General features: G+C 65.8%; 63 protein-coding genes and 3 pseudogenes (1 of these 66 cut by a window edge). 28 read left to right on the plus strand and 38 right to left on the minus strand.

Annotated elements, in window-relative coordinates; translation table 11 throughout:
* The 6 genes and pseudogenes from K7W41_RS20450 to K7W41_RS20475 all read left to right on the plus strand — a co-directional run.
* Positions 1-283 (plus strand): annotated as a pseudogene (locus tag K7W41_RS20450) (hypothetical protein); the annotation flags it as partial.
* Positions 280-935 (plus strand): annotated as a pseudogene (locus tag K7W41_RS20455) (DsbA family protein). The pseudogenes K7W41_RS20450 and K7W41_RS20455, both read left to right, overlap by 4 nt.
* Before the next feature lie 186 nt (positions 936-1,121).
* Positions 1,122-1,730, plus strand: a complete 609-nt coding sequence (locus K7W41_RS20460; RefSeq protein WP_224612172.1) for a M23 family metallopeptidase — start codon at positions 1,122-1,124, stop codon at positions 1,728-1,730.
* A gap of 27 nt (positions 1,731-1,757) precedes the next feature.
* Positions 1,758-3,227, plus strand: coding sequence for an apolipoprotein N-acyltransferase (lnt, locus tag K7W41_RS20465; RefSeq protein ID WP_224612174.1), 1,470 nt, complete (start codon positions 1,758-1,760; stop codon positions 3,225-3,227).
* Positions 3,228-3,482: 255 nt separating this feature from the next.
* Positions 3,483-4,034, plus strand: coding sequence for a TlpA family protein disulfide reductase (locus tag K7W41_RS20470; RefSeq protein WP_224612176.1), 552 nt, complete (start codon positions 3,483-3,485; stop codon positions 4,032-4,034).
* Positions 4,025-4,267 (plus strand): annotated as a pseudogene (locus K7W41_RS20475) (cytochrome c-type biogenesis protein CcmH); the annotation flags it as partial. The gene K7W41_RS20470 and the pseudogene K7W41_RS20475, both read left to right, overlap by 10 nt.
* A 41-nt stretch (positions 4,268-4,308) precedes the next feature.
* Here K7W41_RS20475 and K7W41_RS20480 read toward each other — a convergent pair.
* The 7 genes from K7W41_RS20480 to K7W41_RS20510 are packed head-to-tail and all read right to left on the minus strand — an operon-like array spanning position 4,309 to position 8,587.
* Complete coding sequence (locus K7W41_RS20480; RefSeq protein WP_224612177.1) at positions 4,309-5,502, minus strand: MFS transporter; 1,194 nt, start codon at positions 5,500-5,502, stop codon at positions 4,309-4,311.
* The gene (locus tag K7W41_RS20485) at positions 5,502-6,053 is read right to left on the minus strand and encodes a DUF6428 family protein (protein ID WP_224612178.1); all 552 of its coding nucleotides are present in this window, start codon (positions 6,051-6,053) and stop codon (positions 5,502-5,504) included. The genes K7W41_RS20480 and K7W41_RS20485 overlap by 1 nt, the downstream gene beginning before the upstream one ends.
* A 46-nt stretch (positions 6,054-6,099) precedes the next feature.
* Complete coding sequence (locus tag K7W41_RS20490; protein ID WP_224612179.1) at positions 6,100-6,258, minus strand: hypothetical protein; 159 nt, start codon at positions 6,256-6,258, stop codon at positions 6,100-6,102.
* A complete protein-coding gene (locus K7W41_RS20495; RefSeq protein WP_224612180.1) occupies positions 6,255-6,581 on the minus strand; it encodes an ArsR/SmtB family transcription factor in 327 nt (108 codons plus the stop codon). Before K7W41_RS20495 ends, K7W41_RS20490 begins: the two co-directional genes overlap by 4 nt.
* A gap of 58 nt (positions 6,582-6,639) precedes the next feature.
* Positions 6,640-7,683: an FAD-dependent oxidoreductase gene (locus tag K7W41_RS20500; RefSeq protein WP_224612181.1), complete on the minus strand. Its 1,044-nt coding sequence runs from the start codon at positions 7,681-7,683 to the stop codon at positions 6,640-6,642.
* On the minus strand, positions 7,680-8,126 hold the full coding sequence (arsN2, locus tag K7W41_RS20505) for an arsenic resistance N-acetyltransferase ArsN2 (protein WP_224612182.1): 447 nt from the start codon (positions 8,124-8,126) through the stop codon (positions 7,680-7,682). Before arsN2 ends, K7W41_RS20500 begins: the two co-directional genes overlap by 4 nt.
* Entirely contained in the window at positions 8,123-8,587 is a 465-nt protein-coding gene (locus K7W41_RS20510; protein WP_224612183.1) for a MarR family winged helix-turn-helix transcriptional regulator, read from the minus strand. The genes arsN2 and K7W41_RS20510 overlap by 4 nt, the downstream gene beginning before the upstream one ends.
* A gap of 90 nt (positions 8,588-8,677) precedes the next feature.
* Here K7W41_RS20510 and K7W41_RS20515 point away from each other — a divergent pair, with 90 nt between their 5' ends.
* The 3 genes from K7W41_RS20515 to K7W41_RS20525 all read left to right on the plus strand — a co-directional run bounded on the left by K7W41_RS20515 (position 8,678) and on the right by K7W41_RS20525 (position 10,367).
* Positions 8,678-9,163: an arsinothricin resistance N-acetyltransferase ArsN1 family A gene (locus tag K7W41_RS20515; protein WP_224612184.1), complete on the plus strand. Its 486-nt coding sequence runs from the start codon at positions 8,678-8,680 to the stop codon at positions 9,161-9,163.
* Between the two features lie 28 nt (positions 9,164-9,191).
* Complete coding sequence (locus K7W41_RS20520) at positions 9,192-9,752, plus strand: restriction endonuclease (RefSeq protein ID WP_224612185.1); 561 nt, start codon at positions 9,192-9,194, stop codon at positions 9,750-9,752.
* A gap of 90 nt (positions 9,753-9,842) precedes the next feature.
* Positions 9,843-10,367 carry a hypothetical protein gene (locus K7W41_RS20525; RefSeq protein WP_224612188.1) on the plus strand — a complete coding sequence of 175 codons (525 nt, stop codon included), beginning with the start codon at positions 9,843-9,845 and terminating at the stop codon, positions 10,365-10,367.
* Here the strand turns inward: K7W41_RS20525 and trxB are convergent, their stop codons facing one another.
* The 7 genes from trxB to K7W41_RS20560 all read right to left on the minus strand — a co-directional run bounded on the left by trxB (position 10,368) and on the right by K7W41_RS20560 (position 14,755).
* Positions 10,368-11,333 carry a thioredoxin-disulfide reductase gene (gene trxB, locus K7W41_RS20530; protein ID WP_224612190.1) on the minus strand — a complete coding sequence of 322 codons (966 nt, stop codon included), beginning with the start codon at positions 11,331-11,333 and terminating at the stop codon, positions 10,368-10,370.
* Entirely contained in the window at positions 11,330-12,049 is a 720-nt protein-coding gene (locus K7W41_RS20535) for a metallophosphoesterase family protein (protein ID WP_224612192.1), read from the minus strand. Before K7W41_RS20535 ends, trxB begins: the two co-directional genes overlap by 4 nt.
* Entirely contained in the window at positions 12,046-12,477 is a 432-nt protein-coding gene (locus K7W41_RS20540; protein ID WP_224612193.1) for an arsenate reductase ArsC, read from the minus strand. The genes K7W41_RS20535 and K7W41_RS20540 overlap by 4 nt, the downstream gene beginning before the upstream one ends.
* Positions 12,474-13,160: an MIP/aquaporin family protein gene (locus tag K7W41_RS20545; RefSeq protein WP_224612194.1), complete on the minus strand. Its 687-nt coding sequence runs from the start codon at positions 13,158-13,160 to the stop codon at positions 12,474-12,476. The genes K7W41_RS20540 and K7W41_RS20545 overlap by 4 nt, the downstream gene beginning before the upstream one ends.
* A gap of 1 nt (position 13,161) precedes the next feature.
* Positions 13,162-13,623 (minus strand): arsenate reductase ArsC, encoded by a 462-nt coding sequence (locus K7W41_RS20550; RefSeq protein ID WP_224612195.1) that lies wholly within the window; start codon positions 13,621-13,623, stop codon positions 13,162-13,164.
* A 9-nt stretch (positions 13,624-13,632) separates the two neighbouring features.
* On the minus strand, positions 13,633-13,953 hold the full coding sequence (locus tag K7W41_RS20555; RefSeq protein WP_224612196.1) for an ArsR/SmtB family transcription factor: 321 nt from the start codon (positions 13,951-13,953) through the stop codon (positions 13,633-13,635).
* Between the two features lie 556 nt (positions 13,954-14,509).
* A complete protein-coding gene (locus tag K7W41_RS20560; RefSeq protein ID WP_224612197.1) occupies positions 14,510-14,755 on the minus strand; it encodes a DUF2171 domain-containing protein in 246 nt (81 codons plus the stop codon).
* A gap of 123 nt (positions 14,756-14,878) precedes the next feature.
* Here K7W41_RS20560 and K7W41_RS20565 point away from each other — a divergent pair, with 123 nt between their 5' ends.
* The 10 genes from K7W41_RS20565 (at position 14,879) to K7W41_RS20610 (ending at position 22,042) form a co-directional block, all read left to right on the plus strand.
* Positions 14,879-17,113: a heavy metal translocating P-type ATPase gene (locus K7W41_RS20565; RefSeq protein ID WP_224612198.1), complete on the plus strand. Its 2,235-nt coding sequence runs from the start codon at positions 14,879-14,881 to the stop codon at positions 17,111-17,113.
* Complete coding sequence (locus K7W41_RS20570; RefSeq protein WP_058979688.1) at positions 17,110-17,370, plus strand: glutaredoxin family protein; 261 nt, start codon at positions 17,110-17,112, stop codon at positions 17,368-17,370. Before K7W41_RS20565 ends, K7W41_RS20570 begins: the two co-directional genes overlap by 4 nt.
* The gene (locus tag K7W41_RS20575; protein WP_224612199.1) at positions 17,367-17,873 is read left to right on the plus strand and encodes a signal peptidase II; all 507 of its coding nucleotides are present in this window, start codon (positions 17,367-17,369) and stop codon (positions 17,871-17,873) included. Before K7W41_RS20570 ends, K7W41_RS20575 begins: the two co-directional genes overlap by 4 nt.
* A 48-nt stretch (positions 17,874-17,921) precedes the next feature.
* A complete protein-coding gene (locus tag K7W41_RS20580; protein WP_224612200.1) occupies positions 17,922-18,422 on the plus strand; it encodes a DUF3105 domain-containing protein in 501 nt (166 codons plus the stop codon).
* Positions 18,392-19,021: a DUF305 domain-containing protein gene (locus K7W41_RS20585; protein ID WP_224612201.1), complete on the plus strand. Its 630-nt coding sequence runs from the start codon at positions 18,392-18,394 to the stop codon at positions 19,019-19,021. The genes K7W41_RS20580 and K7W41_RS20585 overlap by 31 nt, the downstream gene beginning before the upstream one ends.
* Positions 19,014-19,904 carry a cation diffusion facilitator family transporter gene (locus K7W41_RS20590; protein ID WP_224612203.1) on the plus strand — a complete coding sequence of 297 codons (891 nt, stop codon included), beginning with the start codon at positions 19,014-19,016 and terminating at the stop codon, positions 19,902-19,904. The genes K7W41_RS20585 and K7W41_RS20590 overlap by 8 nt, the downstream gene beginning before the upstream one ends.
* A gap of 24 nt (positions 19,905-19,928) precedes the next feature.
* A complete protein-coding gene (locus K7W41_RS20595) occupies positions 19,929-20,576 on the plus strand; it encodes an SCO family protein (RefSeq protein WP_107139494.1) in 648 nt (215 codons plus the stop codon).
* Positions 20,577-20,611: 35 nt separating this feature from the next.
* Positions 20,612-20,974 carry an ArsR/SmtB family transcription factor gene (locus K7W41_RS20600; RefSeq protein ID WP_107139510.1) on the plus strand — a complete coding sequence of 121 codons (363 nt, stop codon included), beginning with the start codon at positions 20,612-20,614 and terminating at the stop codon, positions 20,972-20,974.
* Positions 20,949-21,404: a hypothetical protein gene (locus K7W41_RS20605; protein ID WP_224612205.1), complete on the plus strand. Its 456-nt coding sequence runs from the start codon at positions 20,949-20,951 to the stop codon at positions 21,402-21,404. Before K7W41_RS20600 ends, K7W41_RS20605 begins: the two co-directional genes overlap by 26 nt.
* A 251-nt stretch (positions 21,405-21,655) precedes the next feature.
* Positions 21,656-22,042, plus strand: coding sequence for a CopD family protein (locus K7W41_RS20610; protein ID WP_221090910.1), 387 nt, complete (start codon positions 21,656-21,658; stop codon positions 22,040-22,042).
* Positions 22,043-22,227: 185 nt separating this feature from the next.
* On the opposite strand, the gene K7W41_RS20615 is transcribed toward K7W41_RS20610, so the two are convergent.
* Positions 22,228-23,790 carry a bifunctional metallophosphatase/5'-nucleotidase gene (locus K7W41_RS20615; RefSeq protein ID WP_107139583.1) on the minus strand — a complete coding sequence of 521 codons (1,563 nt, stop codon included), beginning with the start codon at positions 23,788-23,790 and terminating at the stop codon, positions 22,228-22,230.
* 321 nt (positions 23,791-24,111) lie between these two features.
* Between K7W41_RS20615 and K7W41_RS20620 the strand changes: the two genes are divergently transcribed.
* Positions 24,112-25,920, plus strand: coding sequence for a hypothetical protein (locus K7W41_RS20620; protein ID WP_224612207.1), 1,809 nt, complete (start codon positions 24,112-24,114; stop codon positions 25,918-25,920).
* A 233-nt stretch (positions 25,921-26,153) separates the two neighbouring features.
* Here K7W41_RS20620 and K7W41_RS20625 read toward each other — a convergent pair whose 3' ends face one another.
* Positions 26,154-27,380, minus strand: a complete 1,227-nt coding sequence (locus tag K7W41_RS20625; RefSeq protein ID WP_224612209.1) for a hypothetical protein — start codon at positions 27,378-27,380, stop codon at positions 26,154-26,156.
* 289 nt (positions 27,381-27,669) lie between these two features.
* Between K7W41_RS20625 and K7W41_RS20630 the strand changes: the two genes are divergently transcribed.
* Positions 27,670-28,332, plus strand: coding sequence for a hypothetical protein (locus K7W41_RS20630; protein WP_107139243.1), 663 nt, complete (start codon positions 27,670-27,672; stop codon positions 28,330-28,332).
* Positions 28,333-28,551, plus strand: coding sequence for a hypothetical protein (locus K7W41_RS20635; protein WP_107139242.1), 219 nt, complete (start codon positions 28,333-28,335; stop codon positions 28,549-28,551).
* A gap of 43 nt (positions 28,552-28,594) precedes the next feature.
* Here the strand turns inward: K7W41_RS20635 and K7W41_RS20640 are convergent, their stop codons facing one another.
* The 4 genes from K7W41_RS20640 to K7W41_RS20655 all read right to left on the minus strand — a co-directional run bounded on the left by K7W41_RS20640 (position 28,595) and on the right by K7W41_RS20655 (position 34,139).
* Complete coding sequence (locus K7W41_RS20640; protein WP_224612252.1) at positions 28,595-30,133, minus strand: tetratricopeptide repeat protein; 1,539 nt, start codon at positions 30,131-30,133, stop codon at positions 28,595-28,597.
* Positions 30,130-31,212 (minus strand): protein kinase domain-containing protein, encoded by a 1,083-nt coding sequence (locus K7W41_RS20645; protein ID WP_146160737.1) that lies wholly within the window; start codon positions 31,210-31,212, stop codon positions 30,130-30,132. The genes K7W41_RS20640 and K7W41_RS20645 overlap by 4 nt, the downstream gene beginning before the upstream one ends.
* 213 nt (positions 31,213-31,425) lie before the next feature.
* Positions 31,426-32,502, minus strand: a complete 1,077-nt coding sequence (locus tag K7W41_RS20650; RefSeq protein WP_224612211.1) for a YibE/F family protein — start codon at positions 32,500-32,502, stop codon at positions 31,426-31,428.
* A 62-nt stretch (positions 32,503-32,564) separates the two neighbouring features.
* Entirely contained in the window at positions 32,565-34,139 is a 1,575-nt protein-coding gene (locus K7W41_RS20655; protein WP_224612212.1) for an N-acetylmuramoyl-L-alanine amidase family protein, read from the minus strand.
* A gap of 708 nt (positions 34,140-34,847) precedes the next feature.
* On the opposite strand from K7W41_RS20655, the gene K7W41_RS20660 reads away from it, so the two are divergent.
* The 5 genes from K7W41_RS20660 (at position 34,848) to K7W41_RS20680 (ending at position 38,483) form a co-directional block, all read left to right on the plus strand.
* Positions 34,848-35,345, plus strand: coding sequence for a DUF3105 domain-containing protein (locus tag K7W41_RS20660; protein WP_224612213.1), 498 nt, complete (start codon positions 34,848-34,850; stop codon positions 35,343-35,345).
* Complete coding sequence (locus K7W41_RS20665) at positions 35,315-35,947, plus strand: DUF305 domain-containing protein (RefSeq protein ID WP_224612214.1); 633 nt, start codon at positions 35,315-35,317, stop codon at positions 35,945-35,947. Before K7W41_RS20660 ends, K7W41_RS20665 begins: the two co-directional genes overlap by 31 nt.
* A 111-nt stretch (positions 35,948-36,058) precedes the next feature.
* Positions 36,059-36,616, plus strand: a complete 558-nt coding sequence (locus tag K7W41_RS20670; RefSeq protein ID WP_224612215.1) for a TlpA family protein disulfide reductase — start codon at positions 36,059-36,061, stop codon at positions 36,614-36,616.
* 33 nt (positions 36,617-36,649) lie between these two features.
* Positions 36,650-37,330 carry a response regulator transcription factor gene (locus tag K7W41_RS20675; RefSeq protein ID WP_224612216.1) on the plus strand — a complete coding sequence of 227 codons (681 nt, stop codon included), beginning with the start codon at positions 36,650-36,652 and terminating at the stop codon, positions 37,328-37,330.
* Between the two features lie 22 nt (positions 37,331-37,352).
* On the plus strand, positions 37,353-38,483 hold the full coding sequence (locus tag K7W41_RS20680) for a sensor histidine kinase (RefSeq protein ID WP_224612217.1): 1,131 nt from the start codon (positions 37,353-37,355) through the stop codon (positions 38,481-38,483).
* A 23-nt stretch (positions 38,484-38,506) separates the two neighbouring features.
* On the opposite strand, the gene K7W41_RS20685 is transcribed toward K7W41_RS20680, so the two are convergent.
* The 10 genes from K7W41_RS20685 to K7W41_RS20730 form a co-directional block, all read right to left on the minus strand.
* Positions 38,507-38,737, minus strand: coding sequence for a heavy-metal-associated domain-containing protein (locus tag K7W41_RS20685; RefSeq protein WP_224612218.1), 231 nt, complete (start codon positions 38,735-38,737; stop codon positions 38,507-38,509).
* A 16-nt stretch (positions 38,738-38,753) separates the two neighbouring features.
* Positions 38,754-39,893 (minus strand): sulfite exporter TauE/SafE family protein, encoded by a 1,140-nt coding sequence (locus K7W41_RS20690; RefSeq protein ID WP_224612219.1) that lies wholly within the window; start codon positions 39,891-39,893, stop codon positions 38,754-38,756.
* On the minus strand, positions 39,862-40,728 hold the full coding sequence (gene lepB, locus K7W41_RS20695) for a signal peptidase I (protein ID WP_318010932.1): 867 nt from the start codon (positions 40,726-40,728) through the stop codon (positions 39,862-39,864). Before lepB ends, K7W41_RS20690 begins: the two co-directional genes overlap by 32 nt.
* Before the next feature lie 35 nt (positions 40,729-40,763).
* Complete coding sequence (locus K7W41_RS20700; protein ID WP_380058713.1) at positions 40,764-41,285, minus strand: class I SAM-dependent methyltransferase; 522 nt, start codon at positions 41,283-41,285, stop codon at positions 40,764-40,766.
* Positions 41,286-41,519: 234 nt separating this feature from the next.
* A complete protein-coding gene (locus tag K7W41_RS20705) occupies positions 41,520-41,945 on the minus strand; it encodes a hypothetical protein (RefSeq protein WP_224612221.1) in 426 nt (141 codons plus the stop codon).
* Between the two features lie 97 nt (positions 41,946-42,042).
* On the minus strand, positions 42,043-42,822 hold the full coding sequence (locus tag K7W41_RS20710; RefSeq protein ID WP_224612223.1) for a WD40/YVTN/BNR-like repeat-containing protein: 780 nt from the start codon (positions 42,820-42,822) through the stop codon (positions 42,043-42,045).
* 171 nt (positions 42,823-42,993) lie between these two features.
* A complete protein-coding gene (locus K7W41_RS20715; protein WP_224612224.1) occupies positions 42,994-43,710 on the minus strand; it encodes a DUF4396 domain-containing protein in 717 nt (238 codons plus the stop codon).
* Positions 43,711-43,944: 234 nt separating this feature from the next.
* A complete protein-coding gene (locus K7W41_RS20720) occupies positions 43,945-44,565 on the minus strand; it encodes a cation transporter (RefSeq protein ID WP_224612225.1) in 621 nt (206 codons plus the stop codon).
* 104 nt (positions 44,566-44,669) lie between these two features.
* Entirely contained in the window at positions 44,670-45,491 is an 822-nt protein-coding gene (locus K7W41_RS20725; protein ID WP_224612226.1) for a class I SAM-dependent methyltransferase, read from the minus strand.
* A gap of 2 nt (positions 45,492-45,493) precedes the next feature.
* The gene (locus K7W41_RS20730) at positions 45,494-46,750 is read right to left on the minus strand and encodes a cytochrome P450 (RefSeq protein WP_224612227.1); all 1,257 of its coding nucleotides are present in this window, start codon (positions 46,748-46,750) and stop codon (positions 45,494-45,496) included.
* A gap of 650 nt (positions 46,751-47,400) precedes the next feature.
* Here K7W41_RS20730 and K7W41_RS20735 point away from each other — a divergent pair.
* Complete coding sequence (locus K7W41_RS20735; protein ID WP_224612228.1) at positions 47,401-48,078, plus strand: cytochrome c biogenesis CcdA family protein; 678 nt, start codon at positions 47,401-47,403, stop codon at positions 48,076-48,078.
* 330 nt (positions 48,079-48,408) lie between these two features.
* Here the strand turns inward: K7W41_RS20735 and K7W41_RS20740 are convergent, their stop codons facing one another.
* The 8 genes from K7W41_RS20740 to K7W41_RS20775 all read right to left on the minus strand — a co-directional run.
* A complete protein-coding gene (locus tag K7W41_RS20740; protein ID WP_224612229.1) occupies positions 48,409-49,452 on the minus strand; it encodes a c-type cytochrome in 1,044 nt (347 codons plus the stop codon).
* A complete protein-coding gene (locus tag K7W41_RS20745; protein ID WP_224612230.1) occupies positions 49,449-49,928 on the minus strand; it encodes a cytochrome c-type biogenesis protein in 480 nt (159 codons plus the stop codon). Before K7W41_RS20745 ends, K7W41_RS20740 begins: the two co-directional genes overlap by 4 nt.
* Positions 49,929-49,945: 17 nt before the next feature.
* Positions 49,946-50,515 (minus strand): TlpA family protein disulfide reductase, encoded by a 570-nt coding sequence (locus tag K7W41_RS20750; RefSeq protein ID WP_224612231.1) that lies wholly within the window; start codon positions 50,513-50,515, stop codon positions 49,946-49,948.
* Positions 50,516-50,525: 10 nt separating this feature from the next.
* A complete protein-coding gene (locus tag K7W41_RS20755) occupies positions 50,526-52,523 on the minus strand; it encodes a heme lyase CcmF/NrfE family subunit (protein WP_224612232.1) in 1,998 nt (665 codons plus the stop codon).
* 92 nt (positions 52,524-52,615) lie between these two features.
* Positions 52,616-53,152: a signal peptidase II gene (gene lspA, locus K7W41_RS20760; protein WP_224612234.1), complete on the minus strand. Its 537-nt coding sequence runs from the start codon at positions 53,150-53,152 to the stop codon at positions 52,616-52,618.
* On the minus strand, positions 53,143-53,937 hold the full coding sequence (locus K7W41_RS20765) for an undecaprenyl-diphosphate phosphatase (RefSeq protein WP_224612236.1): 795 nt from the start codon (positions 53,935-53,937) through the stop codon (positions 53,143-53,145). The genes lspA and K7W41_RS20765 overlap by 10 nt, the downstream gene beginning before the upstream one ends.
* 58 nt (positions 53,938-53,995) lie before the next feature.
* Positions 53,996-54,376 carry an ArsR/SmtB family transcription factor gene (locus K7W41_RS20770; protein ID WP_224612238.1) on the minus strand — a complete coding sequence of 127 codons (381 nt, stop codon included), beginning with the start codon at positions 54,374-54,376 and terminating at the stop codon, positions 53,996-53,998.
* Positions 54,373-54,418, minus strand: partial view of a glutaredoxin family protein gene (locus K7W41_RS20775; protein ID WP_224612240.1) — the 3' portion only. 206 nt of this gene lie beyond the right edge of the window; 46 of the gene's 252 nt are visible here — the last part of the coding sequence; the start codon falls outside the window, past its right edge — the gene reads right to left on this strand; its stop codon occupies positions 54,373-54,375. Before K7W41_RS20775 ends, K7W41_RS20770 begins: the two co-directional genes overlap by 4 nt.

Below are 54,418 nucleotides of genomic sequence, written 5' to 3' on the forward strand. Positions count from 1 at the left end.
CCCGCTTGTCTTCGTGCTGCTGGTCAGTCTGCTCACGCAGGACACGCGCCTGCGCGCCTACAGTCTGCCGCTCTCGGTCACGGGGCTACTGATTGCCGCATACCACAACCTGCTGTACTACGGGGTCATTCCCGAGGGCCTGACCCAGTGCGCGGCAGGCGTGTCCTGCACGGCCCGGCAACTCGAATGGCTGGGGTTCATCACGATTCCGCTGCTCAGCCTGACGGCCTTCACCGTCATCACCCTCAGTCTGCTGCTCTCCCCACCCCGAGGTCAATCATGACCCCATCCATCAAAAAGGCCCCCGTCCTCCTGCTGGTCCTGGGCGCGCTCGCCGTCCTGGCCACAGTGCTGGTCCTGAGCCTCGCCAACCGCGCGGCCCCACAGGCCGCCCTGCCCGCCGACGCCCGTGAACGCCTCATCCGCGCCGACAGTCCGGCCCTGGGCCCGACTGACGCCAACGTCACCATCGTGGAATTCTTCGACCCGGAATGCGAAGCCTGCCGGGCGATAGAACCGGATCTGATGAGGCTGCTGGAGAAGTACGACGGTCAGGTGCGTCTGGTCGCGCGCTATTTTCCGCTGCAAGTCATTCCGTCCTCGCCGCGGGTCTGATTGAGGCCGCCGCCCAGGAAGATGAAGCCAAACGTTGGCGCGCCCGGGACTACCTGTTCACCAAGCAAAGCGAGTGGGGCGAGCAGCAGACCCCACAGACGAGCAAGTTTCTGGACTACGCCGCAAATCTGGGGCTTGATCGCGGGCAGGTGCAGCGCAGCCTGGATTCAACAGAGGTTCGGGACCTGGTCGAACGCGACCGGCTAGACGGGCTGGCCCTCGGGGTCAGTGGCACGCCTACCTTCTTCGTCAATGGCCAGCGGCTTGAGCAGCTCAGCGTACAGGCGCTGGAAGCGGCCATTCAGCAGGGATTGGGGTAACGGCTGAGGTCCCGACAAGCTGCGCAGAGACGAAGCCCCAACTGGGGCCTCGTCTCATGAACGGCTGCACGCTAGCCCACGGGCTGTGGAGCGAAGCAGCCAAAGCAACAGCCACTTCCATGCGTGTGATCTATGAATCCCTGCTCATCCTTTGGTCCGAGACACTTGATACATTCACGCCGTCTTATGCGCATTCACATGTTTGGCGCGGCGCTCATGGCGGCTGCCTTGATCTCTCTGGCTTCGGCCGCCAGCATCACCGTCAAAGCGGGCGACACCCTGTCCAACCTCGCGGCGCGCCACGGCACCACGGTCACGGTCCTGCTCCAGGTCAATCCAGGTGTGCGTGCCAACCAGCTCCGGGTTGGCCAGAAGCTGACGCTGCCCACCCGGCCGGCTTCAACACCTGGGGTGACCGTCCGCGCCGCCTCGGTGCGTGTCAGCGCGGTGCCGCCCGTTCAGGGCCGCCTGACCACGCCTTTTAATGCCCAGCATGGTGGCCTGGATCTGGCGGCCCCGACCGGCACGCCCATCCGCGCGGCCATGGCCGGCTCCGTCAAGAGCGCGGTCTTTGATGCCCGCAACGGATGGGGCTGGACGGTCGTGCTGGAGCATGCCGGCGGCCTGACCACCCGATACAGTCACAACAGCGTCAATCTGGTGCGCCCGGGCCAGCAGGTGGCCACGGGACAGGTCATTGCGCGCGTGGGCAGCACCGGCAACAGCACCGGTCCTCATCTGGATTTCCGCGTGTATCAGGCGGGCATTCCCGTGAACCCGTACGGTCTTTTTTAAATCTGAACAGATGTGAAAGGAGAGAGGATGCGTTCCTGGCCCGCCCCAGTTCGCTGTCTCTGGCGTTCCGATGTTGCTTGGGCGGCGCTGGGTGGCGTGCTCGGTCTGGTGTTTCTCGTCTCGGCCCTGAGCTGGCTTGCCCCCTTGCCCCTGGCCCTGCTCTTCCGTGAGATCACGCGGCGCACCCCCGCCGACACGTTCAAACTCACCTGGCTCTTCGGCGCCGGGTTCTTCGCCGCCCACCTGTTGTGGCTGCCCAGCAGCCTTTCGGGCTTCCTGGGTCCGGGTGCGGTCATCCTGAGTGCCCTGCTGATCGCCACGCTGGCCAGCCTGTGGGGGCTCACCGCCGCCCTGACCCGCCGGCTCCTGGGGCCCGCGACGCTGTGGGGCTTGCCCCTGGCCTGGACTGTGATGGACGCGCTGCGCGCCACCGGCCCATTCGGGTTCACCTGGGGCAGCCTGGGTTACGCCTGGGCGCCGACGCCCCTGGTGCAGGTGGCGGACCTGGGGGGGATTGCCCTGGTGGGGCTGCTGGTGGCTTTGAGTGCGGCCGCCCTGGTGTCGGGGCGGTCGGGACGAAGCGCAGTGCTGGGAGCGGTGCTGCTGGCCGCGGGCTACGGGCTGACCCGCCCATCCCCACCTGAAGGCACACAGCAGGTCCTGCTGGTCCAGGGCAACATTGATCCCCGGCTGAAAGCAGCGGGTTGCCGCACGGAAGAACTGACGCACTACCTGAATCTGACGGCCGCTGGCCTGCGCGCCGCGCCCGCCACCCTGGTCGTCTGGCCGGAGACGGCGGCGCCGCAGGCCCCCACCACGGCGCCTGTCCGCCGCGCGCTCACCGCCGTGCCGGTGCCCTTGCTCCTGGGTGCCCCCACCCAGGACGCCGGCCTGCGCAACAGCGTGTACGCGGTGCAGGCGGGACAGGCTGTGGGCCGCCAGGACAAACGGCGCCTGGTGCCCTTCGGGGAATTTTTTCCGGCCCGCGCCGCCCTGGACGGTGTGTACCGCGTGGTGTTCGCGGGGCTGGGCCTCCCGCCCTTGACCGGCACCGTGCCCGGCACCACCACGCAGCCCCTGGCCCTGGGCACCCTCCGGGCCGGCATCCTGATCTGTTACGAATCCACCTTTCCAGCGGTGGCCCGCGCCCTGGTGACCCAGGGGGCTAATCTGCTGGTGACGGCGTCAAACGACGCCTGGTTTGGCCCGTCAACGGGCGCGGAGCAGCATTTCCAGATGGGCCGCGTGCGCGCCATCGAGACCCGGCGCTGGTGGGTGCGGGCCGGCAACGACGGCATCAGCGCGGCCGTCAATCCGCAGGGCCAGGTGATCGCCCGCTTTCCCCGTGGTGTGGCGGGCGCCTTCACCGCGCCGTACGGCCTGGCTGAAACCCGCACCCTGTTTGTTCGCTGGGGTGACTGGGTGCCCCTTCTGGCCGGCACCGTCCTGGGGCTGGTGTGGGCCCGCCAGCGCTGGCTGATACCGACTCCGACCTGAATCGTTTGCCAAAACGGTGAAATCCGAGCGGTGCGAGAGGGAGAGAAACGGGTTTCGGGCGTGGAGTTGGCACCTCGGTTCTGTGCCGAGGTGGAGGCGTTACAGACGGAATCTGTCTGACTTGGGCTGTCGCTTGACCCCTCCCAGAGGCAGCTGTCCTTGGCCGCCGCACACACCCGTCATAGGATGTATGTATGAATATATTTGCAGACATATGTTTGAGGAGGCGTTGTGGGCCTTGTCAGGAGAAGCGACATGTCGGGTAGGGCGCTGGCCAATTGGCGCCGCTGGCTGCCGCCGGTGGTGGCGGCCGTGCTGGTGACTGCCCTGATGGCCGCCTTGCTGCGCCCGGGCCGTTCGGGCCTGGCCGGAAGCCCCCTGCTGGGCAAGCCCGCCCCCGCGTTTACCCTGCGCAGCCTGGACGGCGGCGACGTTCAGCTGGCCAGCCTGAAGGGCCGCCCCGTCGTGGTGAATTTCTGGGCTTCCTGGTGTGTGCCATGCCGCGACGAAGCGCCGCTGCTGCGTTCGCTGAGTGAAACGCAGAGTGACCAGGGTCTCGCCGTTTTGGGGATCTCGTTTCAGGAGCCAGCGTTGCAAAATGCCCGGAACTTCATTCGGGAGTACGCCCTGGCCTACCCCAGCTTGATTGATCCGGGCGCCCGCACGGCCATCAATTATGGGGTCAGCGGTGTTCCGGAGACGTTTTTCATCGACCGGCAGGGCGTTGTCCGCAGTGCAGACCGGGGCGGACTCACCGCAGCCCGGCTGAGTGAAGGGTTGAGCCGCATTGGCATCAAATGGCCGTGAGGCGAACCGCCGCCGCGCTCCTGACCAGCGTCACGCTGCCGGTTGCGGCAGCCCTCACGCCCGCACAGGAAGCGCAGGCTCGCCAGATCGGGGCAGGGCTGCGCTGTCCAACGTGCACCGGCCTGCCCATCACCGAGAGCGGCGACGCCTTGAGCATTCAGATGCGGCGCGAGGTGCGCGATCAGGTCAAAGCGGGCCAGAGTGAGCGCGATAATGACAACTCGGTGGCGTCGCGACACGGCAGCGCCGCACGGCTGATACGGAGTCCGTCGGTTTATTCCAGGAGGCCAGCTTCGGCGACTCCATGTTGTGTCCCGTTCCTTGCGGCGGCGCGGCCGACGAACCAACACGCGATGCACCCCAGAGCGCCCAACAGCATCAAGGACAAGCCATACCCTGAGGTCCAGGTGAACAGGCTGCCCATCATCAGCGGCGTCAGCGCCTGCGCCAGATTGACGGGCCGGGCCAGCCACCCGTTCACCGCCCCGTACACGCCCGCCGGATACCCGCGGACCAGCAACTCGGACCGGGCCAGCGTCAGGGCCCCACTGGCCAGCCCGAACAGCACCACGCCTGTGACCTTCACCCCACTGTGCACACTCAGCAGCAGCCATGCCCCGAGGGCCAACCCACCCAGCAGCCCCACGGTCAGCGGCGCCGGTCCCACCCACTTCACACAGGGAATGAACAGCACCCGTCCGGGCAGGGCACTCAGGCCCAGCAGTCCAGTCAATGCGGCGGCCTCTCCCGGGCTGTAGCCCGATGCCAGGAGCAGCGGCGCGAGTTGCAGGCCCACGCCCACCGTGACGATCCGGGCCAGCGTCAGCCCGGCGGCCAACTGCAGGGCGGCGGGGTCAGGCGTGAACGACGCAGGGCTTCGCACCCTCCTGGCCTGGCCATGCTCTGGGATCACCCGCCACACCAGCGCCGCCATGACCAGCAGCAGGCCAGCCAATCCCAGCAGGGTGACCCGAAGCCCTGCACCCTGCAACAACACCGTCGTGAGCGGCACGAAGATCGTGCTGGCCAGTCCAGCGACCAAGGTGACCGTGAGGGTGGCCCGGGTCCGGAAGGCCTCTGAGACCTGCTGCCCCAAGACGGTGAACACCGCCTCGTAGAAAGTCAGGGTCATGGCGAGCCCAGCGAGCAGCCACCCCAACAGGAACAGCAGGTAGTGGTCCGTCAGGCTCAGCAGAAGAAAGGCCACGGCGCCACTCAGGGCACCCCCACTCAGGAGCCGACGTCCACCCTGGCGGTCCAGCCCGCGGCCCACTGTCGGGGCCAGACATGCGCTCACCAGCAGCGCGCCGGTGAACGCCAGGCTGGTCTGCACCCGGGTCCAGCCGTAAGCCTGTTCCGTGGCGACCGCCAGCAGTGGCTGGGCGTAATACAGCGCGCCGTAACTCACCGTGCATAAAAGTGCCAGCGTCCACACGACCGGACGCGTGGACGCTGAGGGGGCCATCATCAGCCCAGCGAAATGGGAGCCTGAGGGGCGCAGCAGCCGGAGTCCGGTGAGCAGCCATCGGCCGTCGCCTCGGCCGGTGCACCGCAGCTGTCACCCGCCTTGCACTGCACGCCAGGGGTCCGCAGGTGCACCGTGATCTGTTCAGACGCAATATCAACGTGCGTCACGTGGTACTGCATCGCCGGGGTGGTGGTGTTCCCGTACTCAAAGCGCACTTCGGCTTCCGCACGCACCGGAATATGCTTCACCACGCGGTCATAGATGGCCAGGAATTTCCGGTTCGTCATGAATCCGGCCTTGGCCTCTTCCGCACTGCCATCCATCAGTTGAATGATCGTCTCACGCCAGGCGTTGGCTTTACCGCCGCAGTCCATCGCTTCGATGGTCACGGCTTTGACTTCCGTGACGTGGTATCCAGCGGGCACCAGGACTTCGCCGTGGAGATGGAATTGCAGCGGCCGCTGGGGCAAGGTCCGCAGCGTAGCGATCAGTGCTTCGGTGTTGGTGTGTTCGCTCAGGCCGGGGATGGGGGCAGTCAAGGTCTGGGTCATGGCAGGTCTCCTTATCGATGTTCTTCGATGCGTTAAGGCAAAAAAATCAGCAGGTGGTGCAGGTTGGGGCGGCTGGTGTAACGAATTTGGGCAGTTGAGGCCACTTGAACGGCTGAGCCAGATGCGCGCAGCGCTGCCGCCCCGCTTCCCGGAGGAGGTGCTGGTGATGTTCGCGGGCCAGGAATTCGAGCGTGATGGGGTTCATACGGCCTCCTTCTGGGGCTGGGGCACCGCGGCGAGCAAGGTCTCCAGGGCGGTGCGGGCGATGAACATGCCCTGCGCACTGAGGGTGTAGTACGTCCATTTGCCGCGCTTCTCGGACTCGACCAGACCAGCCTCCACGAGCAGCTTCATGTGGTGGCTGGTGGTGGGCTGGGTCAGGCCGAGCAGCTGCTGGACGTCGCAGGTACAGACGCCCTGCCCGGTGGAGCAGCAGCCGGCGTCCACGGTCGCCAGGAAGTGCAGAGCCCGGAGACGGTGCACGTCCCCTAACGCTTTGAACACAGTTGCTGTTCCATCGAAGTCCATGGATGTAATCTACAGAACGCATAGAAGAATGTCAATGGGAGAGTGATGCACCTCTGCCTTACCTCACCAGATGCCGCACCACCACGGCTGCGTCCTGCCCCGCACCGCGCAACGTCGCTGACGCGAGCGCCCGCTGTCCACTCAGCCCCACGAAGTACAGGCCACTCACCGTGCGGCTCACCCCCAGCCGCTGCACCGGTTCGCCCTGCCGGTCCAGCGCCCCCGTGCCGCGCAGGAAGTCCAGATTCGCCCGGTACCCGGTGGCAAAGATCACTGCATCCACCCGCTCTTCCTGACCATCCGGCCACACGACACCACCGGCCGTGAAGCGCGTGAACATCCGCCGCTCGTCCAGTTTTCCCCGGCGGAAGGCGGCACGGTAGACACCTGGATCGAAGACATGCCGGGGGGACGGCAGCCGCCGGAGGTGTCCTAAGGTCAGCTGATCCACCCGCGCCCAGGTGATCCAGTCATGCACGTCACGTCCCAGAGGCCGCTGCGGCGTGAACTGCACCCGCGTCCGGTTGGCCAGGGTGACGCGGGCGACTTCAGTCAGTTCCACCGCGATCTGCACCGCCGAGTTTCCCGCGCCCACCACCAACACCCGCTGCCCCACGAAGGGCGACGGTTCCTGGTACGCCAGCGAGTGCAGCACTTGCCCCCCAAACGTCTCTCTGCCTGGAACCTCGGGCATGAACGGGCGGCGAAAGGTACCTGTGGCGGCCACGACGGCACGTGCACAGAAGATGCGCCCATCCGCACTCAGGACCCGAAACTCTTCCCCATCAGGCAGCACCTGCGCCACCTCGGCCCCGGTCACGATGGGAAACTGGAAATGGGCGGCATAGGCCTCTAAGTAGGCCACGACCTCATTCCGCGTGGGATATCGCTCTGGGTCTCCAGAAAAAGGCCAGCCGGGCAGTGAGGCATGCCGGGCCGGGGAAAACAGCTTCAGGCTCGCGTAATGCTGCGGCCACGCCCCCACTGGCCTTTGACCGGCTTCCAGCACCTGGAACCGCAGACCGTGACCCTGCAGGTGGTACGCCGTGGCCAGGCCAGCCTGCCCCGCCCCGATGACCAGCACATCCAGTCGCGTGGTCATGACAGGCCCCCTTGAGGGAGCGCCAGGTGCAGGACCACAGCGGAGGCAGGACATCCCCCTTGAAGCTGAGACGACGCCTGGAGGGCGGCTGGGAGCTTGTCGCGCGTGACCGGCGTAAAGCCGAGCTTGGGAAAGAAGGCTGCTGCGGTGGTGGTGAGCAGTGCCAGGGTCTCCAGCCCCGCCGCCGTCGCCCGCTCGATCATCTCCCGCGTTAAGGCCTGTCCCAGACCCCTCCCCTGTTGATCGGCGCGCACCGCCACCGAGCGCAGCAACCCGTGAGGGCCGTACCGTTCCAGGCCTGCCACCCCCAGCACCTCGTTCCCCTGTACCGCTAGCACGAAGTCAGGGAAATGGGGCTGCACACCCGCCAGAGACAGATCAGCCGCGATCAGAAGGTTTTCAACCACCGGCAGATCGGTCGCCGTGGCTTCACGGAAGGTCACGAGGCCGCGCATGGTCCCCCATCCTCAGCGGCACAGGCGCATTCGGCCTCCAGCGCGTCGGCCAGCAGTTCCAGGGCCCGCAGCACACTGGCCTGCTCATTGGGTGGGATACGCCCCAGCAGGCGAGCAGACTGGTGGCCCAGTTCTGTATTCAGGCGGCGGACCTGCGCCTGACCTTCCTGCGTCAGGGTGAGCACCACGACCCGCCGGTCGGTCTGCCCTGGTTGCTTGTCGATCAGGCCCTCCCGAACCAGTTCATCCACGTTGCGGCTCATCCAGGCTTTGTCGGCGCCCAACTGGCGGCCGAGAGTGGCGAGCGTCAGGGGCCCGGCCCGGCCGAGGATGGTGAGGATCTGGCAGCGGGTCAGGCTATGAAGGCCGCAGCACTGCGCGGTGTGCTGCTGGAGGCTGGTGTGCAGCCGGGTGATGCGGCGCAGCAGGTCGCTGGGGTCCTGGGTCATCCTCGCTCCTTTCGTTGCACTTGACAACGATCTACAGAAACCGTACTTCTGAAGGGAAGTCATTGTCAACGTCAACGACCTGGAGGCCCTATGACCCTGCACTGCCCCCGCCCCGCCACCCCGGCCGACGCCGCCGACATCGCCCGCATTTACACCCAGGGCATCGAAGACCGCAGCAGCACCTTTGAGACCCGGCCCCGCACCGCTGCAGACATCCAGAGCTGGTTTGACGGAACCCATCCGATCATCGTGGTGGAACGGAATGGACAGGTCACCGCGTTCGCCAGCACCAGCCTCTATCGGCCCCGCGACTGCTACGCCGGCATTGCCGAGTTCAGTGTGTACGTGGACCGCGCCGCGCGGGGCACTGGCGCCGGGAAGGCCGCCATGCAGGCCCTGATCGCTGCCGCCCAGGATACCGGGTACTGGAAACTGCTCTCCAGGGTCTTCCCGGAGAACACCGCGAGCCGAACGTTGCTGGTCTCACTGGGCTTCCGTGAGGTGGGCACCTATGAGAAGCATGGCCGGTTGGAGGGGATCTGGAAAGACGTGGTGATCGTCGAGAAGCTGCTCTGAACTGTGGCGGCCTGTGGTGGAATACCGCATGGCCCGCACCACCCGAACATTGAACCCCCTGCACTTTGAGGACCTGGAGCCCCACCGCTTTGAGGATCTGGTGCGCCAACTCGCCTACGAGTACCGGCCCTGGGCCAGCATCGAGGCGACGGGGCGGGGCGGCGCGGATGATGGCATCGACATCCGCGCGTTCGAGCAGAACCGCATGTCCCCGACTGAGGAGACAGACGAGGAAGATCTGCCGCCCCCCGTAGCCGCTGGGCGGCTATGGATCATTCAATGCAAACGCGAGAAACGCATCGGGCCCACGCAGGTGAAGCGCTATGTCGAGGAGAGCGTGCAGGGCCCGGACGTCCCGTACGGCTTCATCCTCGCGGCCGCCTGTGACTTCAGCAAGAAAGCCTATGACGCCTTCCGCTTGGCCCTGATCGGGACAGGTGTGCAGGAGTTCCAGATCTGGGGCAAGGCCGAGCTGGAGGACATGTTGTTCCAACCCAAGAATGATCACCTGCTGTTTGCGTATTTTGGGATCAGTTTGCAGGTCAAGAAACGGACCCGTCAGACCAAACTTCGCAGTCTCCTGGCTTAACGCAAGCGCATTCAGAATGCCTTTGAAACCGAGCGGTGGGACATCAATAAGGACATTCTTCTCGTGGATGCTGGCTCTAAAGACTATCCAGTGATTCCCGATATCGAGGCATTTCAATCAGCGCCGGAATGGGGCGTCTTCAAGCTCAAATATATCTATCCCCAGCATTACCTGGTCTTGGAGCGTCAGCGGCAACTGGCCTACGCCAACTTTGAGACTGGTGAATGGGATGTGCTGGAAGAGAGTCAGGTGACGGTCACTCGGGAGCGTGTTTTCGGCATGCCCCGTCCATCCACCGATCCCTTTGCCGAACCACGACAGCAAGCCTGGGAGGCCTTCGTCCCCTCACGGCACCACGCCGAACTGATAACCCCGGACATCGTTCATCTCCGAGATCTTGTGGCTCTTGCAGAACGCGGCGACGCCATCCACCATCTTCCCATTTTGTATATCGAACCTGCGGCGCCCGGCGAACTGACAGCCCGTGGCGATATCCAATTCCTTGAGACGCCGACTGGACGCCTTGACCTCAGGCGCATTCGAGCCGACCCCGAGAAACGCATTCCCTTCTTCAAAGACTTCCAACTTGAGGAAGGAGATACGCCAGACGCCTGATCAGTCGGCGGCGGTCTCGGCTTCGACTTCCAGGGCGGCCAGGGCGCGCTCGGCGCTCATGGCGGCGCGGGTGCCGGCGCCCACGCTGGTGCCCAGCTGGCGGTAGATGTAGTCGCTGACGTCCCCGGCCGCAAACAGCATGGGCACGCTGGTGTAAATCTCGTCGGTCACGTCCACGTAGCCGTCGGGACGCAGCTTCACAGTGTCCTGCACGAACCCGGTGTTCGGCACGTGCCCGATAAAGATGAACACGCCGTCGGTCGCCATGTCCTGCACTTCGCCGGTCTTGAGGTTCTTCAGGCGCACGCCCGTCACGGTGTCGTCGCCCTGAATCTCCTCGACTGCCGTGTCCCAGATGAACTTCATCTTGTGGTTGGCAAACGCGCGGGCCTGGGCCACCTTGTTGGCGCGCAGCGAGTCGCGGCGATGAATCAGGGTGACCTCGGCGGCAAACTTGGTCAGGAACAGGCCTTCTTCCACGGCCGCGTCGCCGCCGCCCACCACGACCACCTTCTTGCCCCGGTAAAAGAAGCCGTCGCAGGTGGCGCAGGTGCTCACACCCTTGCCCCAGAAGTGCTCTTCTCCGGGCACGTACAGGCGCTTGGGGTTGGCGCCCGTGGCCAGAATCACGGCCTTGGCGCGGTAGGTGCCGCTGTAGCCGGTGACTGTAAAGGGGTACTCGTGCGCCTGATCATCGTCACTGCGGACAATGGCCTGCACCTCGTCCATTTCAATGACGCCGCCGAACTTCTCGGCCTGCTGCTGCATGCGGCTGGCCAGCTCCATGCCGCTGATGGGTTCGGGAAAGCCGGGGTAGTTCTCGACTTCCTCGGTCTGGGCGATCTGGCCGCCGGGCAGACCTTTTTCCAGAATCAGGGTACTCAGGCTGGCGCGGCCGGTGTAGATCGCAGCGGTCAGGCCGGCGGGGCCGCCGCCGACGATAACCACGTCGTAGTGCTGGGTCATTTTGAGTCCTTTCCGTTGCGGAGCTGCGCCGCTTCTTTTGCGCCGTGATACGCGTGTTGCTCAGCCCATTGAGCCGCCGCCTCAATGTTGTAGGGCACACGCCGGAAGGTGACGTTCCATGCGCCCCCTTCACCCTCCAGCAGCACCCAGCGGGCGAGGGGCGAGCCGTCTTTCTGCCGGGAGACCGCACCCGCGTTCACCACGGTCAAGGCACCAATCTGGCGAAGATGTTCCAGGTGGGAGTGGCCCACGATGACGACGCGGGCATTCCCGGTGTTGCTCAGCCGTTCCTGCACCAAGTCGTCATGTGCCCAGGCGTTGCCGTCGCGCAGCAGGTAGGTCCAGGCGGAGTCTGGGGTCCCGTGGGCGGCCAGGACTTGACCGTCGGCCAAGGAGACGGAGGTGGGCAGGCCAGCCACGTACGCTCCAGCGCTTTCGGGGAGCTGCTCATGGAGCCAGGCCAGCATCTCGCGCTTCTCGGTGGTGTCGGTCAACGGCTGGCCCAGCCGCTCGTCGGTGTTGCCCCGCACCTCCAGGACACCGTACTCGGCCTTCAGGTGCTGCTGGAGCTGCCACGCGCCAGCGGGGTCCGCGCCGCCGAACAGCTGATCCCCCAGGTTGACCCAGGCGTCCGGCTGGTGGGCCTTGATGTCCTGCGCGACGGCCTCCAGCGCAAAGCGGTTGCCGTGCACGTCGCCAAAGACGGCAATCTTCATGCGCGCTCCGCGACCCAGGCCTGCACGCGGGCGTCAATCTCATCCCGCACGCGGCGGAACACCTGCAGGCGCTCGTCTTCAGTGCCTGTGGCCGCAGCTGGATCATCGAACGCCCACGACAATCGGTAGGTCGCGTTCGGGAAGATCGGGCAATTTGCTTCTGCACGGTCGCAGACGGTGATCACGTAGGTGAAGTGCTCCGCGATCAGGGGGCGCACACCCTTGGCCTGGAGGTGCTCCGTTGGAAAGCCCTGCTCTTTGAGGACCTGCACCGTGAGGGGGTTCACCTCACCCGGTTCCAGGCCAGCAGAGGTGACCTGATACCGGTCGCCCCCGTGGTGTTCAAGCAGCACCTGGGCCATCTGGGACCGGGCGGTGTTGCCGGTGCAGAGGAAGAGCACGCGGATGGGGCGGGGGGCGTAGGTCATGCGACTTCTCCTTCCGGAACGAATTCCTGAGCGGTGCGGGGCTGGGTTTCGATGGGTTCTGTAAGGGCCAGGAGGTGGTTCGCGGCGACAGCCAGAGCAGCGCCGATAAGCGGAGCGACCCAGTACAGCCAGTGGGCAGTCCAGATGCCGCTGGCCAGCGCCGGGCCAAAGGAGCGCGCGGGGTTCATGCTCGCGCCCGTGATGGGGCCACCCATGGCGGCCTCCAGAGCCACAACGCCACCGACGACCCAAGGCAATCCCGACCGCAGGGCGACCAGGAGCAGGAAGAAGGTCAGGATCAGTTCCAGAACGAACGCCTGCATAACGCTGCCAGCCGGCACGGTGACACCCAGATTGCCCGTCATGCCGAACAGAGCGAGCAGGACGAAGGCCGCCAGAGTCGCCCCGATCAATTGGGCAACCACGTAAGGCAGCACGCGCGCTTTCGGAAACTTTCCAGCCAAGGTCAGCGCAAACGTGGCTGCCGGATTGATATGCGCGCCGCTGATCGGCGCCAGGGCGGCAATGACCGCCGTCACCGTGAGACCGAAGACAGCAGCCACGCCCAAGTGCCCTAACGCCCCCGTCTGCGCTTGAACGACGGCTGCACCAGGTCCGAAGAACACCAAGGCAAAGGTGCCCAAGCCTTCAGCAGTCACAGCGCGGGACAGAGGCACCGTCATCTCAGACCACCGTCACGGCAGGGCTGTCTTCGTAGGTGGGGGGCGCGTCCTGGCCATCGTTCAGAGCCTGCACGAAGGCATCGAACTGGACTTTGAGCTGGTCGCGTACGGTGCGCCAGCGGTCCAGGCTGCCGCCACTGGGGTCCGTGAACGGGTAGTGACGCCGGTTGGTTTTGCCGGGGTACACCGGGCACGCTTCAGCGGCACTGTCACAAACGGTGACGACGTAGTCGAAGTTCTGTGCGTCAGGCACATCCCAGAGGGTCTTGCTGATATGGATCGACAGGTCAATGCCCAGTTCGGCCATCACGGTTTTAGCGTCATCTTTGATCCGCGTGGCTTCGGTTCCGGCGGAATGCACCTCCAGGTCCACGCCCAGGCGCCGGGCCGCGTCACGGGTGAGGGCTTCGGCCATTTGGGAGCGGGCGGAATTGTGGGTGCAGAGAATCAGGACACGGGGCACGGGGCCACGTTAACACACCGATTTCGGTTGATGTGTCAAGGTGCCGTGATCTGGGAAGAGATCGGCGAGAAGCTGGCCACCGATGTAGAACAGGGGCTCGCGGCGCAGCGCGTAATACATGTTCTTGCCGCGCTGCTCGGCGGTCACGAGGCCCGCTTCTTTCAGAATGCCCAGGTGGTACGACACTTTGGACTGCGGCAGATTCAGCAGCGCTTCGAGGTCGCAGACACAGTGTTCGCCCTGGGCGAGATGGCGCACCAGATCGTAGCGGGTGTCCTGGGCGAGCGCCTTGAGCTGGTCCAGCACCGTGGGCGCAGTCAGAGTAGTCACCCATCTATTCTATTCAGTGAGGTGCCGTTGGGTGTGAGTCTGACAGATGGTGGGGCACACTCAAGCATGTTGCGTCCACCCGATCTCCTGTGTCTTCCAGAAGACACGGCGCGCATTGCCCGTGCAGCCTTTCCCCAGGGCAATCTGCACCTGACGCTTCGGGACGAGTCTGGCCTTCTGTTCGATAATGGTGCCTTCCAGCATTTGTTTTCGAGCCGGGGTCGGCCTGCCTTGCCGTCTGGGCCTCGCGCTGGATGATTCTGGCTTCCATTTCAGCGTCCTGAGTTCCTTCCAATCACTCCGCTTGGATTGAATCGCCTAGAAACGATTCAATTCGAATCTATATCAGCCCACCTCAGCAGGGTTAAATTTGGTGCGCTGGGGGATTCCGCTCCTGACCCCAGGGTCCGGGCTCATCTGGCGCACCCGTTGTTCACATCAGACGGGGCGGGAGCCAGGCACGGCAACCGACCCGTATCTCGCTCAGGTGCGTCAGGAGACAGGGTCAAGAAAGAGCGGCGACTCCTGATCAGGGGTCGCCGCTCCGCCCAGCCTTTTACTGCCTGTGCTCGGGATGGGGGTCTTCATCCAGCCACTGCTGATGCACCTGGGCGTGGCTCAGGTTGAGGTGGACATGCTCATCCACGTGATCCACCGCGCTCAGCGGGAGCCAGTGATGCTGGCCGGACTCGTCCTTGGTGAGTTTGATGTACTCGCCGTCCAGACGGTCCACCTGGCCGTGGGGCTGGCCATCGGCGCAGACAACGGGCATGTGCTCTCTGATCTGATCTTGTTCAGTCATCGTGGTGCCTCCTGAGCCCCGAACGTACGCCCCAGTCCCCCATGCCCCGATGAACCCCAAGTCAAATCACCTTCATATCTGAGTAGATTTACATATGAGTGACAGCTCAGCTATCATAGGGCCATGACCCCCTCCTCCAGCCGGAACGATCATCCGGACCACCTGACCTACTTTGTCGAGGGTATGGACTGCGCCAGTTGCGTGCAGACGGTCGAGCGCATGGTGGCCACGCTGCCCGGCACCAGCGACGTGAAGACCAGCTTTACCAAGCAGACCCTGACCTTGCACCTGGATGAAGGGCAGACGCCCAGGGGCCTGCTGGAGAAGAACCTCAAATCGCTGGGCTACGTGCCTGCCCTGCTCGGGTCAGCCGCGCCGGCCGGTTCTCAGCCCCACAACCACCCTGACGGCAACCATGCTGGCCACACCCATGAGGTCGCGCCCCCAGGTACACCGTGGTACCGCACGGGTCAGGGCCGGCTGGTCGTGGTGTCCGGCGCGCTGCTGGCGCTGGCCTGGCTGCTGGGCTTTGTGCAGCCGTCGCTGTCGACCGCGGGCTACATCGCCGCCACCCTGCTCGGCGTCTGGCCGCTGGCGAAGAAAGCGCTTGCCAGTGCGCGCCTGGGTGATCCTTTCAGCATCAACATGCTGGTCAGCCTGGCGGCGATTGGCGCCGTGGCCATCGGGGAAGCCGCTGAGGGCGCCGTGGTGGTTTTTTTCTTCGCAGTCGGCGAGTTGCTTGAAGGCGTGGCCGCTGGCCGGGCCCGCGCCGGCATTCAGGCCCTCGCGGCCCTGGCCCCGAAAACCGCCCTGCTGCTGGACGGCGCTCAGCCCCGGGAAGTCCCGGCCGACGCCTTGCAGGTTGGTCAGACGGTGCAGGTCAACCCGGGCGCGCGCGTGCCGGCCGACGGCACCATCCTGACCGGCACCTCCAGTCTGGATGACAGCCCAGTGACCGGCGAAAGTGTGCCGGTGGTCAAAGGCCCCGGCGACGCGGTCTATGCCGGCAGCATCAACACCGACGGCACCCTACAGCTCCGGGTGGACAAAGCGGCGGCCGACAACACCATCGCGCGCATCATCCACATGGTGGAAGAAGCCGAGGGGAGCAAAGCCCCCACCGCGCGCTTCATTGACCGCTTCAGCCGGTATTACACCCCTGGGGTGGTCCTGGTCTCTGCCCTGGTCGCTCTGGTCCCGCCGCTGTTCTTCGGTGGACTCTGGCATGACTGGCTCTACAAGGGCATCAGCCTGCTGCTGATCGGCTGCCCCTGTGCCCTGGTGCTGAGCGTGCCCGCCTCCATCACCAGCGCCATCAGCGCTGGGACCCGGCGCGGCCTGCTGATCAAGGGCGGCGGCGCGCTGGAGACCATCGGTTCGGTGAGGACCATCGCCTTTGACAAAACGGGCACCCTGACCGCCGGCCGGCCCCGGGTCACTGACATTGTGGGCGACCAGGTGGGCCGGGCCGAGGTCCTGCGCCTGGCGGCGGCGGTGGAGTCCGGCAGCAGTCACCCGCTGGCCAAGGCCATCACCGCCGCCGCGCAGCAGGAGGGCGTGACCATCCCCGCCGCTCAGGGCGCGCAGGCCCTGCCGGGCAAAGGGGCGAGCGCCACGGTGGAGGGGCGCGCCCTGAGCGTGAGTTCCCCCCGTCACGCGGCAGAACTCGCCCCCCTGAGTCCGGCGCTCCTCAGCACCATCACCGCCTTCGAGGAGCAGGGCCGCACCGCCGTCGTGCTGCTGGAGGGCGCCACGCCTCTGGGCGTCCTGGCCATCCGCGACGAACCCCGCCCCGACGCCCGCGCCGCGCTGGCCCGCCTGAAGGACCTGGGCATTCAAACGGTGATGCTCACCGGCGACAACGCCCGCACCGGGCAGGCCATCGGCCGGGACCTGGGGCTGGACGTGCAGGCCGAGTTGCTGCCCGAAGACAAACTGCGCCTCATCGCCAGTTACAAAGCGCAGGGCGGCGTGGCGATGGTCGGGGACGGCATCAACGACGCGCCCGCCCTGGCCCAGAGTGATGTGGGCATCGCCATGGGGGGCGGCACCGACGTGGCCCTGGAAACCGCCGACGCCGCCCTCTTGCGTGAGCGGGTCTCGGGTGTGGCCGACCTGGTGGCCCTGTCGCGCGCCACCATGGGCAACATCAAGGTCAATATCGCCTTCGCCCTGGGCCTCAAGGCCATTTTCCTCGTCACCACCCTGCTCGGCTACACCAACCTCTGGATGGCCATTCTGGCCGACACCGGCGCCACTGCCCTGGTCACCGCCAACGCCCTGCGCTTGCTGCGCTGGAAAGGCCAGGACGCCCTGACCACTCCCGCTCCCCACACGGACGCTGCGGTGCCCGCGTGACGGCCGCAAAGGCGCCCATCACCCTCTACACCGTGCCCAACTGCCCGGACTGCCACGCCGTCGCGCGGCTGCTCAGCCGCTGCGGGGCCGCGTACACCGAACGGGATCTGCGCCAGGACCCAGGCGCCCTGGCGGCGCTGCGCCAGGTCACCGACGTGCGGGTCGCCCCCGTCACCGTGGTGGGCGAGCAGGTCTTTTTCGGCACGGTGGACCAGCAGCGCCCGGGCCTGCTCGCCGCGCTCAAGGGCACCGCATGAAGTGGCGTCCCCTCCTCCTGGTCCTGGCGCTCCTGGTCGCCGAAGGCCTCCTGAAAGCCTGGGCCGTCACCACCCTTGAGCCAGGGGTGAATCGCCCACTTCTTCCAGGTGTCCTTCACCTGGGCTTCACCCTGAATCCGGGCATGGCGTGGGGCCTGCTGGGCGGCTTTGCCGCGCCTCTGGCCGTGCTGCGGGTGCTCGTCGGCCTCGGCCTCGTGGGCGCCCTGGGCCTGGGCCGCGTGCCCCGCCGCTGGATCTGGCCGCTGGCCCTGATCGCGGCGGGCGCGCTGGGCAATGGCCTGGACGGTCTGATGCGGGGCGCCGTGGTGGACTACCTCACGTCACCGCTCCTGGACACCGTGTCCAGAGCGGTATCCAGAGAGCCCTTTCCTGTCTTCAACCTGTCCGACGTGCTGGTGTGTGCCGGGACAGGCGCCTTGCTCATCCTCTCCTGGCGTCAGGACCGACGCGCCGCCCACGCGCGGAAGCAGCCTCTGTCTTGATGGCCCCCACGCCCCTATTCCCGCTTCATGTCATCGTCTGGAGACCCTATGAAACGACTGCTGCTGCTGGCCCTCACCGCCTTTCTCGCTGCCTGTAATCAGACCGGGGGTGAGATTGAGGGCGTCAAGAGTTTCAAGTTCGAGGGCGGCGCCCATAAGCCCGGCCGCCTGGAGTACGCGCAGCGCCCACCGGCGGGAGGCGAACACAACTCATCGTGGCAAAACTGCGGCGTCTATGAGCGGCCCATCTACGACGAGTACGCGGTGCACAGCATGGAGCACGGGGCAGTCTGGGTCTCGTATCAGCCGAACCTGAGCACCAGCCAGGTGCTGCAACTCCGGGAGACCCTGGATGGACGCACCTACACCCTGCTCTCGCCCCATGAGACACAAAAGGCCCCCATCGTCCTCAGTGCGTGGAACAAGCAACTGGAGGTGCAAGACGCCTCGGACCCCCGGATCAAAGCGTTCGTCCAGACCTATGAGCAGGGCGGTGAAGCACCAGAGATTGGAGCCTCGTGCAGCGGCGCGTACGACGACACGGTCTGATTCGCTGGGGAGGCGCGGCGCTGGCCACCGCCGCTCTGGGTGCCGGTCTGGCCGTCGCCTGGCCGGCGCCGCCCCGCGAGCCCAGTGCGGACGTGGCCTTCGCCCGCGATATGGCGGCCCACCACGCCCAGGCCGTGAACATGAGTGTCACCCTCCTGAGGCGCGCGGCCGACCCCGAAGTGCGCCTGCTGGCCCAGGACATTCTGCTGACCCAGCAGGCGCAGATCGGGCAGATGCAGGGCTGGCTGATGGCCTGGGGCCGGCCGCTGGCCGGGCGGGAGGCGCCCATGAAGGGCATGGACCGTTCGGCCATGGGCATGGCGCCAGCAGGTGAAGAGGCCGCGCTGAACACCTTGCCGGTGACCACCGCTGAGACCCGCTTTCTGCTGCTCATGCGCCGGCACCATCAGGGGGGCGTGGCCATGGCCACGTCGGCTCTGAACGCGGTGCGCCGCCCGGAGGTGCGGGCGTTTGCACAGCGGGTGGTGAGCGCCCAGACCACAGAAATCCTGGCCATCGACGCGTTGCTTGGGGGCCGCAAGGTCACCGTTCCGTCAACCGCCCCGTCCCACTCAATGGACACGATGGACCATGAGTGACCACGGCCACAGCCACGGCGCCGCTGCCAATGCCCGCCAGCTCACGCTGGCGCTGCTCCTGACCGGCAGTTTCCTGGTCGTTGAGGTCATCTATGGCCTGCTCTCCGGCAGCCTGGCCCTGCTCTCAGATGCAGGCCACATGCTCACCGACGTGATGGCCCTGGCGCTGTCGCTGTTCGCGCTGAAGATCGGCCAGCGGACCGCTGATCGCCGCCGCACCTTCGGGTACCGCCGCGCGGAGATTCTGGCGGCCACGGTGAATGCGGCGGCCCTGTTCGCCATCGGGCTGTACATTCTCGTCGAGGCGTATGGACGGCTGCAGGCCCCGGTCGAGGTGCAGACCACCCCGATGCTGATCGTGGCCACCCTGGGGCTTGTGGTCAACCTCATCAGTGCGCGCCTGCTGGTGCAGGGCAGTGGGGACAGCCTGAACATGAAGTCGGCCTACCTGGAAGTCATGGGTGACCTGCTGGGGTCAGTGGCCGTCATTGTGGGCGCGCTCCTGATCCGCTTCACCGGCCAGACCTGGATTGATCCGGTGCTCGGGGCGTTGATCGGCCTGTGGGTGTTGCCGAGAACCTGGCAGCTGCTCAAGGCGAGCGTGAATGTCCTGATGGAAGGGGTGCCGGACGGTCTGGACCTCAGCGCGCTGCGATCTGAACTCGCCGCCCTGCCAGGCGTGACGGACGTACACGACCTGCATGTGTGGAGCGTCAGCAGCGGCGAGCACAGCCTCACGGCGCATCTGGTCAGTCCGGCCCCACCTGCCGACCTGCACGCCCGGATCAGCGAAGTGGCCAGCCGGCACGGCATTGAGCACGTCACGGTGCAGCTTGAGGTGCCCGGGGCCCACCGCACGGCCAACACCCATCTTCACCCTTAATTCCCCCATGTTGAAGGACACACCATGACGTCTGACTCCCTGCCCCTCGCACAGGCCCCCCGGTCCTGGCAGCGCTCGCTGACCCTGGCGCTGCTGGCGGTGGCGGCCCTGCTGTCCCTGGCGCTGCTGTACACCCGGCTGCGCAACCCGCAGGCCCTCCTCGGTACGGCCTATCCGCCCGGCACCGCGGCCCCGCCCCTGGCCGGGACCGGTGACGACGGTCGTCCCCTGGCCCTGGCTGATTTCAAAGGCAAAACGGTGGCCGTCTTTTTCGGCTTCCTGAACTGCCCAAATATCTGCCCCACCACCCTGGCGGCCCTGGAACGGGTGCGGCAGACACTCCCAGAGCGGCAGCGCACAGATTTTGTGAGTTTGCTCGTTACGGTTGATCCTGGGCGGGACACGCCAGCGGAACTGCGCTCATACGTCCGCTACTTCAGCCCAGACGCCCGCGGTCTGGTGATCCCCAAAACGCCGCTGCGCCAGGCGGCAGCCGCCTGGGGCGTCGGGTTTGAGTATTCGAATGTCACGGCGCCCGACCGCTACGACGTGAATCACACGACCGGTGTCTATCTGGTTGACAAAGAGGGCAACCGGCGAGTGGTGTGGGATTACACGCAGCTCAACCTCACGGACCGGATTGCGGCGGACGTGCGGACGGTGATGCAGTGACAGCAGGTGTCTTGACCAGCCTCTACACTGACGTGATGAGAACCGCCTCTCAAGACGACGTGTGCGAAGTGACCTGTCTGCATCCGGAGGCCGTCCAACTGGCGCGCACCCACCAACCGGAGGACGTCTGCATTGAGGACGCAGCCGCCTTTTTGAAACTGATGGCGGACCCCACCCGGCTCAAGATTCTGAGTGCGCTGAAGACGACTGAGCTGTGCGTGTGTGATCTGGCAGCGGTGGTGGGCATCAGCGAGAGTGCCGTTAGTCATCAGCTGCGCCTCCTGCGCACCGGCCGCATCGTCACGTTCCGCAAGGAAGGCCGCATTGCCTATTACCGGCTCCTCGATCACCATGTCACGACCACCATCCGTAATGCCCTGGATCACGCGACCGAGTAAGGGGCAGCGGCGGACGCTGGCGCTCGCCCTCCTGGGCGGCGCGCTGGTCAGCGTGCCCACCGGGTGGTGGCTGGCGGACAGCCTGCGCTGGCGCTCGCCGCTGTACTGCATTGAGACGCCTGGTACGCTGTGGAACGGTCTGGCACCGCTCCCCGTCGGCCTGAGCCCCACCTGTCCGGACAGCCAGAGTTACCGCCGGGAAGTCCGGGCTGGGGAGAGCCGGGTTGAGCAGTACCTGGTGTCCGGCTGGCAGCCGCTGGTCGCGGCCCAGGTCCTGCGAGACAAAGGTTTTATTCTGCTGGACGACGAACTGCGGGAAGCCACCCACTACTCGGCCTTTATGGGCCGCGCCGTACCGGCCGAGCTGCACTACACGGCCGTGCAGCAGGGTCCCAACACCCTGATCACCATCAGCGGGGCCGCACAGTGAGCCGGTCCAGGTAACGGCGCAACAGATGGCCCAGGCCCAGATGCGCTGGCTGCTGAGTGTCCTGTGTGTCCTCGGCGCCTTCGTGTACCTGGGACGCGAGCCTCTGGCCCTGGCCACCCCAGGCGCAGCCGCGCATGCGGGGCATTCTGGAGCCAGCGGGCCGGCCGAGCCGGCCGAGGGTGGGCGGACTGGGGCACGGTGCTGGCCATGGTCCCAGCGTTCGGCTTCTCCACGCGGCGCATGGCGGCGCAATGGCCGTCTGGCTTGGCGGCGTGCTGACGTTGGTGGCCTGGCCGGACGGCCGTCTGGCAGCCCTGACCCGCTTTGCACCGGTGGCCACGGCCTGTGTGCTGGTGCTGGCCGTGACGGGCATAGTGGCCACCTGGGAACATGCTGGCGGCGTGCCCACGCTGGACAGCCGTTACGGCCGGCTGCTGCTGCTGAAACTGGTGTTCGTTGGCGTGACGCTGGGGGTGGCGGGCCTGCTCCGGCGACGCCTGGCGCGTCAGGGCCGCGTGGACGCCCTGCTGTCACTGGAAGTGGCGCTGTTGAGCCTCATCCTGGCGGTCACCGCCAGTCTGTCCGTCACGCCGACGCCCACCCACGGAAGCGTCCCCTTCGGCCCCCTGTTGACCTGAACAGCAGCAGAGGCCAGAGGAGTCTTCCCCTGGCCTCTGCTGCCGGTGCGGACTGCAGGCGACCCGTTGTGCCGACCACACTGGGGGTGGCGTGGCCGTCGTTCACCTCACCTGTACACTGAAGAAGCCTGACATGGGTCAGGCTTTCATGCGGCGGCGCCCATTGGGGGCGCCGTTTGTCCTGTTCACTTGGGCTCGTTGAGAATCACGATACGGCCTTCTGGCTCAGCGTCCACCGCAGGCTGCCCCTGCAGGTAACGCACCAGGATGTCCACGTCCAGCGTCCCCGTGTCCAGGCGGGGCGCACCCTGAAACATCGTGAACCCGTCCCCTCCACCCGCCGTGAAGTTGTTCATGGCCACCTTGTAGGCTTGGGCGTCGACGAGCGGCTGGCCGTTCAAGGTCACGGCCGTCACGCGGCTGCCCGCTGGGCGCCCCAGGTCAAAGGTGTAACTCACGCCGCGGCTGACATGCAGGAACTGCCCCTTGTTCTCACTCCAGGTGGCCACGCCGTGTTCCAGTGCCGCCTTGATCTGGGTCCCCGTCAGGGTCAGAACCGTCAGGGTGTTGCCGAATGGCTGCACCGTGATGGCCTCGTCAAAGGTAATCGGGCCAGCGTTGATGCTGGCCCGCACGCCACCGCCATTCACGAACGCGAGTTGTGCGCCAGCATTCTGCGCGGCGGCCAGCGCGGCGTCGGCCAGCACGTTCGCCATGGTGCTCTCGCGCCGGCGCACGATCTCCCGGTTGCCGTTCAGGCCGCGCGTGGTTTGCCCGATCACCCGTTGGCGCAGGTTCGCAATCGGCACGGTCAGCGTCTCCACCATGCGCTTGGCGGTGGGGTCTTCAGCGATGTCAGCGGTGACGGGCACGGGGTTCCCCTCCCAGCTTTCGACCGCACCGCTGTCATTGAAGGTCACTTTCAGGCGCCCCAGCACTTTGCCCCACTCCCACGCTGCCACCAGCAGGGTCCGGTTGCCGTCCGGGTTCGGCAGAATGGTTGGGTACGGCCCCTCGCTGGCCGGGAAGTCCTTGTTGGTGAAGGTGCCCAGCAGGGTGTGCGAGTGCCCACCAACAATCACGTCAATGCCGGAGACGGTCCGCGCCACCTCCTGCTCCAGGGTGTACCCCAGGTGCGAGACCAGAAAGATCTTGTTGACGCCCTGGGCCTGCAGTGCGCTGACACTGTTGCGCAGGCTCGCCATCAATTCGAGCATTTTCACGTTCGGGCCAGGCGAACTGATCTGCGGCAGGTCCGGCGTCACGGCGCCGATCACGCCCACCTGCTGCCCGCCGACGGTCATCACGGCATAGGGTCTAATCCGGTCTTTGAGCAGGGGCTCGGCCGTGACGTCCAGGTTCGCGGCCAGCAGCGGAAAGGTGGCCCGCTCCGCGAACTTGGCCAGCGCCTCTGGACCATCGTCGAACTCATGGTTGCCCACCGCCATGGCGTCGTAGCCCATCAGGTTCATGAACAGAACGTCGGCCAGACCCTTGTACACGTTGTAGAACAGTGTGCCCTGGAAGGTGTCGCCGCCCGACAGGACCAGGGGGTTTGGGTCCTGTGCGCTGAACTGCTTCACCAGTGTGGCCTGCCGGGCGTAACCGCCGTACAGGTTGTCGCCGATCTTGGTGGGCTCCAGGCGCCCGTGCAGGTCGTCGGTGTGCAGCACGGTCACCGTCAGCGGCGCGGCGTAGGCGCTGCTCAGGAGGGCTGTGGTCAACAGGGCCAGTGAGAAGCGGGTCATGGGCCACCAGTATAAGAATCTGGCGTCAGGCGCTGTGCACCGCGACCTGCTCGGCGGCCCACATGCCAATTCAAAGGGCGAACAGCGTATTGGCAGTGGCCCAGTCCAGCACTCCTGGTGGCCCTCCCGGGGTGGCTGGTCATGATCCAGCGCGCAGGCGGAGGGCCAGTTGATGCACCTGTCGTCCGTCCAGAGACGTGGGATGGACAAGGCACATCGCGCCTTGTCGCTTGGCGCAATGGCCTGGCCCTCTGACGTCAACCGTCGCTCCTCTCGCGTAAACCACGTCCACTGCGTCGCGCTCAGTCCTATGCTGACGCTGTGTCCCGTTTCAACCATGTCCCGCAAGTGGAGAGGTACGCGGTCTCTGCCGGGCTGCACACCAAAACATTGACGTTCATCAGACCACAGGGAGTGTGTCCCTCCATCTTCAATGAGCGGTCCCTGGACGTTTTTCGTCCACTGTCGGTCAGCCTGGGTAAAAGCACAGTTGACGTGCTGATCTGGTTGGACTGGGACATCATCTTTGCCTACACCACATACTTCACGGGTGCCATTCGACATGACCATTTCATGCAACTGGCGGCTGATGTCGTTCAGTCGGGTCTGGCCGTCGTCTCGCATTACTCCGAAGGCTTTCTCATCTGGAAATCTCAGTCCATTCACGCTGAGCCCTTCGACATCCATCGGGAGCCATTCGTCAGGCCGCGCACGGCCGCGTTCACGTTTCCCGAGGGGCTGGGGCCCTATCAAATGCAGTCTGCCCTCCACGCCGCACAGATGAGGTTTTTCGAGCATCATTACGTGAGTCCAATGGTGGCGAAGGAGCTGCTCTATTTCAGGGCGTTCCTGGAGCCTTGTGAGCTCAAGACGGCGGGCAAGCACATCAGGCTTTACCCGTCCCTGACCGTTCACCAGAACGGGGTCTTCCAGATGCATTTCCGCCTGATGTCAAATGGAAATCTGATCTCGACTCGGGAATTGATCGACGACTTCCTGAATTCGCCCATGTCAGTGGCCACGGATATCCTCGTGCCTCCAGCCCTGATGAAGTTAGATGGGCGGAAGTTGATCTTCGAAGATGAGTATTACGAGAGCAGGCGCTCAGCGCTGCGCCAGTGGCAAAGGCTTGAAAACCTGATTGCCCGCTCCGTCAACCGAGTAGAGGGTGGCCCCGATTCATTCGACCACGATTTGATTTCGCTTGATCCAGAAGGCAAGGGGGAGGGGGCGCCAATGTCATTGACGACCGTCACCACCATGCTCAGCAATGCGCTGACGACACTCCTCAATCAGCCCAGGATAGGGTGGCGCTATCGGCTTCTTGGGCCAAAAAAAGCGCGCTACGAACAGGGTGAATTCTGGCGCGGCACCCCGAACGTGTACCTGCTCTCCATGCGCAATCATCCCCCGACCGCCTCGGACATTCACAGCAGATACGCCGCAGAACTGGGGCACATCATGAGCCGCTCCAAGGACATTCCTGGCCCTCAGGCGCAGAAACATCTGGGTGAGTCGTTGCGATCAGCGGAGGATTATCTGAGCTATACCGGTCAGGCCCTCAACCTGTTCGTGTACTCCCGCTCAGGACGTGATGGATATGAAGGAGATGACCCGAACGCCAACGAACTGATTTATGCGCTTCAATCACATGTGGATTTGGTGGATTTCATCAATGGCAGTCTGTGGCAATGTGAGGAGCGCGCTCTCCTTCACGCCCACACTGTTGAGGAGCTGATCACCAACCGGAAGCGCCAGACGTTATATGACTACGCCAGTCGACGTCCTTTTCACTTCGGTGAGCTCAATGATTGGTTCACTGAGGTACAGAAGGCGCACAACATCGAAGCAACAAGAGCGGCCATCGCATTCAATACGACTCTGAATCTTGAAAAATTCAAAGAACGTCGAAATTTCAAGAGACAGCAGTTCCAATGGCTGATGGCCGCCCTGCTGGGCGTCATTGCGGCGGGGACATCCGGCGGCAAACTGGTGAGCCTGTTCTGGGAAGGCGCGGGAGGCCTGCCTCAATCGGAACTCCGGTATGCCCTCGTGGCCATGACGGTTGTTGCCATGGTGTTCCTTGCTGCGTACAAGGGATTTGTGGAGCCAATCGGGGCAGAGACCTGAGCCGGATTCCGGATCATCCGTTCCGGCACCGAAGTTTCGGTGCCTTCACGCCGCTCCGTCCCCGTTTTTCCTTCTGTCTTCGGTGGGGTACACCCGTTCTTCCATCACGGGTGTACCCGAATCCTGATGAGCCGTGCAGGGTGGATGGGCGGCGGCGGAACTGGTGAACGTCCTTGCCCCCGCCCCTGGCCTGCGCCGGGTTGTCGTCCTCAGGTGACCTTCAGAGCGCCGGTTTACTCGTGGGGGGGCGGTTGATCCGGGTCGCAGTAATCAATGGCCGCGCTTTGAAACGTGCCAGTCACAATTTCCCGTTTGAAGGGGTAGCCAACCCGCACGCCTTCCGCCGCACATTCGAGGGTGAAGCGCTCCCCCGGCGCCACCGACGTGTCGCCCAGCCGCAGTGGCCGCTTGGCCTCGTAAATGGCGCAGTAGGGTGTGCAGAAGTAAAAGCCGACGGGCGTGCCACTGCTGGTCCGGGCGATGGCGGCGCCACCCGTCTCCACGGCGCGCCGGATGTCATCCCACAGGGCCACACTTGCGGCTGGATCGGGGTCCAGGGCCCACATCTCGGCAATCACGCGCGCTGCATCCGGGTTGCGTTTCAGGGACGCGGTGGACGCTGGATCGGTCATGGCCCAGGGGTCAAACCCCTTCTCGCCGGGCAGCGGCGTGCGCAGGAAGGGCCCACCTCCCCGTGGGCGCTTGGGCGCGCCTGTGCCCGGCGGGCGCTCATTCATCAGGGCCGGGTAGCTGATCAGTTGGCCGGCCCGGTACAGGGCTTCAATGGCGGCTTTGGCCTGGGTTTCAATCTGCTCATGCAGTTCGGCGGAGGCGTTCGGCCGGTACATGCCCGCGGCGTACTGGGCTTTGGACATGGCTTCGGCAAACTGACCTCGAAGCTTGGCGAGTCTGGCCTGATCGCTGGGGGGCGTGGCCTCCTCCAGGCCGTGCATCGCCGCTTCGGCATGCAGGCGCATGGCCTCCAGCGCCGCCATCATGGCCTCCAGGTGGGGCCGGGGACAGGGCTCCACGGGCGACCAGGCCGGCAGGGCAGCGGGCAGGGTGCCCTGGGGCAGGTCAAAGTCGGGATCATGGGTCGCCTGGCTGGCGTGACCCAGCCAGCGCTGCACCTGCTGGTAATAGGCCTCCACCTGATCAAATGTTACGGGCGGCACGAAGCCCACGGTGCCTGGATCGGCCGTTTCATCGGCCGCCAGCATCTTGTCCCCCAGGGTTTGCAGGGCGAAAGCGTTCCAGGCGCAGGCCAGTTCCAGCCCCACATGGCGCTTGAGGGCAAAGGGACTGACGCCGCCCACCAGCAGGTCGAAGCGGCGGCGTTCCGCCGCGTCCAGCAGGGGATGCACCGCCGCACCCGCCTGCCGGTAGGCGTAGAGGGTCTGCGCGTCGCGCTCGCCACGGGTAAAGGCGCGCATCCGCGCCCAGATGCCTGGAGTCTCCATAACACCTACTGTACGGGGGGCGAGACGGACGCGCGGCAGAAGTTGAAGGCACACCGTGCAGGACCAGGTTTCAGCAACGGCCTTCAGGGCCATTCGCAGCCTGTTTTGCGTCGGTCCCAGACAGACGCCAGGTCGGCCGATGCCTCCTTCCTGCAAAAAGGGGCAGTGGTTTTCCGATACATTGCCCTGCGCCACGGACGTGACCTCCGGTGCTCAGCCGGCGCCTGCCACCTGCCTGGCGATCAAGCGTAGGCGGGGAGAACCTCTTGAGTAGACTGGACCACCTTCCATGACGGCAGATGACCTTTCCCCCAATGCCTCATCACATGGGCTGTCGGCCGAGCTGCTCAACGTCACGCACGCGCTTCGTGTACGCTTTCCCAGACGGCCAGCCGAGATTCGACAACCCACCGAGAATCTGCAAGAAGCCTATGCCCAGGCGCAGGACCTGAGCAACGAATTCCTCTCTCAACTCACGCTCTTCGGCACCCTCTCTGGCGCGCGGGCCACCCCCCGGCCGAACGGCATCAAAAGCTGGGCCCGCACGGAAGAGAAAGGTAACCTGTTCGGTCTGGTGCCACTCGACATCCTGGGGGGCAAATACGTGTTTGGGCAACTCGCCCCCCTATACGCGGCGGCGGCGCGCGTGCATGAGGGCTTTGACGTGCTGGCCTTTCAAGACCGGTTCCTCAAGCCTCAGGCCAGTGGCTACCGCGACCTGCAGTTTGTGGTCTCTGTGCAGGGGCACGCGGCGGAAATTAAGTTCTGTCACGCGGCATTTGATGAGCTGGACGCCTATGAGCACCGCCTGTACGAAATGCGGCGGGTCCTCGAACGCAAGGCAGAACTGTCCGCCATTGAGCGGATTGTCTTGGATACACTCATTGATGCGAGTACACTGATGTACCAGCAGGTCTGGGCCAGCGTCAGTGCAGAAGGAGGCGGTGAGTAGATGACCAAGTTTTATCTGGTGGGCACCGTGCCCGTCAAAATCGAGAAGCGTCCCGACGGTGCGACGGTGGTTCAGGCCTTTAATGTCCAGCTGGGCCGCCTGGAGAACAACTCCCGCTACTACACCATGATCCGCCGCGATGACACCGGACTGGTGCGGGTGATCACAGAAGCGGAGTTTGACGCCCAGGTGGCGGCCCTGCGGCTCAAAGCGTCCTGATCAGCGAACCTTGCGCGGGGGTGGCCTCAGGCCACCCCCGCGTTTACGCCTCACTGAAGGCCAGCACGTCGGCCATGGCGCGCTGAGCGGTCAGCACCAGCCCAGGCTCCGCAATCTTTTCTGCCATGAGGCGCGCCCGCATCAGCCGTTCCGGGGCAGATGGATCCTGAATGCGGGCCAGTTCCCGGCTGTAGTACAGCGTGGCGAGCGTTTCGTATTCCCACAGCGACCGGGCGCGCGCCGCCGCGATGGCCTGTTCATAGCGCGCGCGCCCCAGTTCTTCGTTGCCACGGCGAAATGCGATCAGGCCCTGGGTGGCGCTGAGCGTGAGGCCCAGTTCCGTGTCAGGGGGCAGCGGCTGGGTCCGCGCGAGGTACTGCTGGGCCAGGTCGAGCTGCCCGGCTTCAGCGAGGTAGAAGGCCATGTTGTTCAGCAGCAGGTCCTCGTCCGGGGAGGCGGCCAGCGCCATGCGCGTGAGGTCAATGGCCCGGCTGGGGGTGGGATCAAGCAGGTGCGAGAGATACCCCGCCAGGATCGCGGGTTCTGCGGAAAACGGTTCATCCTGGAACCATGCGAGGTAAGCGGCGCGCGCCGCCTGAAACTGCTGGGCTTCATAGCTGGCCCATCCGGCCGCCTCAAAGTTGCGCGGCACGTCGGGCCACTGGCGCTCATCCAGGTCCAGACGCACTTGAGGGGCCGCCCACTGCACCTGCGCCAGGGCGTTCTCGGTGGGTTGCTCCAGCGCTTGTTGGAGCCGCCGCCGCACGGTTTTGGGTTTGGCGTCCTGGAGTTCCAGGGTGCCGAGGGCCGCGGCCAGCTCACTGATGTGGTGGGGCCGAAATTCCCGGCGGTCCAGCACTTCGCGCGCCCGTTTGATGCTTCGGGGCACCAGGCCCGCCACCATGGCAGCGCTGATCTCGGCGGCCATCAGCCAGGGGTCGTGGGGGGTACGAGGTTGACGCCGGAGCAGATCAACCGCTTCGTCTGGCGCCTGAACGTGCACGTAAAACCGCACGGCCGCCCGGAGCACCAGCCGGTGGTGCGGCGCCAGGCCCACGGCGACCCGCAGGTGCCGCTCGGCCTTGCGGGTCGCGCCCAGGGCGGCGTACATGCGGGCCAGGTCCACGTGGGCCAGTGGGTCGCGGCCAAACGCGTTCAGGTTCGCGCGCAGCCGGCGCACTTCACTGTGCATGTCGTCTGGGGCCAGTTCATCCAGGTTGGCTGTGGGGAGGGAACGCAACCCGGCCAACGGCTGGCCCAGGATGTGCCGGGCGGCCTGCAAGACCCGCGCTGTGGTGTCGTGAGGGTGGCGCAGCAAAAAGGCGGCGGCGGCCTGCGCGCCCTCAACCTGGCGCAGGAGGGTGGCCGCGCCGGTGAGTTCAGCGGCCCGCCCCACGGAAGGGTGTAGGGCAAATGCCGTCTGTAACTCCAACAGGCGGACGCTGGCCTGCGCCCGGACACGCTGCGCTTCCTTGGGCGGCGCAGCGTTCAGGCTGTTGGCTTCGCCCAGCTGGACGGCGGTGGCGGTCTCCCGCCAGCGCGGAAGGACGCGCCGGTCTTCCTGCCGCGGCAACTGGGTCACCGCGCACGCCGCTGGGCCAGCAGGGCCCGCTGCCGCAGCCGGTCAAACAGACTCACGTACCGCTGCACGCCCGTGGGGTCAAGGGTGCCGACGTTGCTCGGGTGCCCGCGCCGGGCAGGCTCTGGAAAGCAGAGTTCCCGGATACAGCGGGCCAGGTCGGGAGTCAGCTCCGGCCCGACCCGGGCCAGCAGATCACGCTCGACCGCCTGCATCGCCCGGCCAAAGGCGCTCAGCAGGTGCGGCACCAGATCCGCAAAGCTGCCTTCCCACTCCCCGCAGAAGATGATGGGCTGAAGGGGCTCGTCCAGCTCAGCGTACAAATACGTATTGAAGTGCTGATGGGTAAACAGGAAGGTGACCAGCCCGCCCAGCATGTAGAGGTCAGCCCATTTGCGCTCCCGCCAGACTTCGGTGGACGGCGCGAAATACAGCACTTCGGGCGGGGCGTACTCCATGGTGCCGGAGAACAGATGCTCGTGGTGGGGGGAGGTGCCGCGGGCGTCCACGGCCCGGCCCAGGTCGCCAATCTTCCAGCCGTCCCCGGGAAACACCAGGACGTTGGCGGGTTTCAGGTCATTGTGGGCGTACCGGGCCCCGTGCAACTGCTGCAGCCCCACCGTGACGTGGTGAACGCAGTGCAGCAGCCAGACCGAATCGATGGTCGTCATGGCCAAGTGGTCGCGGATGTCCCCGGCCGCGCGGTCAAACACGATGTAGGGCACCGGGACGATGCTGCCAGGCAGCCGCTCCTCGCCGTGATCCATCGCCCGCACGACGCGGTGCATGCGCAGGTCCCGGCAAATGTCGAGCAGTTTGACTTCGAAATTGAACTGCGCGGACACGAGTTGCAGCTCGAGCATGACGTTGGGGGCCTGGTAGACGTCAGACAGGTCAATGGCTTTCAGGAACCCTTCGCGCCCGTCGCGGTGCCGCACGAAGTAGCCGACCGAATGCTGCCCTTCATGAACGGGCGCCGCGGTGCCCAGAGGCGTCAGCACGTCCCAGCCGCTGGCCAGGGTCAGGCCGGCCAGGAAGTGGGCGGGGTGGGTGTGTGGCGCGCGTGGCGGGGGGTGGGCCATAAGGGTGTGAGGTACCGGTACCGTAGCACGAGTGCCTTCAGGGCCGCGCAGAACGCCTGGTTAGAGGTTTACATCGCCGGTAAAAGCGGCGAAGGTTTCCAGCGAAGCTTTCAGTCTGCAGGCCCGCGAAAGCCTGAATCTTGATTGACGCCTGCTCAGACGCACGGCGACGCCCGAGAGGCCACCTCTGCGCTAACTCTCCTACCGCATGGGTCAGTTGTTCTGGGCGCCTTCCAGCAGACGCTGCCGCTTGTGATGCCGCTGGCCCAGCCACCAGGCCGCCAGCGCCGTGCTGAGCGGGACCGCGAGCAGCATCATGATCAGGGCGATCAGCAACCCGGTCAGTTCCGCGAACATGGCTTCGCCATTCAGGGTGACCCACAGGGGCGTGCTCTGGTTGGCCCGCAGGAGCAGCGTCAGGGGGAGGGCGCCAGCGGCGTACCCCAGCACCAGGACCGTCACCATGCTCCCGACATGATCGCCGCCCACCTGCATGCCCAGGGCATACAACCGGCGAAAAGGCAGGCTGGGGTGGCTGTCGGCAACGGTCTCCACAACGGACGCCTGGGTGACGGTGATGTCGTTCATGGCCCCCAGGGCGGAGAGCACCACGCCAACCACATACAGGCTCAGGGCGTCGAGGCCGTACGAGTTCTGCGCGACGACCGCCGACCGGTCGGCGGTGCCGCTGAGGAAGGTCAGGTGCGTGATCCAGACGGTGAAGAAGTAGCCAGCGGTGGTGGTGGTGAAGAGGGCCGTCAACGCGGCGTGGCTTTTCCAGTTCCAGCCGTGCACGAGGTACACGCAGAGGGCGAGCACGAACGCCAGGGCGGGGAGGGTCAGGAGGGCGCTGCTCTGGCCGGACAACAGGACAGGCAGGATGAGCGTCCAGAGGGCCAGCAGGGTCAGGGCGCTGCTCAGGATCGCGCGCAGCCCTTTCCCACGGGCGACGGCCACGGCGATCACCATGACGGCCGCGAGCAGCCAGGCGAGATACGGGAAACGGACGGGGTCATGGAGGACGTATTTGTCGCCGGTGTTCCAGACGATGACCGGCTGGCCGCGCGTGTAGGTGGGGCCGTCCGCGTACGAGACGGCATTGACCAGCTCGCCGGTGGCCAAGGTCACCAGCACCTCATCCCCGCCGTACGGCTGCTCGTACGTGCCACGCAGGTACGCGCCGATCGGCTTGGGCGAGGGGGGACCCTGAACGCAGCCGGAAAGCAGCAGGGGCAGCGCGAGCAGGACAGGGAGCCACCAGTGGCGGGCCGGGCGTTGGGTCCGAGGCATAGCTTGACCCACCATATCTGCACTTCTGTACAGATAGAAGCTTGCAGCTGCGCTGTCCACCGTTACTTGCCGGCCCCCGCGACGCCGCTGGCGCTCACGCCCGTCACCAGCGCTTCCCGAACGCCCTGCGCGATACCCAGCGCCACCCGGTCCAGGTAGTTGGGATTCTGGAGGTTCAGGCCGTCCACCGGGTGACTGGTGTACCCAATCTCAATCAAGGCGGCCGGAATGCGGCTGTTGCGCAGCACCGCCAGGGCGCGGTTGTTCTTGAGCCCCTGCGAGAACGCGCCCGTGACAGCAATCACGTTGGTCTGAAGCAACGCCGCAAAGGCACTGGACAGCGGGTGGTTCGGATTCCACCACGTTTCCACGCCGTACCCCCGGAGGGCGCTGGCCGCTGGCATCGCGTTCACGTGGATGCTCAGGAACAGCTGCGTGCCGGGCGTGCCCAGGGCGGCGCGCGCCTGCAGATCCGCGGCCTTGTCCGGCAGGAGCTCCCGGTCGGTTTCCCGCGTCATGACCACCTCCACCCCGGCCGGGCGCAGCAGGTCCCGCACGCGCAGGGACACGTCCAGTGCCACCTGCTTTTCAACCACCGCGCCCACACCCCCGGGATCACGCCCGCCGTGCCCCGCGTCAATGACGACGCGCGGCTTGACCCACTGGGTGCTCAGCGCCAGGATGGCCGCGCCCCCCGAGGCGGGCAGTGCGGGTACGGCGGCCACCACGCGCTCCCTGGCGGTGAGGGGCGTCAGGTCCGCCAGGGCGGGTGAAAGGTCGATGGCCAGTCGGGACCGGTCGGACCCCGCCAGCGGCGCCACCAGTTGGGCGCGCCAGCCACTGCGCGCGGTGACCGGCGTGCCCGTGAGCAGCGTCACCGTGACCCCCTCGGGCGAGGGTTCATAGCGCCACGCCCGCACTTCAGGACTGACATTCTGAGCAGAGCGCGCCTCAGCGCTGACGCCCGTCAATTCCACCCTCAACCCAAGGCCGCTGGGCACCATGCGGTACCGCGCGCCGGGCGGCAGGTCCAGCACTACGCGGGTCAAGCCGGGATTCGTGCTGATGCGCGGCGTCGGCAGCGGGGTGCCTGTCTGAAGGCGGCCCGGCGCCTCTCCGCTCAGGGCGCTCGGCTGGCCGGGCGTCTGCCCCGGCAGGGCCGGAGGGGTGGGCGGCGGCGTGACGCCCGCCGCCGAGGAGATGACGTCGCTCGGCGTCAGGCCCGCGTCGAGCGGCGCGCTGGACGACACGGGGCGGGGCGCGGCGTTCACCGCTGGGCTTCCTGGGCGGCCCACGCTCCCTCCAGCGGATTGCGGCGCAGCCACCAACGCACCAGCGCGCAGCAGCCCCCGTAAGGAGTCCCCTGCCCCCCCGTGCAGCGTGGGGCCAAAATCCAGAATCAGGACGCGTGTGCCGCGCGCGAGGGTCGCCTCACTGGCCCGCCACCCCTCCGTCCGCGCGAGCGCAAAGGGCGTGGCCAGCCACACCTGCGTGTTTGAAGACCGGTAGGCCGTCACGCTGGGGCCCAGCGCCGGGCGAACGGCCGGCAGGACCGGCGCGCCAGACACGTCGATGCGCAGGCCATCTGCGGTGGGGGTCAACCGGTACGTCACGCCCGGCGGGAGGTCAAAGACCACGCGCGTCGCGCCGCCCTCGCTGCTGAATCTCGGGCTGCCAAAGGCGGGCGCGGGCCTGGTGTCAGCAGGCTACCCCGCAGAGGCCGGGCGTCCCGCGTCAGGTGCCGACGCGCCAAGCTGCGGTGTGGGCTTCACCGGGAGGGGCGGGGCGCCCTGAACGGGTCCCGTCTGCGCCGCGGCCTGGGCCGCGCCGAGGGCCAGCGCTGCGGTGAGCAGCAGGCTGGTGATGGCCCCGGGGCGGGGCGGTGCACTGGAGAATCGGGGCATCGTGGACCTCTGGAGGGGGTGAAGCCGAGATGGCGGGGTCACCACAGGGGGGTGAGCCTTGAGCCTTCGGCGCTGCGGCACATCCCAGGAACGCCCGGCGCGTGGCTCAGAGCACGCGGTTCGAGCGGCCCTCCCAAGCGCAGGACGCGGGCCCGGACCGCCTGGAGCACAGGGCCGCCCAGCCTGAGGACGGTGCTCATCCCCTGCCCGTGAACCGGGGGGGTGGGTGGACAGCAACGGGACACATGCATGGGCTATCTTCAGTATACCTGTACAGGCTTACAGGTAACAGGCCGAATGGGCATGGGCGGCTGCGCCCATCTTCCCCCTGGGGCCGACCGCCACGGCGGCCCAACGCTTCACCACCTGAAGGCCTGACTGTTCATGCCCGGGCCTGAGCCCGCCTCGCCGCGCCGGCCGCCTCTTGCGGAAGGAGAACCCATGACGAGAACGCTGTTGACCTTGACCGTCCTGCTCGCCTCCTGCAGTCAAGGCGAACGTGAGATCGAAGGCGTGACGTCCTTCAAGCACGACGGGGGCGACCACCAGGAAGGCCGCGTCCACTACGCCCAGCGGCCACCGGCGGGCGGCGCGCACCACCCGGCCTGGCAGAACTGCGGCGTGTACGACCGCCCCCTCTACGACGAGTACGCCGTACACAGCCTCGAACACGGCGCCGTGTGGCTCACCTACACGCCGGACCTGCCTGCCAAGCAGGTGAACGCCCTGAAACAGCTGGTGGAGGGCCGCACCCACGCCCTGCTCTCCCCACACGACACCCAGACCGCTCCAGTGGTGATCACCGCGTGGAACAAACAGCTGCACGTGCAGGACGCCACAGACGCGCGCCTGAAGCGGTTTTTGCAGAAGTACGAGCAGGGCGGGGAAGCGCCCGAGATCGGGGCCTCATGCAGCGGCGCGTACAGCGGCACGGTCTGAGCCTGTGGGCAGGCGGCGCGCTGGCCGCTGCGGTCCTCGGCGTGTTCTCCGCCGCCCTCTGGCCCCGCTCGCCCACGGAGGGCAGCGCCGACGTGACGTTCGCCCGGGACATGAGCGCGCATCACGCGCAGGCGGTGAACATGAGCGTCACCCTCTTCGACCGCGCCCGGGACCCAGCGGTCAAGCGCCTCGCGCAGGACATCCTCCTCACGCAGCAGGCGCAGATAGGCCACATGGGCGGCTGGCTGATGGCGTGGGGCCGTCCCCTCTCGGGCATCGCAGCGCCCATGGCGGGCCTGCACCGCGCGCACATGGGCCTCGCTTCCCCAGAACAGGAGCGGGCCCTGCAGAGCCTTCCGGTCGATCAGGCTGAAACGCAGTACCTGACCTTGATGCGCCGGCATCACCAGGGCGGCGTGACGATGGCGAGAGGCGCGCTGAAGCGGGTGCAGCGGCCGGAGGTGCAGGCATTCGCCCAGCGGGTGATCGTCTCACAGGCTTCAGAAGTGCGCGCCATCGAGGCCATGCTGCGAAACCGCAGGGCCGGGGGCGCGCCAACAGAAGAGCACCACACCCGTCTGGAGGGCCTGGACCATGAATGAGCACCGACAAAGCCGCTGGGAGACGCACCGGCCGGACCAACCGATGAGGCAAGGCCGTTGGAGTTGCCGGACGGGAAGTCAAGACCTTCCAGCGTCAATGGGCGAGGCGCCGTGACGCCCGACCGGCCCCCTCCCCTGTGGAAGCGCCTGCTGCCCCCCCTTCTTGCGGCCGGGCTCGCCACCAGTTTGGCCGTGGCGCTGCTGAACCCCGCCCGGAACGCCACGTCCGGTGGCCCTCTCGTGGGGCGACCGGCTCCAGACTTCACCTTGGAAAGCCTGGATGGGGTTGATGTTCGCCTCGCCGCCCTCAAAGGCCGACCGGTCGTGTTGAATTTCTGGGCGTCGTGGTGCGCGCCCTGCCGGGAGGAAGCGCCCCTGTTCCGCGAGTTGAGTGAGCGGCAAACAGCGGGCAGGGGCCTCGCCGTGATCGGGATTCTCTTTCAGGAGCCCAAAGAGGCCAACGCCCGCACGTTCATCCGTGAGTTCGCGCTGGCCTACCCCAACCTGCGGGACCCGAAATCTGCGACCGCCATCAACTATGGGGTGGCGGGCATTCCAGAAACGGTCTTCATCGATCGGCAGGGGGTCATCCAGTTCATGGACCGGGGCGGCCTCACCCGCGAGCGATTGAACATGGGCCTGGAGACCATCGGCGTGCCTGGCCTCTGAGCGGCAATCACGTCTGACATACTGCCCGTACTCATGAAAAAGGTGCTGGTGGTGGATGACGAACCGAGCGTCCGCAAGGTGGCTGCGGCGTACCTGGAACGTGAAGGATTCCAAGTCCAGATCGCCGCAGATGGTCTGGATGGTCTGCGGCAGGCCGAAGCTGGTGGGTTGGCGCTCGTGGTGCTGGACGTGATGCTGCCCCTGATGAACGGCTTGGAAGTCTGCAAACGCATTCGGGCATCTTCCAACGTGCCGGTCGTTCTGCTCACTGCCCGGGGAGAAGAGTTTGACCGGGTGCTTGGCCTGGAACTCGGCGCGGACGATTACGTGGTCAAGCCGTTCAGCCCTCGGGAACTGGTGGCCAGGGTCAAAGCCATCCTGCGCCGGAGCGCAGGTGAATCTGCTCCGCTCCCCGTCGTGTACGAGGACTTGCGAATTGATCCGGTCGCCCGTATGGCCAGCCTGGCGGGTCAAATTTTAGAGTTGAGCGCGCTGGAATTTGATCTTTTGCACGAATTGGCGAAGTTTCCCGGGCGGGTCTTTACGCGCAACGAGTTGATCACCCGCGTGTGGGGTGAGGACTTTCCGGGAGTCGACCGGGTCGTGGATGTCCATATGGTCAGCTTGCGGCGGCACCTGGGTGAATCCGGACAATCCCCCCGCTTCATCCAGGCGGTGCGGGGGGTGGGGTACCGCTTTGGCCGCGCCGGGTAGGCCAGCACGGCCAGGCGGCGGCATGGGGTTACGCGCCAAGCTGCTGGCGTCGTATCTGGCGGTGATCGCGCTGGCCGCGACCACCATGATCGTGGTCGCGGAGTTGACCGCGCCACTCTTCTACAAGGGGCACATCGAGGAGATGGTGCAGATGTTCGGCATCACTGACATTCCCGAAATGCGCCGTCAGCTCTCCCAGGGGTTCACCGGCGCGTTCGGGAGTGCGCTGGTGGTGGCGAGCACCGTGACCCTGTTCGTGGCGCTGATCGTGAGTGCCTTTGTCAGCCGTCAGATTCTGCGGTCTGTACAGCGCGTCAGTCACGCGAGCACCCGCATCGCGGCCGGGCACTACTCGGAGCGCCTGCCGGAAATGGGCCGCGATGAACTGGGAGAACTGACCAGCAGCTTCAACCGCATGGCTGAAGCGCTCGAAGCGACCGAGGCCCGCCGGCGCGAGCTGATCGGCACCGTCGCGCATGAGCTGCGTACTCCCCTGACTGGCATGCGCGGACTGACTGAGGGCCTACTCGACGGGGTGTTCCGGATCGAGGAGGCCGGGCCGGACATCATCAGGGAGATCCGGCGCCTGGAGCGGCTCACCCAGGACCTGTCACTCGTTACGCAGGCGGAGGCGGGGGTGATTCCTGTTGTGCCGGTGCCTGTGTCACTCGCCGCGCAGGCCCACACCGCCTGCACCCAGTTCGAACGGCCGTTCGCAAACAAGAACCTGACCCTCACGCTGGACGTGATTCAGGATGTTCAGGTGGTCGCCGACCCGGACCGGTTGACGCAGGTGCTGGTGAACCTGCTGTCCAACGCCCTGCGTCACACGCATCATGGCGGCGTGACTGTCTGCGTGCGCGAGGATGGAAGGTCCGGCCGGGTGGACGTGGAGGACACCGGAGAAGGCATCACCCCAGAGGATCTGCCGCACGTGTTTGAACGTTTCTACCGCTCGGACAAGTCCCGCGCGCGGGACGCGCACGAAAGCGTGGGGGCTGGTGTGGGCCTGACCGTGTCGCGGCACCTGATTGAAGCGATGGGCGGCACGGTTCGGGTGATCAGTACGCCCGGGCAAGGCACATCCTTCAGCGTGCACCTGCCGCTTGCCACGCCGAGGGACGGGGAGGTCCGACCTGCCCGTCCGGCGTGAAGTCCGGGCCTCTGTCCGGCGTTTCAATGCGGGTCACGTCCCCGCCAGGGCTGCGGTTCGTACCCCAGCGCACGCACGGCCGCCGCGATCTCCTCAGCGGTGACCTGCGCGTCGTCGTACTCGACTGTCAGGCGCTGGCGCCGGTAGTCGGCTTTCACCTGAAGCACTCCCCGGACGTCATCTTCCAAGCCTTCGAGGGTCATCACGCAGGCGGTGCAGCTCATGTCCCGCACTGTGAACTCAATTCGTGTCATGTCATGCCTCCAGAGTTTACTGGAATTGAATCTGCCCGCCGTACATGCCCATCGAGCATGCAAATTGGAGGCTCCCTGGGCCCTGAGGAGGCAGCTGCACGACCACCCGGCCTGTTTCCGGCAGGATTTCCCGCACGCCCAGCCGTGGAATGGTGAAAGCCCGCGCGCACCCGTACGAATTCTGGGTCACGAGCGTCAGGGTGACGGGTACACCCGCCTTGGCATACAGCACGTCCGGGGCGTACCCGCGGTCGATCACCTGGAGTTCAAGGGTGTCCGAGGCGGCCACCGGGCGCGTCTGCGCCGGGGCTGGCTTGGCGATCGCCTGAAGGGAACCGGAAACACCGAGCAGCGCCAGCGCGCCGGTCAGGGCGTACACGCCGAGCACCAGTGACACCCCCGCCACCAGACGCAGGAACACCCGTTCCAGCCGCTGTCCGATCTGCGTTGCGAGGTACGCCAGGGTGAAGAACAGCGGGGATGCGCCGAGGGTGAATGCGAACATCACGGTCGCGCCGCTCCAGGCGTCCCCGGTGCTGATGGCCAGCGCCATCATCGTCTGTGTCACCCCGCACGGAATCAGCACCGTCAGGGCCCCGAGGAAGGCGGGCGTGGCCGCGTCCCCGGAACGTTTCGACCGCTGGCGGATCAGGCGCGTCACTGCCCTGGGTGGCTGAATGGCGAAGAACCGGAAGACCGGGTGGACGTCCAGCAGCCGCAGGGCGTTCCCGATCATGAAGACACCCACCGCCAGCTGCAACGCGGCCTGCATGGTGGGCGTCAGCGCCAGGAACGACCCCAGCGCGCCCAGCAGGGCGCCCAGCAGCGTGTACGCGATCAGTTTGGCCAGCAGGAACACCGCGATCGGTTCAGCGCTCGCCCTGCGCTGGGCGGCCTGCCGCTGATCGTGTTCCACCCGCTGCGCGATGGACGTACTGAGCAGCCCACCCTGCACCGCCAGGCAACTCAGGCCTCCCGCGGTCAAACCAGTCACGAACGGTACAACGACATCAATCACATGAACCTCAAAGGAGACGAACGGTATGGGGAGATGGCTGGCTGTTGGCCAGCGCATGACATCAGTGCTGACGGCCGCACGTGGGAACGGCCCAGCACGCCAGGACTCACCCTCGACGGTGGCTGGCTTGCCCTGCATGGGATCCTACCCGGCCACTGTTAAGTGTCAGTAAAGCAGCCGGTTCGGGTTGCGTCCGGTTTTCGGTGAGCGCCTGACCTGTCACGGGCACGCGCAGGTGAGGCCACTGGGGCCGCGCGGCTCCGAACGTCACGATGCTCTGCGGAGGTTGAAGGAGCCGCCAGTTCCGCACGGTGGAGCCGTCCAGGGCCGCGACCCGCTTCCCGGCGCAGTCGAACTGCGCGTTCACCTTCCGGGTGACGGGCCACACGACCGCCGTGGCCCGCCCGGCAATGTCACGGAGCGGCACCGTGCCGAACAGACGTGAATCCTCCCTGCCGCTCATTGTGCGGTTGTCTCCCAGCACGAAGTACTGACCGGCCGGGACCGTCAGCGTGACCGGGTTCGCTGGCGCAGCACCGGGGGGCGTCCCGTTGGCCAGGTCGCTTTGCGTGTCCCAGCAGCCCTGTTCCTGCCAGTACGTGGTGGCCCAGCGGGAATCCAGTTTCCGGCCGTTGATGAACGTCTCCACTCCCTGGATACGCACGCGGTCTCCGGGAAGGCCGACCACCCGTTTGATCAGGGACGGCCGGCACGTCCACCAGCCCGCCGTCCTCCCTGGGCCTCTAGGTGCCGCCGCGGCAACGTCGCGGGACGGTTTGAAGACGATGATGTCCCCACGCGCGAAGGTGCCCAGGCCGGCCTTGTGCAGCCACGTTTCGTATTTAGGAATGAACACCCGCTCCCGGTCACGCAGCGTCGGCATCATGCTCAAGCCACTCACGCTGACCAGCGTCGCGATCAGCTGCGTGACAATCAGAGCCAACGCGAGGGGCCGCAGCAGATCCTTCCACAATGACCTCAACTGCCCGGCCACCCGCCTTTTCCTGGTCACGGAGCACCTGCACGAACCAGATGGGCATTCCCGGAGGCGGGGGTGGCGTGGAGGGTCACCAGAATCCCGCCCAGACGCTGTTCAAGGACTGTCACGTGAAACCCCGCATCATGCAGGAGGTCCACGGTCGGCCGGTTCGGGTGGCAGCCGATCAGGCGGTCGAACACGGGGTCGATGGTGTCCGCGACCGCCGCCAGCAAACGGTGGGGCGGACGGACGTGCTCCAGCGCCAGGAATTGCCCGCCGGGACGCAGCACGTGCTGCACTTCCGCGAAGAGTCGCGCCGGGTCCGGGATGCCGCAGCACCCGAGGGAACTGACGACCGTGTCGAAGCTGGCGTCCCCGAACGGCAGAGTCTGCACGTCGCCCTGCATCAGACGCACCGGGAACGGCACGGTCAGGAATTTGACGTGCGCATCATGCAGCATCGCGCCGCTCACGTCCATGGCCGTCAGGTGCCGGAGCGTGGCGGGGTAATGCGTGAACGTCGCGCCGGTCCCGACGGCGAGTCCCAGCACGTTCCCGCGGGCGTGGGCCAGCAGGGCCGAGCGCAGGTCGCCGAGCAGGCGGGCGGACGTCGCCTCGTCGTACCGCGCGGCCGCCCGGTCATACAGGCGCTGTACGTGAGCAGCTTTGCCATGTCACCCTCCAGGACGGCAGGTGGGCACGCTTATGGCGGCCCCGCCCATCCCCGGTGTGGAACAGCTGGCCCGGAAGACATCCCTGACCGCGGGGTTCTGGTCGAGGGTCACCTACCGTCCCGCACTCAGGAGTTCACCGGTGGTCGCGTGTACCCGCATAGTGCCGGCCTTGCTGCCCATCAGGTACTGCACCTGGAAGAAATCACCTTGACGTTCCGTGGTGGTGACGCGGATCATTCCGCTCCCGGCCTGTCCCCGCAGGTAAGCTCGGGCGACCGCTTCCACGGCAGTCTGCGAGCGCCCGGCTGGGGCGCTGGGGCGCTCGCCCATCATGGGCGTGCCGCCGGAGTTGCCCATGCCCTGCATCATGGACATGCCTCCAGCACCTCCCATGCGCTGCATCATCTGCATGCACTGTTTCATCATGGTGTCCATGCCACCGCCCTGCCCCATCGCGGGAGGCGTGGAGGGTCGGGGGGTGCCCTGGGCGAACGCGGTGGTCAGGACCAACATGGTGGTCAGGAAAACGCTTTTCATAGGAACCTCTCGTGGCCGGGTGAATGCTCGGTGTCTGTACCGTACCCGGCGTTCGTTCAGCGACGATAAAGCGGCAACGGCGCTGCTCAGCGCAGCGTCAGTGTTCCGTGCGGTGCACCGCTCCCTGACCATCCACCCAGACCGCCTGGTCGGGTCGTCTGGGGTTCACCGCCAGCAGAATGGCCAGGTCGTCCGCGACGCGCGCCCAGGCGGCGCTCTGCTGCCGCCACACACCCGTCTTACCGCCAACCCACAGGGCACCATCAGCAGCTACAGTGACGGCCAGCGGCTGCTCCGGGGTGCGCAGGGCGGTGAAGGTCTGACCGCCGTTCCTGGACTGCCACAGGCCGCGACTGGCCGTCAGGGCGTACAGGTTGCCTTTCGCACCCGCAGCGATGCCCGTCACCCCTGGCGGAAGGTGACGCGCTGAGAGCCGCTTCCAGGTGCGGCCCCCGTCGGCGCTGCCGTGCAGCCCGGTCGCAGCTTCCCACGCGTAGTGCCTCCTGGCGTTGCTGGGGTCCACCGCGTACCCGTGCAGGTCAGTGCCACCCAGCCCCTTGGCGGTCCGGGCGGTCCAGCGCTTCCCGTCGGGTGAGGTGGCGTACACGTCGTGCCCCGCCAGGACGATCTGATCGCCGGCCAGCTGGAGGTTCATGGCGTCGAAGTTTGGCTTATCCAGCAGCGGCTTCCAGGTGACGCCCCGGTCGGAGCTGACCTGCACGCCGTCATGGTGCCCGAACAGCAGCCGGCCGTCCGGCAGCCACAGCAGGGCGTGCGCGTCACGCGCGCGGAGTTGACCGACCGCGTTGCTATCGCTTCCATGCGCGCCGGCCATGGTGACGGCCAGCGCCGCGAGCAGGGTGAGGGTTCTTTTCACGGGCCTATGGTGTCAGCCCTCTGTTCAGTTTCAATAAACGCCGCCCCTCACGCTGGAGGTGGGCGAGGAAGTGTCCTTGTGGAGAGGCGGTGCCTGGTGCTGCACTGAATGACGTGATTCAGGCGCAGCTCGCATGCTGGGCTGCGCCTGAATGGCCGTTTTCTGCTGGGTTCAGCGGTGTCGGGGTTGAACGGCGGGCTGCAATTCAGGTCCGGAGTTCAGCGTTGTGCCGGCTGATTTGGGGGTGAGCCACGCGGCGACAGGCAGGGCGGTGAGCATGCCCAGCAGCATGCCGATCTGCATCTGCGCGGTGAACACCACGTCCGTGATGGGCTGCATCAGGCTGTTGCCGTGCAGGTACAGCATCCAACCGACCATGCCGACATCAAAGGCAAGCACCGTCACGAGGGCACCGAGGAACAGCGCGGCTGGGCGGGCTGCCCGCTGACGGGAGGCGGCAAGCACTTCGAACCAGAGCAGCAGGAGCGTAGCGACGATCAGGATGAACAATGCCACCGCCCACAACGCTTCGCCAGCGATGGTCCATCCAGCGCTGAAGACCAGGGGCACGCCGATCAAGTGGGCGACGGTCGAGGCCGCTGCTCCTGGCAGCAGGGCCATCAGGAGCCAAGTCATCCGGCTTGCGCGCCCGGCAGTGTTGTTCTGACCATGTGCACGGCCCCAGCGGGCATACAGCAGGAGCGTGAGCGGGCCTAAAAATAACGCGCTGACCGGCCAGACAGTCTTCATGGCAAGCACCTGCTGATGCTGCCGGCGGCCGTAGATGTCGTACGCCAGAATGACCGCAGATACGATGCAAGCGATCAGGTAACTCCAAGCTGCGGGTGCCCACCAGGCGGGTAGCGCGCTCATCATCTCCATGTCCATAGGTGCCTCGCTTTCTGTCTCTGAGTTGGTGGCAGGAATTTTCCTGAGGTGACGCTCCGCGGAAGGGCACCAGGGTTGACAACCCGAGCGCGCCCTTCCTGTCGTGAACAGTAGCGGCCGTGTGTTCAGCTTCGATAAAAGCGGTCAGCGGCCCAGGGCACGGATGCCCTGGGCCGCTGGATTGAAACAAGGTGGCTCACGGCCAGGTAACGCTGCGCTGCGTTCACATCAGAGTCAATGGGTTCCGGAGGGTGCCTTTTCCCGGGCCTCCGCCGCTTCAGCGAGGATTTCCCGGCCACCATTGGCGGCGATGGCCGACACCAGCAGGCCGAGAATCAGGTCCGGCAGGTTGGAGTCCAACCACATGACCAGCGCGCCGGACAGCACGATGGCCAGGTTCACGAGGGAGTCGTTGCTGGTGAAAATAGCGGACGCCTTGAAATTGACATCCTCGCCCTGATGGCGCTTGAGGAGGTGCAGGCAAACCAGGTTCAGCCCGGCGTTGACTGCGGCCATAGCCATCATTGCGGGGCCTATGGGCTCTTCACCACCGAAGAACCGGCGCAGTACCTCCGCGAGCAGCAGCACGCTCAACCCAATCAGGAGCCAGCCGGACAGGCGCGCAGCCCGTACCTTGATGGCTGCGGAGCGGCCCACCGCGTACAGGCTGACGCCGTACACCGAAGCGTCTGCCAGATTGTCGAGGGCTGCTCCAATCACGGCGGTCGAGGAAGCCCAGAGGCCGACCGCAACGCCGGCCAAGCACTGCGCGAGGTTGATCAGCAGCACCAGCCACAGGATTCGGCGGTCAGCCGCCTGGTTGGCGTCGAGGTTATGTTCGTCGTTGTCACTCATGCAAATTCACCTACTTGTCAGAACAGCCATTCGCTGCGAGTGCGCGGGACGTTTCAGGGCTCTCCCTGACGCACGCCGAGATCAGTGGAAATGTGGTGCGCCGTCTATGACAGGCGGTACCGCAGCAGCTGGTGGAACTCGCGTAGCGTGGGAATCCGCCTCACGGTCCGCCAGGCGAGCCGCTCCAGGGAGCGTAAGCGGGCGAACCCCGGAAGGTCTAGCAGGCCCACATGCTCCAGGAGTGTCATGTGCGGTGCCCACGCCATCAGTTGACGGGGATCGCGCAGACTCCACCGCAACCGCGCTCCTGAAGCCCGTAAGGCAGGGTGCCACGCGCCCAGACGCGTACCCAGCGGACTTAGAGCATCCAACAGCAGCTCACCCGAGGAAAACGTCTCGCTGAGCCGTATGACCAGCTGACGGACGTCCGCCTCCGGTAGGTACATCAGGAGGCCTTCGGCGACGATCAGCGTTGGGAGGTCCGTCGGAACCTGTGCCAGCCACTGCCCATTGGTCACAGGTGCTCCGATCATTTGGTACCCGGGTCCTTCTGTGCGGGGGTACACCGCACGGCGGAGCGCGATGACTTCCGGCAGATCCAGGTCAAACCAGCGCACCTGAGGCGACGGACGAACGCGGTCAATCCGGCCGTCCAGTCCGCACCCCAGGTGGAGGACGGTGGCCGCTGGCTGCCGCATGAGAAATGCGGTGGTCCACTGGTCCAGTTGCCGGGCGCGCAACGCCAGGCCGAATGCGTCACCGCGCAGCACCGGGAGCGTGGGAACGGTCCGCCCCAGGCCGCGCAGCACCTGCGCGGCCGTCTCATCGGGCAGTATCGGATCTGACCACGCGTCCTGGCGGGCCTTGGCCACCAACGGAATGAGGAGGGTTTCCTGCTCTGGGGTGAGCGCAACGGAGCCGTTCACGATCAACCTGCCGCGAGGGCGCTGCGCCGAACATCATGCACCACAAAGCGGCTGGCCGGTCGTGCTGGAAAGCGCCTGAGGCTCATACGGAGATCCTGCGGCGGTACTGTGTACTTCACTTCCTCGGTGAGGAAGTGAAGGGCCTCCTGCATTAGCGCTGTGGTGATCCACTCTCCAGCGCAGCGGTGCCCCTGAAAGTGATCTCCACCGCCCTGCGGAATGAAGTTGTGCGCGCTGCCGTTCCACTCCCGGAAGCGCTCCGGGCGGAACGTTTCGGGGTCACCCCAGACGCGACGGTCGTGGTTGGTGCCGTACAGGTCGAGCAGGGTCCGCTGTCCCCGCGTGAACTTATGGCCACGCCATTCGAAGTCCTGGCGGACCTTCGCCGCGGCAAAGGGGAAGAAGGGATAAAACCGCCGCACCTCCTGAACGAAGTGCTCTCGCGCCGCCTGACCGCCCTCAGTTAGCTGCCGAGCTGCGTTTGGAAAGTCATGAAGGGCAAGCGCCGCGAAGACCACGTACAGCGCGACGGCCACGGTGGGCCTCAGGACATTGAGCAACTCCACAGCGGCGACATGCTCGTCCAGCAGCGCGCCCGACACGTCCCGGTGATGCGCGATGACGTGCAGCGCGCTGATCTGGTCGGGTTTGAGCTTCCCCGCGCGGACTTGAGCGATCAACCCTGCCGCCCAGCGTTCCGCACGCGCGCGCCCCACCCGTCCTCGCCAGTGCCGGACGCCCACCGCACCAGCGCTGTCAATCATGGCAGCGAAATCCGCTGTCCGCAGGGAGACTTCGCCAGCCCGCAGCGGCACGCCCGCCCAGCGACATACGGCGCGGCACAGCAGTTCCTGCACCTCATCGAGCAGCACAACCTGAGATTGCGTCTCCCACTTCACTGCCGCAGCATGCCACTGGGCCGTAGTGAAGTTCTTCAGGTCACGCAGGCGTTCAGAGGTCATCAACGACATGAACATCTGCTTGCGTACCCGGTGTGCTTCCCCATCCATTCCCTGCACGCCGCCCTCACCCAGCAAGGTTTTCTGTGCGCGGGCCGGGGCTGCACCGCGCCGCTCAAAGCGGTACGGATCATAAAACAGCTGTGCTGCTTGCTCGCCGTGGAGGCACGTCAGAGGCATCAGCAGCAACCGGGTCTTAAACACGTCGGTGTGGTCCCGCTCGCTGCGGCGAAGGATAAAAGCGTAGCCGTCCCGCAGGAATGCCAGCGTGCTGTCGTGCAACCGGTTCCGGACCGTCATGTGAACCTCCTGCTTGCCGGGAAGGGAATGGTGAGTTCGCTGGAAGTGAGGCGAATGTCGTGCAGAGACGGCTCAGCATCACATTCGCCGTCTCGGACGCCATCCAAATAGCTTCCGGAGTGAAGATTCGGGAGGTACCTGATCCAGAGCGGCTGCCCCCTGCTGCATCCATTGTCACAGGTCATCCTGACCTGAGATTCATGAAGGTCTGGGAAGTGTTGACGGCGTGACCGCCCCGGTAGGACAACGTCGGTTCCTGACCCCACGGGGCATCTGGCGCTTCACTTGTTGTCCTGCGCAGCGTCTGACTGATGAAGTTCATCGTTGTCGGCGTATCAAGCAAAGGGTTCAGGACGCCTTGCAGTTGGTGGGCACCATCGGTACGGCCCATGCGTTTCGCGAAGGAACGCCGTGGGGTGACGGAGGTGGGGCTCGTCATGCCTCACAATACCTGTACGAATGTACAGCTATCAAGCACAACAGGAACTGCAGGCAAACATGAACTTTCGCAGCGGAACATGGTCTCGTGCGCGGAGGCCCATTCGCATACGGCTGTGCTGCGGCGCAGACCCCAATTGGACCTACCGGCCGGGTGACCTGCTGATTGTGGAAGCGCGATCTCAGCAACAAGGTTGCCTGTGGAGGCAGCCGTGACGCCTACCTTCACCCTGGCCTTCTTGGCGGGGCTCTTGTCGTGTTTATCTCCCTGTGTCCTGCCGCTGCTGCCGTCGTACGTTGGTGTTCTGGGAGGCGCACGCTCACCGCTGAAACGCGCACTGGGATTTATTGCGGGCTTCACGCTGGTGTTCCTCGCGCTTGGAGCAACCGCCAGCACCTTGGGTGCCTACCTCGCACCCCATAAAATAGTGCTGGGACGTGCAGGGGGCGTGGTCATGATTGTGTTTGGCTTATTCATGCTCGGTCTGGTTCGTCTTCCTCTGCTTGAGCGGGACTACCGCAGTGGCCTGGCACCAGGCAAGACGTCTGGTCCGCTGATCCTTGGCGTGGCATTCGGGTTCGGGTGGAGTCCCTGCATTGGCCCAGTCCTGGGAAGCGTACTGGGCCTCGCAGCCAGCAGTGCCAGTTTATCAACCGGCGTGACGCTGCTCGGTGCCTACAGCCTTGGTCTAGCGGTGCCATTCATCTTGATTGCCTTGCTGTGGCAACGGGTAAATCTACGTGCCCTACAGCGCTATAGCGTAGGAGTAGAACGCGTGGGGGGTGTCATTCTGGTGGCCACGGGCTTCCTTATGGTCAGTGATCAGTTCACCCGCCTTGCCAGCCTGACCTTGCAGCTCATGCCCTCATGGCTGCAAGGTCGACTCTAAACCCTTGTCCTCCCTGGCGTCCTGATTCAGACTCGGACGGAACAGTTATTGTGGCGCCAGGAGAACCGTGTGCTGGCCTATACCCGGCAGGGGACCCTGCATGTGATCCGTCGTATGAAGATCTTCCGCGTGTTGAAGGGCGTGTACAGACATCGGCGGCGCCGGTTTGCGCTCCGAGTTCAGCTCATCGCAGCTCTATGCAATCTCACCTAGGCCCGCTAATCATGACTTTCGCAAGAGGTCTACTGACCCTCGCATCTACGTGTTGAGAGAATCAACACGTGCGTAGGTCCGAACGATGGAGGACCTTGGTGGATGGGAAGTCTGTACTTACGGCCTTTCCCGCTGCCAGCGCTCCAGCAGCTCCAGCAGGGCATTCAGCTCAGCGGACTTCAGGTCAGGGTAGGCGGGCATCACGCCCTTGCCGTTTACGATCACGCTCCGCAGCGCCGCTCGCGTCAGGGTAGAGGCGCGCAGGCTGGGTCCGAGCGCGCCGCCCGCGCCGTTTGGGCCGTGGCAGCTCGCGCAGCTCGCAGCGTAGACCCGCAGGCCGGGATCGTCCTCATTCTGGCGGGCGCGAAGGGAAGTGATCATCTCGTCGGCGTCTCTTCCCTTCGGATCGAGGGTGCGGTAGCGCTCCAGGGCTGCCAGCGCGTTGCGGTCCTGTCCGAAGCGCGCGAGCGCAAAGCCCAACAGCAGTTGAGACTCCGGCTCACTCGGCGCGAGCTGCGCGGCGGTGCGGATAAGGAGGAACGCCTGACGCGCCTCCTCCGGCTTCGCGGGCTGCCCGGACGAGTCGGGGCGCGTCAGCAGCAGGATGCCCAGCCGCCGCAGCGCCTCGGGCTGGCGGGCGTCGAGCTTCAGGGCGCTCCCATACGCCTGCACCGCCTGGTCGTACTGCCCGGAGTCGAAGGCCGCCTTGCCCCACGCGAGGTACCCGGCCTGATTGCCCGAGGCTTCGGCCCGGCGGCGCAACTCCGGCAGTGCGAGAACGTTCCGGACATCCTCGGCCTCTCCGGCGGAGAGCGAGGCGAGCTGCCAGCGCGGCACGAAGGTCAAGCCCCCGGCCACCGTGAGGGCCACAGCGAGGCCCGCCCCCGCGAGCGCGAACGGACGCACCCGCCCCCCAATGCGGGGAGCGGGCGGCAGGGCGTCGAGCGCCCGCAGGGTCAGGGCTGCGCGGCGTTCCAGGTCAGGGCGGCGCGTCTCGTCCTCCAGCGCCGCAAGTTCACCGTAGAGGCGGTCTCGCTCGGCCTCTAGCCGCGACCGCTCGGCAGCGTCGGGATCTGCCGCTGCGTCGGCCCGCATCGGCTCCAGCACGAGAAAGAGGGAGACGAGGACGACCAGGACCAGCAGTGCCACGCTCAGGGTCACGCGTGGCTCTCCGTGTCTTGCTCCCTGCACTGCCTCGCTGATGGGCGCGTCTCGCGCCGCACTTTGGCCAGAAAGGAGTCGAATGGTTCATCAGAGTTCGGTGTGGCGGCGGCTGGAGTAGATTCATTTGCCTGACGTCTACGCCGCAGGACCTTCCACAGCACTGCGCCACCCGCTGCCAGTGCCGCAGGTGGCGTGCCCCACAGCAGCAGGTTCCTTCCCTCCTTGGGCGGGTCGAGCAGCACAAAGTTTCCGTAGCGCGCAGTGAAGTAAGCGTAAATCTCACGGTTGCTGTGCCCCGCCGCTATCTGCTTGCGTACCTCGCGCAGCATCTGCACACTCAGGTCGTTGGTACTCTCAGTGATAGGCAGGCCAGTGCAGATCGGGCAGCGCAGATTATTGCCCAAGGCATTGGCGCGTGCCTTTTGCGCTGGGGTGATGGCGAGGGCGCCGGAGAGGAGCAGGCTGCAAGCCACGAGCCACGCACCGGGTCTCACAGTCCAGTCACCCCGATCTTTTCGAGGCCTATGTTGAGTCGCTCGCGGTTTAAGCCGCCCCGGTCCGCATGCTGAATGGTGCCCTGGCGATCAATAAAAAAGGTCTCTGGAATACCTGCGACGCCGTAGTTGATCGCGGTATCCGACTTGAGATCGCGCAGACTGGGATACGCGAGCGCGAACTCGCGGATAAAGTCGCGGGCGTTTTGCTCCTGGGTTTCCTGAAACAGGATACCCACGACGGCCAAGCCCTGGCCTGGGCCCTGCCGCTCGCTGAGATCGCGGAAGAGGGGCGCTTCCTCGCGGCATGGGCTGCACCACGAAGCCCAGAAATTCAGAACGACGGGACGGCCCTTCAGGGAGGCCAGGCTCACTTTGGTGCCGTCCAGACCTTCAAGGGTAAAGGCGGGAGCAGGCTTGCCGACGAGCGGCCCGCCTGTGGTCGCGTTGCGCGACGGACTGAGCAGCGCCGCGCCCAGCACACCGACCAGCGAGGCCGCGATCAGAGGAGGTAAGAGCCGCCTCCATAACGGAGCAGGATTGGGGAGGGGAGAAGTGTTGGTCATGGTTGTTCTCTCAGTCCGTGGCCGGAGCCGCCCGCGGCGCAGAAACGCGCACAGCGGCCCGGCGGGGAGAAACGAGGGTCAAGCCAGCGCCCAGCACCATGATGAGGGTGCCCCACCAGATCCAAGAGACGAGGGGACTCTCGATCAGGCGCACGCTGGCCCAGCGGCCCCCCGGATCAAAGGTGGTCACGACAAGGTAAGTGTCGCTCAGTACGCCGTACCGCACAGCGGGAGAGGCAAAGGCGGTATTGCCGCCCTGGAGGTAGGTGTTCAGCCGGGCCTCGAAGGGCCGCCCGTCAATCTGTACGCGCGCGATGGTGGACCGCCCGTAGAGTTTGGTGTCTGTTCGTATGGCCTCCAGCGCCAGGGTCTCGTGCAGCAGGCGGGTGGGCGCGGCTCCCACGTTCAGTGTGGTCTGGGCGTCCTGGCGGTAGGCCCCCGAGAACGCCAGCCCCAGCGCCATCACGACCAGGCCGATATGCGCGAGATACGCGCCGTAGCGCCGGGGCTGCTCGGCGACGAGGGCAGGAAAGCCCCCGCCACGCCCCGCCTGCCGCCGTTCCCGTAAGGCCCGCGCAGTCAGAACGCTCAGCCCCACGAGGTTGTATGCCCCAAGGGCCACGGTGCCCAGCACGCCCCAGCCACGCAGGCCAAAGGCAAACGCCATGAGCGCCGCTCCCAGCCCCGAGAGCAGCAGTGGCCACAGCGCCCGCCACAGGGTTTGCCCCTCCGCTCGCCGCCACGGGAGCAGCGGCCCCACGCCCATGAGCAGCAGCAGGCCCAGCCCCAGCGGAATCGCAAAGGCGTTGTAGAAGGCTGGACCCACGGACGCGTCGCGCCGTCCCTGCACGGCTTCGACGAGGGTGGGAAAGAGGGTGCCGACCAGCACCATCACCGCGAACACCAGAAACAGCCAGTTTCCGGCCAGGAACGCACCCTCACGGCTGAGGGGCGCGGGAGCCTCGGCCTCGTCGCGCAGGTGGGGGGCGCGCCACGCTGCCAGCCCGACGCCAAGGACGAGCAGAAAGGCCAGAAAGCCCAGAAACACCGGTCCCACCGGCCCGCCCGCAAAGGCGTGGACGCTCTGCACGATCCCCGAGCGGTTCAGGAAGGTGCCCAGCACCGTGGACGCATAGGCCAGCACGATCAGCCACACGTTCCACGCGCGCATCAGTCCCCGCCGCTCCTGAATCTGGATGGAGTGCAGGAAAGCCGTGGTGAGCAGCCAGGGAATAAAGGAGGCGTTTTCCACCGGGTCCCAGGCCCAGTAGCCGCCCCAGCCCAGCGTTTCGTAGCTCCACCAGCCGCCCGCCACGATGGCCGCCGTCAGCAAGGCCCAGGCGATCAGCGTCCAGCGCCGCGTCACCACGACCCAGTGGTCAGACAGTCGCCCTGTCACGAGCGCCGCTACCGCGTAGGCGAAGGGCACGCTCAGGCCCACGAAGCCCAGGTACAGCAGCACCGGGTGAACGGCCATCATCCAGTGGTTTTGCAGCGCGGGGTTGGGACCGCGCCCGTCCGCAGGAAGCTGCGCGAGCGGCGTGAAGGGACTGGCGACCGAGGCGCACACGCCCACGAAAAACAGCAGGCTGAGAAACATGGTACCCAGCGCCCAGGGCCGCAGGGCGTCGCGGCGCAGGGTCAGGCTCAGGAGAAAGGCGTACCCGGCGAGCAGCCAGGCCCACAGCAGGATGCTGCCCTCCAGCGCGCCCCACAGGGCCGTGACCTTGACCCAGGTGGGCGAGGCCCGCATGGAATGCTCGGCCACGTAGCGCACCGAAAAGTCGTCGCGCAGCAGGGCGACCATCAGGGTCAGGACGCTCAGGGAGGCCAGGGCGAACACCGCCCAGACCGCCCGCCGCGCCGCCTCGGTGGCCCGCGCGTCGCCCCGGACGCCCCCCAGGAACGCCAGCCAGGTGCCCAGCAGCGTAAAGGCGAGCGCGCCCAGCAGACCGAGCTGGCCCAGCGCTCCCAGGGCGCTTGAGGAAAAGGAGATCAGGTTAAGCATGGGCCGGCCCTCATTGGTGGATGCTCAGGATTCAGTTCACACCGTACTTTCAGTCTTCAGCGTGGCTTTTGATCATCACGTGCGTCTCCTGCTTAAGGGGAACGGTGACGTGAGGTGGATGGAGATGAAGCGGACTTGCGGCGAAAGCTGATGAGCATGACCAACGCGGTCCCCGACACCACCCAAATGTCTGCCAGATTGAAGATGGGGAAATTGCCCTGCCCGAACAGGCGCGTGACCGCTGAGAACGTGTGGGACGACAACGTGTCCACGACCTTCCCCAGACGCCAACCGTCCAGTGCATTGCTGAGTGCTCCCCCTGCAATCAGGGTGAGGGCCACGCCCGTCAGAGGCGGAACGGGGCGGCGCAGAAGGTACACAACCAGTGCAGTCCCCACCACCACGCGGAGCGCGGCAAGCGGAAGGGCTGCACCCGAAAAGAGGCTCCACGCCGCACCCGTGTTGTACACGAGTCCCAAGCTGAGCACGCCCGGGATAAAATCGCGAAATTCCCCCTCTGCGAACGTTTGTACCGTCCAGAGCTTGAGCGCCTGATCCAGCAGGATGCACAGCAAGACGCCCAGAAGATATGCCGGGCGACGAAAGCGCGCGGACGATTTCAGCGCCATAACGCCCACCCTAGAATGGCGATGCCCGCTACGATACGGTACACCGCAAAGCCTCGGAAGTCGTGCCGTGAGACGTACCGCAACAACCATCCCATCACGATAAGCGCGGTGGCAAACGACACCCCCAGTCCGACGAACAATGGACCAAACTGTGTGCTGTCCAGCGCCTCACGCCCTTTGACCAGGGCATACAAGGTGGCCAGACCGAGGGTCGGAATGGACAGATAGAACGAGAACGCGGTGGCGGTGGGCCGGTCGAGTCCCGTCAGCAGACCGCCGATAATGCTGGAGGCGCTCCGAGACACACCTGGAACTAGCGCGAGACACTGCGCACATCCGACCAGCAGCGCTTGGCGGGGGGTGACCTGAGTCAGTGTGGTGGTCCGTGCTGTAAAGGCCCGGCCCTCAATCCACCACAACACGACACCACCGACCATCAAGGAAACGGCCACGGTCACGGGAGAGAACAGGTAACGCGTGATCGCATCGCTGAACAACAAGCCCAGCACCGCAGCGGGCACAAAGGCCAGGGCAATGCCCAGCCATAGACGGCGCGCATCCGCACTGGTGGGTAGTGCGCGCGCTTGGTCCAACAGGTCGCGGGCGTAATACACAATGACGGCAAGCACCGCGCCCAGCTGAATCACGATCTCGAACGTGCCTCCTGCATCCCGAAAATTCAGTAGATCTGCAGCGACAATGAGGTGCCCCGTGGAGGACACAGGTAAAAACTCGGTGATGCCCTCGACGAGTCCCAGGAGGGCGGCGGCAATGAAATCGTTCAAGAGAAGGGTCCTTGGGGAAAGAGCGAGGGCGGAACGGGGGTCTGGTGTACCCCTTTCCTCACATGGCTTCGGCGTGCTCCAGCATGTCCGCGATAAGCCGCGTGACGTGGGTGCTCGCCAGTCGGTAGTAGGCGATGCGGCCCACTTTCTTGAAGGTCACCAGGCCCAGGGCGCGCAGGTGCCGCAGCTGGTGGCTCATGGTGGACTCGTTGATGCCCGCGATTACGGCCAGATCGCACACGCACAGCTCTTCGAGCGCGAGGGCGGAGAGGATGCGCAGCCGTGTGGGGTCCGACACCACCTTGGTGAGGGTGGTGGCGCGTTCAATCAGCGCGTCGCTTGGCAGTTGCGCCAGGGCCCGCGCGACCGCGTCCGGGTGAACGCAGTGAATTTCGCAGTCCGCAGCGCGCTCGGTCTTCACATCAGGTGTGGTGGTCATACGTCATTGTCTCGCAGGGCGGCCTCCAGTAAGGGGCGTTGA

Origin of the sequence: Deinococcus multiflagellatus (genome assembly GCF_020166415.1) — a bacterium.
GTDB lineage: Bacteria > Deinococcota > Deinococci > Deinococcales > Deinococcaceae > Deinococcus > Deinococcus multiflagellatus.

What these genes read in the sequence shown, in the direction of transcription:
- trxB (WP_224612190.1), bottom strand. Translation starts at nt 11,333, where the DNA reads ATGACCCAGCACTACGACGTGGTTATCGTCGGCGGCGGCCCCGCCGGC.
- K7W41_RS20595 (WP_107139494.1), top strand. Translation starts at nt 19,929, where the DNA reads ATGACGTCTGACTCCCTGCCCCTCGCACAGGCCCCCCGGTCCTGGCAG.
- K7W41_RS20575 (WP_224612199.1), top strand. Translation starts at nt 17,367, where the DNA reads ATGAAGTGGCGTCCCCTCCTCCTGGTCCTGGCGCTCCTGGTCGCCGAA.
- K7W41_RS20660 (WP_224612213.1), top strand. Translation starts at nt 34,848, where the DNA reads ATGACGAGAACGCTGTTGACCTTGACCGTCCTGCTCGCCTCCTGCAGT.
- K7W41_RS20730 (WP_224612227.1), bottom strand. Translation starts at nt 46,750, where the DNA reads ATGACGGTCCGGAACCGGTTGCACGACAGCACGCTGGCATTCCTGCGG.
- K7W41_RS20665 (WP_224612214.1), top strand. Translation starts at nt 35,315, where the DNA reads ATGCAGCGGCGCGTACAGCGGCACGGTCTGAGCCTGTGGGCAGGCGGC.
- K7W41_RS20635 (WP_107139242.1), top strand. Translation starts at nt 28,333, where the DNA reads ATGACCAAGTTTTATCTGGTGGGCACCGTGCCCGTCAAAATCGAGAAG.
- K7W41_RS20545 (WP_224612194.1), bottom strand. Translation starts at nt 13,160, where the DNA reads ATGACGGTGCCTCTGTCCCGCGCTGTGACTGCTGAAGGCTTGGGCACC.
- K7W41_RS20495 (WP_224612180.1), bottom strand. Translation starts at nt 6,581, where the DNA reads ATGGACTTCGATGGAACAGCAACTGTGTTCAAAGCGTTAGGGGACGTG.
- K7W41_RS20645 (WP_146160737.1), bottom strand. Translation starts at nt 31,212, where the DNA reads ATGGCCCACCCCCCGCCACGCGCGCCACACACCCACCCCGCCCACTTC.
- K7W41_RS20520 (WP_224612185.1), top strand. Translation starts at nt 9,192, where the DNA reads ATGGCCCGCACCACCCGAACATTGAACCCCCTGCACTTTGAGGACCTG.
- K7W41_RS20500 (WP_224612181.1), bottom strand. Translation starts at nt 7,683, where the DNA reads ATGACCACGCGACTGGATGTGCTGGTCATCGGGGCGGGGCAGGCTGGC.
- K7W41_RS20460 (WP_224612172.1), top strand. Translation starts at nt 1,122, where the DNA reads ATGCGCATTCACATGTTTGGCGCGGCGCTCATGGCGGCTGCCTTGATC.
- K7W41_RS20705 (WP_224612221.1), bottom strand. Translation starts at nt 41,945, where the DNA reads ATGAAAAGCGTTTTCCTGACCACCATGTTGGTCCTGACCACCGCGTTC.
- K7W41_RS20625 (WP_224612209.1), bottom strand. Translation starts at nt 27,380, where the DNA reads ATGGAGACTCCAGGCATCTGGGCGCGGATGCGCGCCTTTACCCGTGGC.
- K7W41_RS20685 (WP_224612218.1), bottom strand. Translation starts at nt 38,737, where the DNA reads ATGACACGAATTGAGTTCACAGTGCGGGACATGAGCTGCACCGCCTGC.
- K7W41_RS20605 (WP_224612205.1), top strand. Translation starts at nt 20,949, where the DNA reads ATGCCCTGGATCACGCGACCGAGTAAGGGGCAGCGGCGGACGCTGGCG.
- K7W41_RS20610 (WP_221090910.1), top strand. Translation starts at nt 21,656, where the DNA reads ATGGCCGTCTGGCTTGGCGGCGTGCTGACGTTGGTGGCCTGGCCGGAC.
- K7W41_RS20480 (WP_224612177.1), bottom strand. Translation starts at nt 5,502, where the DNA reads ATGATGGCCCCCTCAGCGTCCACGCGTCCGGTCGTGTGGACGCTGGCA.
- K7W41_RS20650 (WP_224612211.1), bottom strand. Translation starts at nt 32,502, where the DNA reads ATGCCTCGGACCCAACGCCCGGCCCGCCACTGGTGGCTCCCTGTCCTG.
- lnt (WP_224612174.1), top strand. Translation starts at nt 1,758, where the DNA reads ATGCGTTCCTGGCCCGCCCCAGTTCGCTGTCTCTGGCGTTCCGATGTT.
- K7W41_RS20720 (WP_224612225.1), bottom strand. Translation starts at nt 44,565, where the DNA reads ATGAGTGACAACGACGAACATAACCTCGACGCCAACCAGGCGGCTGAC.
- K7W41_RS20560 (WP_224612197.1), bottom strand. Translation starts at nt 14,755, where the DNA reads ATGACTGAACAAGATCAGATCAGAGAGCACATGCCCGTTGTCTGCGCC.
- K7W41_RS20485 (WP_224612178.1), bottom strand. Translation starts at nt 6,053, where the DNA reads ATGACCCAGACCTTGACTGCCCCCATCCCCGGCCTGAGCGAACACACC.
- K7W41_RS20615 (WP_107139583.1), bottom strand. Translation starts at nt 23,790, where the DNA reads ATGACCCGCTTCTCACTGGCCCTGTTGACCACAGCCCTCCTGAGCAGC.
- K7W41_RS20680 (WP_224612217.1), top strand. Translation starts at nt 37,353, where the DNA reads ATGGGGTTACGCGCCAAGCTGCTGGCGTCGTATCTGGCGGTGATCGCG.
- K7W41_RS20675 (WP_224612216.1), top strand. Translation starts at nt 36,650, where the DNA reads ATGAAAAAGGTGCTGGTGGTGGATGACGAACCGAGCGTCCGCAAGGTG.
- K7W41_RS20750 (WP_224612231.1), bottom strand. Translation starts at nt 50,515, where the DNA reads ATGACCAACACTTCTCCCCTCCCCAATCCTGCTCCGTTATGGAGGCGG.
- K7W41_RS20715 (WP_224612224.1), bottom strand. Translation starts at nt 43,710, where the DNA reads ATGGACATGGAGATGATGAGCGCGCTACCCGCCTGGTGGGCACCCGCA.
- K7W41_RS20755 (WP_224612232.1), bottom strand. Translation starts at nt 52,523, where the DNA reads ATGCTTAACCTGATCTCCTTTTCCTCAAGCGCCCTGGGAGCGCTGGGC.
- K7W41_RS20535 (WP_224612192.1), bottom strand. Translation starts at nt 12,049, where the DNA reads ATGAAGATTGCCGTCTTTGGCGACGTGCACGGCAACCGCTTTGCGCTG.
- K7W41_RS20590 (WP_224612203.1), top strand. Translation starts at nt 19,014, where the DNA reads ATGAGTGACCACGGCCACAGCCACGGCGCCGCTGCCAATGCCCGCCAG.
- K7W41_RS20630 (WP_107139243.1), top strand. Translation starts at nt 27,670, where the DNA reads ATGACGGCAGATGACCTTTCCCCCAATGCCTCATCACATGGGCTGTCG.
- K7W41_RS20490 (WP_224612179.1), bottom strand. Translation starts at nt 6,258, where the DNA reads ATGAACCCCATCACGCTCGAATTCCTGGCCCGCGAACATCACCAGCAC.
- K7W41_RS20540 (WP_224612193.1), bottom strand. Translation starts at nt 12,477, where the DNA reads ATGACCTACGCCCCCCGCCCCATCCGCGTGCTCTTCCTCTGCACCGGC.
- K7W41_RS20470 (WP_224612176.1), top strand. Translation starts at nt 3,483, where the DNA reads ATGTCGGGTAGGGCGCTGGCCAATTGGCGCCGCTGGCTGCCGCCGGTG.
- K7W41_RS20510 (WP_224612183.1), bottom strand. Translation starts at nt 8,587, where the DNA reads ATGACCCAGGACCCCAGCGACCTGCTGCGCCGCATCACCCGGCTGCAC.
- lspA (WP_224612234.1), bottom strand. Translation starts at nt 53,152, where the DNA reads ATGGCGCTGAAATCGTCCGCGCGCTTTCGTCGCCCGGCATATCTTCTG.
- K7W41_RS20600 (WP_107139510.1), top strand. Translation starts at nt 20,612, where the DNA reads ATGAGAACCGCCTCTCAAGACGACGTGTGCGAAGTGACCTGTCTGCAT.
- K7W41_RS20565 (WP_224612198.1), top strand. Translation starts at nt 14,879, where the DNA reads ATGACCCCCTCCTCCAGCCGGAACGATCATCCGGACCACCTGACCTAC.
- K7W41_RS20690 (WP_224612219.1), bottom strand. Translation starts at nt 39,893, where the DNA reads ATGCAGGGCAAGCCAGCCACCGTCGAGGGTGAGTCCTGGCGTGCTGGG.
- K7W41_RS20580 (WP_224612200.1), top strand. Translation starts at nt 17,922, where the DNA reads ATGAAACGACTGCTGCTGCTGGCCCTCACCGCCTTTCTCGCTGCCTGT.
- K7W41_RS20515 (WP_224612184.1), top strand. Translation starts at nt 8,678, where the DNA reads ATGACCCTGCACTGCCCCCGCCCCGCCACCCCGGCCGACGCCGCCGAC.
- K7W41_RS20770 (WP_224612238.1), bottom strand. Translation starts at nt 54,376, where the DNA reads ATGACCACCACACCTGATGTGAAGACCGAGCGCGCTGCGGACTGCGAA.